The following is a 56,934-nucleotide window of genomic DNA, read 5'->3' as shown; positions in this document are numbered from 1 at the left end:
GGCGCCCGCCGCGCTCTCGCCGTCCGCGTAGGGGATCTCGACCGGCACCGCGGGCCTGCCGTACGACACGACCGGGACGCGCAGCCGGGTGAGCGCGCCGGGCAGTGGGTCGGCGCTGTGGCTCGACACGAGCATGACGCCGTCCACGTGGCCGCCGGCGATGTAGTTCTCCACCCGGGCGTGGCTCTCCGGCGACCCCGCCAGCAGCAGCACCGTCTGCCTGCCCGCGGACTCCAGCTCCAGGCTGGCCACCCGGATGACCGTGGAGAACATCGGGTCGTCGGAGAACACCCGGTTCGGTGACTCCGACACCACCAGTGCGATCGAGTTGGTCCGCTGGGTGACCAGGTTCCGCGCCGCGCCGTTGGGGACGTAGCCCAGCTCACGCACCGCCCGCATCACCGTCTCGCGGATGTCCGGGGTGACGGTGGCCTGGCCGTTCACCACCCGGGAGACGGTCGCCCGGGAGACTCCCGCGCGGGCGGCGACCGCCTCCAAAGTGGGTCGTCTCATCTGCCACTCCCCCAGCAGTTCTTTTCCGTCGGACGCCTCGGGCGCCTCGGCGCGGTGCCCGAGGCCCTCGTCCGGCGCCCGGTGTCTTCTTCCGGCGGCCGGTGTCCTCGTCCGGCGGCCGGTGTCCTCGTCCGGCGGCCGGTGTCCTCGTCCGGCGGCCGCCCGGGACCGGGCGGCCGCTTCACCCGGGGTGGCTCACCCCTTCACCGCCCCCTGCATGATCCCTCCGATGATCTGCTTGCCGAGCAACGCGAACACCAGCAGCAGTGGAAGGGTGCCCACCGCGGTCCCGGACAGCCCGAGCACGAAGTCGTTGACGTATCCGCTGGCGAGCGTGGACAGGGCCACCTGCACCGTCGGGTTCTCCGGGGTCAGGACCACCAGCGGCCAGAAGTAGTCGTTCCAGGCGGTCATGAACGTGAGCATGCCGAGCACGGCCGCCGCCGGCCGGGCCGCCGGGATCACGACGTTCCGGAACAGCCCCCAGGTGGTGCAGCCGTCGATCCTGCCCGCCTCCAGCAGCTCCGTCGGCAGCGCGCGCTGCAGGAACTGCGTCATGAAGAACACGCCGAACGCGTTGACCAGCGCCGGGACCACCAGCGCGTACATGGTGCCGGTCCACTCGACCTTCACCATGAGCATGTACAGCGGGATGATGCCGAGCTGGGCCGGGACCATCATGGTCCCCACGGTGATCAGCAGCATGACGTTCCTGCCCCGGAACCGCAGCTTCGCGAAGGCGAACCCGGCCAGCGTCGAGAAGAACATCACGGTGACGGCGATCGAGCCCGAGACCACGAACGAGTTGAGCAGCGCCAGCCCGAACGGGACGGTGTCGAAGACCCGTTCCACGTTCGCGAAGAAGTTGCCGCCGGGCAGCAGCGGAGGCGGCACCTGGGCGAGCGCGGCGTTGTCGCGGGAGGCGACGACCACGCTGTAGTACAGGGGGAACGCGGAGAAGAACGCCACCGCGGTCAGCGTCAGATAGCGCAGCCTCATCGGCCGCTCACCTCCTTCGGCCCGTCGCGCCGGTCACCCCGGCCGTCCGGGCCGTTCCGGTCGTCCCCGGGTCCTCGGTGCGCCGGCCGGGTCATTTCAGGTCTCCCCGGGAACGGCTGATGAACAGGTAGTTGACGGCCGCGGCGACCACCACGAAGGCGAACATGACCCACGAGGCGGCCGAGGCGTAGCCGAAGTCGAAGTTGACGAAGCCGCGCTCGTACACGTAGAGCGCGAGTGTCTGGAACTGCCGGTCCGGTCCGCCGGTGACGATGTTGCCGCCGTTGGTGCCGGCGCCGAACAGCAGCGGCTCGGCGATGACCTGCATCGCCCCGATCGTGGAGACGATCACCACGAAGATGATCGTCGGCCGGATCATCGGGATGGTGATCTTCCGGAGCTGGGTGTACGGCGACGCGCCGTCGAGGGTCGCCGCCTCGTAGAGCTCCCGCGGTACGGCCTGCATGGCGGCGAGGAAGATCAGGGCGTTGTACCCCGTCCACCGCCACATGATCATGACGGAGAGGGCGATGTGGGAGGAGAGGGTGCCCTCGCTCCAGGCGACGCCGTCGGCGCCGAACCAGGAGAGCACCCAGTTGACCAGGCCGAAGTCGCGGCCGAACAGCTGGCTGAAGATCACCACGACCGCGACCACGCTGGTCACGTTGGGCAGCAGGAGCGTGATCCGGAAGAAGGTCTGCGCCCGCAGCGGACGGTTGAGCATGTTCGCCAGCCAGATCGCCATGACCAGCTGCGGGACGGTGGACAGCACCCCGATGGACAGGGTGTTGAAGGTGGCGTTCCAGAAGTAGCCGTCAGCGAACAGCGTGGCGAAGTTGTCCAGGCCGATGAACTCGTGGACGTCCGAGAGCAGGGTCCACTCGTGCAGGCTCACCCAGGCGGTGTAGATGAGGGGGAACAGGCCGAACGCGCAGAACAGGGCGAGGAACGGAGCGACGTAGGCGTACGGCGAGACTTTCACGTCGAGCCGGTGGCGCAGGGAGCTTCGGGGCGGGCGGTGGGACGCCCGCCCCGTGATCGTGGCCGCCGGCCGGTCCGGGGCACGAGTGGCCATGGCTGGGCCTTTCAGGAGGTCGGATGATCACTTTTCGGAGGGCCGGCGGGCCTGGGAACCGGGACGCCGATCCGAGGCCGGGGGCGCCGGCCCGGGACTCGGCGCGCCGGTGCGGGGCCTGGCGGGCCGATGCGGGGATCCGGCCCGTGCCGGGTGGGGAGCCGGCCCGGTCGTTCCGAGCCGGCCGCGCCGTCACTTGACGGTTTCGGCGTCCTTAAGGGCCTGGTTCCAGGCCTCCTCGGGCTGCTGCTTGCCCTGCTCGACCCGGCCGATGCCGTCACCGAAGGCCGCACGGACCAGGGCCTCCTTCGGACCGAGGTGCTGGGGCTTGAGCGCCTTGGCGGCCTCGGAGTAGATCTTGCCGACCGGGGCGTCGTTGAAGAACGGCTTGGTGAAGTCCTTGATCGACGGGTCGTCGTAGAGGGCGGGGATGGAGGGGAAGCTGCCCGTCTCCTTGAACACCTTGGCCTGGTTCTCCTTGGAGGTGAGGAAGTCGATCAGCTCGGCCGCCTCCTTGGGGTGCTTGCTCTGCTTGGGAACCATGAGGTGCGAGCCGCCGCTGTTGCCGGCGCCGCCGGGCACCGTGGCGATGTCCCACTTGCCCATGGCGTCCTTGGCCTGCTCCTGGATGTAGGCGGTCATCCAGGCGGGGCAGATGATCGTGGCGAAGGAGCCCTTGGCGAAACCGGTGTTCCACGGCGGGGAGAAGGCGGCGAGCTTGGCCGACAGCCCGTTCTGGACGACCTTGACGGAGGTGTCCCACGCCTTCCGCACATCCGGGTTGCCGCTCGCGATGAGGTTGTCCTGCTGGTCGTAGAAGCCGGTCGGGGCTTGGTTGACCATGGCCCGGAACAGCTCTCCCGGGCTGTCGACGAACTTGGCGCCCGGAACCTTGGCCTCGGTGAACTTCTTGCCGGTCTCGATGTAGGCGTCCCACGTCGGCCAGAGCTCGGAGACCTTCTCCCGCTCGTCGGGCAGACCGGCCTTCTCGAACAGGTCCCTGCGGTAGCACATGGCCAGGCCGCCGACGTCGGTGCCGAGGCCGAGCAGCGTGGAGCCGTCCTTCGACAGGCCCTGCTGCCACTTCCAGTCGAGGTAGTCGCTCTTCCGCCGGTCCAGACCGAACTCCTTGAGGTCGTGGAACTTGGCGGGCTGGGCGGTGAAGGTGCTGATGAAGCCCACCTCGACGGCCTCGACGTCGGCGGCGCCCGCGTTGGTGGCCAACTGCTTGACCAGGTTGTTGTGATGGTCGTCGAACTTCGTCACCCGTTCGACGATCTCCACGTCGGGGTGGGTCTTCCGGTACTCCTCGTACAGCGGCTTGAAGCCGAAGTCGCCGAAGAGGGCGACCGTCAGCTTGATCTTCTCTCCCGGCTTGGCGGCGTCCGCGCCGCCTGTGGCGGCACCGCCGCCACAGGCGGCGAGGCTCAGGGCGAGTGCGGACGCGGCGACCACCGGGGCGAGCAGACGGCGTGGGGTGCTCATGGAACCCTCCCTGGGTTCTCAAGATGATCATGAAGAGAGCGCTCTCAGGAAGAGAGGCTGATGGCACACGGAGGGCGTGTCAACATCTTCGGGGATAACGATCGCCGTTACCGAGCCGTGCGAAGCGGGGCGGCGCCCTCGGCGCTCCAGTCGCTTCCTCTTTATGTTTTTGCACTTCAAAGCCATTTTTAAGACAGTCGGCACGCTCCGTGGGAGCGCTCCCCCCGCGAGATGGAGCCGTACCGGGATCTTGTTCTGCAAGCGGACCGGAGGCGAACGGACGCTCGACCGGACCCGTTTGGGAAACCGCTCTCTCGTATGTGTCGGGCGGCTCTCCCTCCCGCGGCGCCACGCCGGGAGCGGGAGGGGACACCTGCGTCCCTCGCGTGTCCGCCCGACCCCGTAGAGTCGTCCGGTCGGCCGGAGAACGGCCGGCGCGCAACCGATAAGGAGAACCACGTGGCACTGGAGAAGCCGGAGATCGACTTCCCCGAGGGCGAGGCCCCCTCGGAGCTGCAGATCACCGACCTCGTCGAGGGAAGCGGCCAGGAGGCCAAGCCGGGTGACATGGTCACCGTGCACTACGTCGGCGTCGCCTTCTCCACCGGCGAGGAGTTCGACGCCTCGTGGAACCACGGCGACACCTTCCAGTTCCCGCTGGGGGGCGGACGGGTGATCGCGGGATGGGACCAGGGCGTCGCGGGCATGAAGGTCGGCGGCCGCCGCCGGCTCGTCATCCCGCCCCACCTCGGCTACGGCAACCGCGGCGCGGGACCCCTCATCAAGCCGGGCGAGACGCTCATCTTCGTCGTCGACCTGCTCGGCGTGAACTGACGTCACCGCGGGCGGCCGCCCGTTCCGGATGACCGGACCCGGCCGGCCGCCCGTCGCCGGGTGAGCGCCCGGTCCCGGCCGCCCGCCCACCGCCGGTCCCCCTGTCCCCGGGCAGGCACCCGCCGCCCGGCAGGGATCCGTTCCCGGGCAGGCATCCGGAAAGCGGCGGCCCTCGTCGCCGGAACACCGGCCGCGACTCGTAGGGTGATGGCTGTGTTGCTGATCGAGCTCGCACGCACCTCGGCCGCCGTGGCGGCCACTCCCGCACGCCTGGCGAAGATCTCCCAGCTCGCGGAGCTGCTGGGCAGGACCGAGCCCGGCGAGGCGGAGATCGCCATCGCCTACCTCTCCGGCGAGCTTCCCCAGCGCAACGTCGGCGTGGGCTGGGCCGCCCTGCAGGACCCGCCCGAACCCCGTCTGGCCGCGACCGCCACCCTGCGCGAGGTGAACGACCTCCTCGACCGCATCAAGGCCCAGGCCGGCCCCGGTTCCCAGCTCGCGCGCAAGACCCTCCTCGAGGAGCTGTTCGGCGCCGTCACCCGCCAGGAGCAGGTCTTCCTGTCCCGGCTGCTCCGCAGCGAGCTGCGCCAGGGCGCGCTGCACGGGGTGATGACGGAAGCCGTCGCCAAGGCCGCCGGGGTCCCGGTGGCGGAGGTCCGGCGGGCGCTGACCCTGCGCGGCTGGCTTCCCGCCGTGGGCGCCGCCGCACTGGCCGGCGGGGTCGACGCCCTGCGCGCCTTCCGCCTGGAGGTCGGCCACCCGGTCGCCCCGATGCTCGCCCAGAGCGCCGTCTCCGTGGCCGCCGCACTGGACAAGCTGGGCGGGCCGGTCGCGCTCGAATGGAAGCTCGACGGTGTCCGGGTGCAGGCGCACCGCTCCGGCGACGAGGTCACCGTCTTCACCCGCACGCTCGACGACATCACCGCTCAGGTGCCCGAGCTGGTCGAGGCGGTCCGCGCGCTGCCCGCCGCGGACCTGGTCCTGGACGGCGAGGTCATCGCGCTGCGCCCCGACGGCCGCCCCCAGCCCTTCCAGGTCACCTCCGGCCGCGTGTCGAGCCGCCTCGACGTGCCCGGAGTGCGCGCGAAGACCCCGTTGAGCGTGTTCTTCTTCGATGCGCTGCGGGTGGACGGCGCCGACCTGCTCGACCTGCCCGGTGAGGCGCGCCACGCCGCCCTCGCGGCGGCCGTCCCCGCGGAGCTGGTGACCCCCCGCCTGGTGACCGACGACCTCGCGAGCGCCGAGACGTTCTTCAAGGACGTGCTCCGGAGCGGCCACGAGGGCGTGGTGGTCAAGTCCCTGCGGGCGCCCTACGCCGCCGGGAGGCGCGGCGCCGGATGGATCAAGGTGAAGCCCCGGCACACTCTCGACCTGGTGGTCCTCGCCGCCGAATGGGGGCACGGCCGGCGTCAGGGCAGGCTCTCCAATCTCCACCTCGGAGCGCTCGACCCGAGCACCGGCGGCTTCGTCATGCTCGGCAAGACCTTCAAGGGGTTGACCGACGAGTTGCTGGCGTGGCAGACCGGCCGCCTGCTGGAGATCGCCGAGGGTCCCGCCGACGGCTTGACGGTCACCGTCCGCCCCGAGCTCGTGGTCGAGATCGCGTTCGACGGGGTCCAGCAGTCGAGCCGTTACCCCGGTGGGATGGCACTGCGCTTCGCCCGGGTCATCCGCTACCGGCCCGACAAGAGCGCCGGTGAAGCCGACACCGTCGAGACGGTGCGCTCCCTCATGCTCTGAGGGCCGCGAGCCCCGCATCGGGGAAACACCCCGAAGCCCGCAGGCTCCAGCGTCCCCGAAGATTCACCGCCCGGATCACACCGGTACGCCGCGATGCGCATCACCATGCCCGGCGCATGCGGCGGGCCTCATTCGATCTAGGCGGAAATCCGCGTACCACCGGCATTTCCAAGATTCACCGCGTACGCTCACAACCCCGCGGACCAGCCTGGAGATCGCAGATCCGGACAGCTGAACGATCTTTTATGGCCCGTACACGATCATTTCTTTGCACATCAATCAAGATTCATTGACACAGTGATATGAATCACTTGCAGCGCTTTAAGTTGCCTTTACCGGTTCTTTGTCGCATATGTTCGACCGCATCGCGCGGGTGACATTCCGTCTCCCCGCCCACGAGAACGGCCTGCATCCCCCTCGTCCCCTCGTCCCCCATGGCCGTCTCGCGTCCTGCCCCCGACCTTGGACCCGTGATCACCCTTGGGCCTGCATTCCGCTCCCCCGTCCGACAAGACCCTCCCCTTCCGGAAACCGGAGACGAACCGGCGGCGCCTGGCCGTACTGGCCGTCGGCGCCACCGCGGTGGTGGCGGTCTCGAGCACCGCCTGGGCGCTCTCGGCCGACGACCACGCCTCGCGGGCGTCCACGGCGGCCGTCTTCAGCCCCCGGCAGGCCGGTGCCCCCGGCGACACCACGCCGCACGGCCTCGCCTCTCCCTCCGCGTCCCCCTCGGAGGGGTCCTCCTCGGGGACGCCCGGTCCGAACGCCTCCGAGGCCGCCGACGAGGCGAACTCCCGCGTCTCCCCCTCTCCGGCGGCCTCCCCCGGGACCTCCACCACGACGGGGACGTCCCCCGGCACCCGCCCCACCGCCGAGGCCGCCCCGCGGTCGCGGTCCGGGAGCGGGCGGGACACCGCCTCCGCGTCGAAGGACACCGGGAGCACGGCCGCGAACACGGCCAGGAGCACCGCGCGGAACACACCAAAGAGCAAGACGGCGGGCAAGCCGAAGACACGGCGGTCCGGCGCCCGCGACACGTCGAACGCGGAGCGCGTCCTCTCCAGCGGCGCCTGCGGCGCCTCCTACTACGACGAGCCGCAGATGACCGCCAGCGGCGAGCGCTTCGACCCGAGCGCGATGACCGCCGCTCACAAGACCCTGCCGCTGGGCAGCAAGGTCCGCGTGACCAACCCGGCCAACGGCGAGTCGGTGACGGTCCGGATCAACGACCGCGGCCCCTACACGGGCGGGCGCTGCCTGGACCTGTCCAGGGCGGCCTTCTCCGCCATCGGCGACACCGGTGCGGGCGTCATGCGGGTCAAGTACGAGGTCCTCGCCACCTGACCGGCTTCCCCGCAGGCCGATGAGGCCCCGATGGCCCACGAGGCCCCGGTTCAGGTCGGCATCCCCGGCACCCGGCCGGCGTCCCCCACCGACCGGCATCCCCTCCCGACCGGTGAAACCCTCCCGACCGGCGTCCCCTCCGGGGCGGCCGACGCCTCCGGACCGGTCGGCGCCTACGGGCCGGCGGACGCCTACTTCACCGGGCGCATCGCCAGCGGGTACCGGAAGTCATCGTCGGTCAGCGCCTTGACCCCGCCGATCACCGACAGCACCATGCCGCCGATCCATACCGCCGGGATCAGGACGGCGCCCACGACGGTGATGGCCAGGAGCACGCTCACACCCAGCAGGGTCAGCTGGAAGTTGAGCGCCTCGACCGCGTGCCTGCGGACGTGGGGCGAGGTCCTACCGGCGGCGAGCAGCATGATGAGCGGGCCGATCGCGAACAGTCCGGTCAGCGGCAGCAGATGCGCCGCGGCCGCGCCCAGCCGTTCTCCTCCGTCCTTCGCCCGCGCGGCGGGGTACGGGAGGGGCCGCCCGCCCGTCTGCGGGTGGAACGCGGGGACGGCGGGGCGGGAACCGTACAGTTCGTACATGATCGGCATGAGGTCACCGTGGACGCGGGCCGTCATGGCCCGCTCCAGCCGGTCGTCGAACTCGAACTTGTCGAGCCGCCCTTCGGCATAGGCCGTCTTGACGTGCTCGACGACCTGCTCCCGGTCCTGGTTGCTGACCCGCAGACCGGCGTGGCCCGGCCCCGGAGCGGGGGACGCCCCGGTTTCGCGCCACGGGCTCGCCTCCGGTGTCGCTGTCCGTTCCATGAGACCGACATACCCTTCGTCGCTGGCTTACCTCCATGATCGCGGGGGGCTTCCGGCCGGTCCATCCGGATAAACCCTTGGATATCCCCTAGAGGGCACCCCGGCATGACCCCGTCGGACCCCTGGGAGATGTATATAAGAGGCATGAGATGGCGGGATCGCTACGGATTGAGGCGGCGAGGCGGCCCTAAGATCGCCAAGTTCGATCGTGAGGCCACCGACGCCGACATCGAGGCGCTCATCGCCTTCGCGAAGTCGCGCCGGGGTGTCGAGTTCTACGTCGAGCCGGAGACGTTCGCGACGGACACCACGGCGATGGCCATCGCGGACGACGGCGAGTGGACGAGGCGCCGGGTCGGCTCCCCCGCGGTGATCCGCAAGGTGGCCCGTGACCTGTCGCTTCCGGTCTACGACGTGCAGCTGACCGGCTATCCGCCCCGGATGCGCGCCTACAACGAGCGGCGCAGGCTCGCCGAGGACTGACCTCCGGGCATCCTGGGCCGGTCACCCGGCCGGTGCCGCGGGCTCCTCCAGCAGGGAGATCATGGGTAGCAGCCACGCGGCTCGGGGACTGCCCATCTCCTCGTCCAGCTCCTCGGGGCTGGGCATCCTGTCCTTCAGCGCCTGCGGCGGGACCAGGTGCCGCAGTGCGTGCATGAGCAGGTTGGCCATGGAGTAGCCGGGATCGGCCTCGTGCGCGCGGGTCAGGGCCACCCCGGCCAGCGCGGAGTCACCTTCCCGCCAGGCGACCACGCCGAGCAGGGAGGCGGTCGGCGCGACGAAGCGCGGCTCCAGCCGCAGGGTGAGGTCCTGCCATAACCGGCGGTGGACGTCGCAGGAGTCGTCGGTGACGAGCGCCCACGCCTCGTCGCGGACGCGGACCACCGCCAGGTCGAGCCCCAGCCTGGCCGCCTGCTCGTCGTCGAGCCGCCCGCCCGCGGCGTAGGCGCCGATGGCCGCGCGGACCCGGGTGACGCCGTCGGCCACGAACTCCGCCGCGAACCCCTCGACGTCGCCGCAGGTGGCGAGCCTCTCTCCGACCTCCCTCGTGACCCGGGCGGTGGCCCGTCGCATGGCCTCCCGCGCGGCGCCGCCGACGGGGTCGAGCGACCTGGCCAGAGACTCCCGGTCGGGGAAGGCGACCAGCCCCCGCACGGTCGCCTGGGCGGCGATCTCCCCGGCCCGGGGGTCGTACGGTGTGCCGTCCGGAGGACAGCATCCGGACCGGGAGCAGAGATAGGACCAGTAGCGGCCGTCCTCCACCCGCAGGGCGTCGACGACGACGAGGCCGCCCCGGCGGAAGAGCGCGACGGTCTCGTCCATGACCGGGGTCACCAGGGGGCCGGTGCCGTATCCGGCCAGGATGACCTGGGTGACCCCCTCCCGGCGGAAGACCGCGGCGACCTGGGCGGCGTCCGGGTCGACGGGCGGCAGGTCCCAGCGGACGGTGAGATGCAGCCGCCCCCGGGGAGGGCGGCCCCTCAGGCCGATCGCGACGAGGCTGTCGGCGGGGTGGAACCCCAGGAGGTATGGAACGGCGCCGAGGACGTCCTCGGTGGACCTGAGCAGGAGACCGGGCTGGTCGGCGAGGGAGACGGACTGGACGGACGGGGCCGGCGAGGCCGGGAGGTCGGTTGTCATGGCCCAGAGCCTCGCGCGTCCCCCGCCTCCTCCGTCCGGCCGAATCCCGTTCTGTGGACGGCCGGACGGGATCGGGCCGGCCTGTGGAAAACCTCCCGGCGGCCCGGAGCGCGCCGCGCCCGGCCCGGCGGCCCGACGGCCCGACGGCCCAGCGACCCGACGGCCCGGCGGCCCTGCTTCAGCCCCGCCGGTGGAGAGGCTCCGCGGGCGCCAGGCGCGCCCGCACCATGACGGTCGCCCCCGCCACGGCGGCGGGCATCGCGACCACCGCCGCCAGCGGGATCAGGAAGATGACGAAGAGCGGTACCCCGAAGCCGAGCACGACCGCCTTGTCCGCCCTGAGCAGGGCGAAGCGTGTCCTGCGCCGCATGCCCCTGCGCTCCATGGCCAAAGTGGTGAGCTCGGCGGTGAGGAAGAAGCCGGACACGATCGCACCCAGGACCGGCGCCACCGTCTGGCCGACCACCGGCACGAAGCCGAGGAAGAACAGCGGGATCGTGAACAGCAGCGTGTACCCGAGGATGATCAGGCTGTCCCTGATCGAGCGGGGGATCGATCTCCAGAGCGGGACCTCGGGCCCGTCCGGCACCTCCCCGTGGCTCTCCTCGACCTTCTCGGAGAGCTTCTCGTAGAAGGGCTCGCCCAGGATCAGCGTGACCGCGGTGAAGGTCACCACGGCCAGGACCACTCCCGCGCCGAAGAGGGCCATACCGAGCAGGGTGTACAGCGTGGAGCGCGCCGCCTCCCCCCACCCCGCGGCGAACGGCGTCATCCATTCGGCGATGTCCCGCGCGCTGGAACCGAGGAAGTAGAGCGCGACGGCGTAGAGCACGAACGCGATCAGCGCCGGGACCAGACCGAACAGCCACCACCGGGGGTTGCGCGCGACCCAGCGCAGTCCCTGGAGGAAGAAGCCGGCGCCCTTCGCGAAGGAGCGGAAATGACCCATGGCCGGAAGATTAGCGGGAGCGGCCGATCACCGTACGCCGCCGCCACCCCGGCCGGAAGGCCGGAAGGTCAGGCGCGCCGCCACAGGCCCGGCACGGAGACCCCCAGTGTGGCGAGGAGGCGGCGCAGGAGGGGCAGGGAGATGCCCAGGACGTTGCCGTGGTCGCCCTCGATGCCCTCGACGAACCAGCCGCCGGGGCCGTCCAGGGTGAAGGCGCCCGCGACCCGGCAGGGCTCGCCGGTGGCGACGTAGGCGGTGATCTCGTCATCGGAGGGCGCGCCGAAACGCACGACCGTGGCCCCCACCTCCGACACCTGTCCGCCGCTCGCGGTGTCGATCACGCAGTGGCCGGTGAGCAGGCGGCCCTCGCGGCCGCGCATGGACCGCCAGCGGGCGACGGCCTCCTCGGGCGAGGACGGCTTGCCGTAGGCCCGGCCGTCGAGTTCCAGCACCGAGTCGCAGCCGATGACCAGGCCGCCGGTCACGTCGCGCGCCACGGCCGCCGCCTTGGCGCGCGCCAGGGTGAGGCAGAGCTCTCCGGGGCTGGCGGCGGTGACGGCCTCCTCGTCGACTCCGCTGACGATGACTTCGGGGTCCAGCCCCGCACTGCGCAGGAGGGCGAGACGGGCGGGCGAGGCGGAGGCGAGAACGATCCTGGTCACGTCTGCCGAGCCTAGCGTCCACCGCGACCCGTGCGGACGGCCCCTCCCGCGGACGGGGCGCGGCATCGATCGGGCCGGGGGAGGACGCCGGGCGAAGGACACCGGGTGGAGGACATGGCGCCGGTGGGAGGGCTCCGGAGCGGACGGCCCGTCCCGCGCGGGACGGGCCGTCCGCGCGGGTGCCGCGGCCGGGCCTACTCCGGCTTGATCGTGGAGATCGAGGAGATCGCGGTGTTGATGTCGCGCCAGCGGGAGCGCTGGACGTCGGGGATGGTCACGAAGACGAGGGCCGGCTTGTCCAGGCCGGGGACCTCCTTCACCGCGACCGCGGCCATGGAGCGATGGGGCTTGCCCTTGACCTTGTACCTCACCTGGTAGGCCAGCATCCACCCGTCCTTGATCGACTGGGAGGCCGTCCAGGTGATCTCCCCGCCGCGGGGGTGATGGTTGAGCGTCCAGCGCGCGGCCAGCAGCGCGGTGTCCTTGACGGTCTCCTGCACGTTGATCGGCACCGGGCAGCTCACGAGCATCGCGCGTGAGGCCGTGCCCCTGACCTTCGGCAGGACCTGCCTGGTGGCGAACGGCGCGGCGCCGTAGCCCTTCCACGGCTTGCCGAAGCGGATCAGCGAGACCCCGGAGCGGGTGTCGCGGACACGGCGCTTGGCGGGGTGCTCCTTGCCGGGCAGCCGGCCGAGCCGTTTGTCGTCCGGCAGTTCGGGGACGCGGGGATCGGCCAGGGCGGCGAGCACCGCGGCGCTCCGGGGCGGTGCGGCGGGGGCCGCGCTCGCGGTCGGCGAGGCGGAGGGGGACGCGGAGGCGGACGAGGACGCGGAGGCGGACGAGGACGCCGACGCCGACGCCGACGCCGATGAGGACGCGGAGGCCGATGCCGGCGCCGACAGCGGCTCGGGCGAGGAACCGGGACCGGGCGGGGGCGTCGCGGCAGATGGCGCGGCGATCGGCCCCGGCGCCTCTCCGCCCGGTCGTTCTGAGGAGCCGGAAGACACGAAGCCGATCACCGCCGCCACGGCGGCCACGATCACGGTGACGGTCACGGCCAGGAACCGGTAGATCACGCGCATCGGCAGGTCGCCGATGCGCGACCGCTTCACCGCTGAGACCGGAGGATTCTTGGGCCCGGGCCCGGCGACGATCTTCGGCAGCTCGGAGGTCTCCGCCTCGGCCACCACGTATGTCGGCATGGAACCCGTCCCACGGGTCCCTTCGGTCCCACCCACCCCATCGAGCACGATCGGGAGCGTACGACAAATCGGCTTATCCCGTGCGGGATACCCATCACACTTAGAAAACGAGTGATTTTTTCACGTTTGGTCGGGCACCTGCCGAAAGGCGAACCGCAGCCACGGGACGTCCGCGACGACCGTGCGGGAACCGGGCTCGATCTCGGTGAACCCCGCGTCCCTGACCACGGGCAGACCGGAGCCGGCCAGCGCCCCCCAGTCGCCGGGCGCGGCGGTCCGCACGGCCACCGCCAGGCCGCGCTCCCGCCAGGCGCGGCGCGCGTCCTCGTCTCCGGCCCACCAGGCGAGCTGGGCGGCGTGCCCGGCCTGGGCCATCGCCTTGCCCGCCGACATCGCAAGGCCCGGGTTCACCCACAGGACCGGCTCCCCGGGCGCGGGCGGCGCCGGTTCGGCGGAGTCGGACAGGTCGGTGCCGGAGACCTGGAGACGCGACAGGTCCCTGGGCCAGGCGTCGAGCGGGACCGGCGGGTGGACCCGGACCTCGGCGGTGCCGTGGGTGACGGTGAGGCCGGGCAGTGCGAGCACCCGGCGCCACTCGGCTCCGCGCGCCCGCCGTACGACCTTTCTGATCCGGCCGTCCTCCCAGGCGCGGACCGCCTCGGCCCACTCGCCTCCGGGGGCCGCCTGCGGAGCGTCGAGCAGCGTCAGCACGGCCAGTGCGGCGGCCTCCAGGGCGTCGGTGCGCTCGGGTGGAGCCGCCCGTTCGATGCGGACCACGAGCGGAAGGACCCGCTGCCCGGCCACGTCCTCGTCCCGCCGGGGCCGTCCGGCCTCCGAGACCGCCCCCGGGGCCTCCGGGGCCCCCGTGAAGGTCCTCCCCGCCTCCGCCGTCCCCTCGGTCCTCACGTCCTCCGCCGCCTCCCCGGCCCCCGCGGCCTCCGCTGCGCCGTACCCGTCCCGCTGCCCGCTCGCCTCGTTCACGCCTTCCAGGGTGCCCGTCCGGCGGGGGTGCGTGGACCGGCGGGTCACGCCGTACCGGACGGACCGTCCCGGCCCGCCGGGCTCCCTCCACCGGAACGGGATCATCAGCCGCCCGATCGCGGAGAGTGACGACGATCCGGCCCGTCCGCATCCCGGCGGGCCGCCCACCTGCGACTCCATCGCTTCCCCACTCCCGCCGGGCCACATCCGAGCACTATGCGTTACCGGACATAGCGGACTTCACAGACATAAGGAACTTTCCTCCTTATTTTCGCAATTGCGTAGTTTCCCGATTACCGGCCCGCTTTGTTACAGGATGGGACGCCGCCGGTATCAGGTCTGCAACACCCAAGTCGCCCCACTTGTCCAGGGGAGACTCCCGATGCTCAGCTTTGTTCGACCATTGCTGACGGCTGACCCCAGACCGGACGATAAAAGGAGTGCTGCCGTGTTCCATGCGCGGACATCTGGCAAGTTTCTAGTAGCAGTGGCAGGAGGTGCACTCCTGCTGAGCGCCTGCGCGGGCACCGACTCGGCGAGCAAGCCCACCACGTCGGGCTCGGCCGCAGCCTCTTCGGGCTCCGGTGCGGGGAAGACGGTCACCTTCGCCTTCGACCAGGAGTTCAGCTCCTACAACGGCAACACCGGCGCTGAGAACGCCTCCCGCAACAACCTGCCGCTGCAGCGCGTGCTGACCGCTTTCTGGTACTTCGGCGGCGACGGCACGGTCACCCCGAACAAGGACTTCGGGACCTACGAGAAGATCTCCGACGACCCGCTGAAGGTCAAGTACACGATCAACCCCGCGGCCGTCTGGTCCGACGGCACGCCGATCGACTGTGACGACCTGATGCTGGCCTGGGCCGCCAACTCCGGCAAGATCAAGGGCTTCTCCACCGCCGGCACCACCGGCTACGAGCTCACCGACGTGCCGAACTGCGAAAAGGGCGGCAAGGAGATCACCCACACCTACAGCGAGCCGTTCGGTGACTGGGCCGGCGCGCTGTACGCGCAGGGCCAGATCATGCCGGCCCAGGTCGTGGAGAAGAAGGGTGGCCTGTCGGAGGACGAGTTCATCGAGGCCGTCAAGAAGAAGGACGCCAAGAAGCTCGCCGACGCGATCAAGTTCTACAACGACGGCTGGCTCATGAAGGGCCAGCTGCTCAGCGAGGACCTGATCCCCTCCTCCGGCCCGTACAAGCTGTCGAAGTTCGACGCCGGCCAGTCGCTGACCTTCACGGTCAACGACAAGTACTGGGGCCCCAAGCCGCAGGTGCAGACCATCGTCGAGCGCTTCATCGCGCTGGACCAGCAGGCGCAGGCGCTGCAGAACGGCGAGGTCAACATCGCCGTGCCGCAGCCCGGCCCGGACGTGCTGAACCAGCTGAACGCCCTTGAGGGCGTCACCGTCAAGACCGGTCCGCAGTACTTCTACGACCACCTTGACTTCAACATGGACTCCAGCCCGTTCAAGGACCGCACCCTGCGCGAGGCCTTCGCCAAGTGCGTTCCGCGGCAGCTGATCGTCGACAACCTGATCAAGCCGCTGAACCCGAACGCCACCATCCTCCAGGCCCGCCTGGTCTCCAGCGTCCAGCCGAGCTACGCCGACGTCGTCAACGGCATCGCCGGCGAGGACAAGAAGTACGACCAGGTCGACATCGAGGGCGCCAAGGCCCTGCTGAAGAAGGCCGGCAAGGAAGGCCTCGAGATCAAGATCGGCTACCAGTCGCCGAACCCCCGCCGCACCTCGGTCACCCAGCTGATCAGTGACTCCTGCAGCAAGGCCGGCTTCAAGATCAAGGACAACGGCGACGAGAACTTCTTCGGCAACGGCCTGACCAACAACACCTACGACGTGGCCCTGTTCGGCTGGATCGGCTCCGACCTGATCAGCGGCAGCACCTCGACGTACACCTCGCCCAGCAAGTGCGACAGCGAGCACAAGGGCAACAACAACGGCTGCTACTCGAACAAGAAGGTCGACGAGCTGCTGAAGAAGGTCAACGCGACCACCGACAAGGCCGCGCAGACCCCGCTCATCGCCGAGGCCGAGAAGATCATGTGGCAGGACCTCGCCACGATCCCGCTGTACGAGAACCCGAACCTGACCGCGTGGTCCGAGGGCGTCAACAACGTCATCCCGAACCCGACCCAGGCCGGCATCAGCTGGAACATGGACAAGTGGACGATCGAGTAGTCCCACCCGTTCCGACCGCGGGCCACGGCCACGGCCGCGGTTGACGGAAAACAGCAGTCCCCACGGGGCCGGGACCGGGAAGGCCACAAGCCCTCCCGGTCCCGGCCCTGATCCACGCAGTCCCTCTTCCATGAACGGGAGGTGACGAAGTGATCGTCTTCATCGCGCGGAGACTGGTCATCTCGTTCTTCGTCCTCCTGGCGGCGACCTTCATCATCTTCGTCCTCACCGCTTTCGCGGGCGACCCGCTTGAGGACCTCCGCCAGGACAACAGCCCCCAGAAGCTCACCAAGATCGCCGAGCGGTCCGAGCGGATGCAGCTCGACGTCCCCGTCGTGCTGCGCTATCTGGGCTGGCTGGGCCGGATCGTCCGCGGCGATCTCGGCGTGAACCGCGACGGCCAGGCCATCGCCCCCATCCTGAGCGACGCGCTCTCGGCGACCCTGCAGCTCGTGCTCGCCGCGACCGTGCTGGCCATCACGGTCGGCATCGTCATCGGCATCATCTCCGCGCTCCGCCAGTACAGCGGTTTCGACTACACCGTCACCTTCGCCGCCTTCATCTGCTTCTCCCTGCCGCTCTTCTGGGTGGCGGTCATGCTCAAGCAGTACGTCGCCATCGAGTTCAACAACTGGCTGAAGGACCCGGTCATCCCGCCCGCGGTGATCGGCGCCCTCGCCCTGCTCGGCGGCCTGATCTTCGGCGCCCTCACCGTCGGCGACCGCAGGCGCCGGCTCATCGCCTTCGCCGTCGGCCTCGTGGTCGGCGGCGCGCTGTTCACCGTCCTGTCGGTGACCCGCTGGTTCGCCGACCCCGGCCTGGGCACCCCCCTCATCCTGGCCTTCGGCCTGGCCGCCGCGGTCGGTTTCACCGCCCTGACCGCCGGCCTGCAGTATCGCGGCCCGCTGTACGCCACCCTCGCCGCCGCCGTGATCGGCGCGATCTGCTCGCAGATCCTCGGCCCCGTGCTGGCCGACCCGACCTGGCTGGAGATCGGCGGCCTGCTGCTGCTGACGATCGCCGTCTGCCTCGGCCTCGGCTACGTCCTCGGCGGCCTGCAGCGCCGTCAGGCGATGACCGCCGCCACGCTGACCGGCGTGTTCACCGGCGCCATGGTCTTCCTGGACCGGATGCTCCAGGCGTTCGCCGGCTACAGCGACACCGTGCGGCACCGCCCCATCTCGACGATCGGCGCCCGCACCCCCAACTACCAGGGCGACTTCTGGCAGACGGGCCTCGACAGCGCCGGCCACCTGCTGCTGCCGACCATGGCCCTCATCCTGATCTCTCTGGCCACCTACACCCGGTTCAGCCGGGCCAGCATGCTGGAGGTCATGAACCAGGACTACGTGCGCACCGCCCGGGCCAAGGGCCTCCCCGAGCGCACCGTCGTCCTCAAGCACGCCTTCCGCAACGGCCTGATCCCGGTCACCACCATGATGGCCTTCGACCTCGCCGGCGTGATCGGCGGCGCGGTGGTCACCGAGAACGTCTTCGGCTGGCGCGGCATGGGCTTCATGTTCACCAAGGGACTCATGGAGGTGGACCCGGGGCCGGTCATGGCGTTCTTCCTGGTCACCGGGGCCACGGTGGTCGTGTTCAACATGATCGCCGACATCCTCTACGCCTACCTCGACCCGCGCATCCGGCTGTCGTGAAAGCATCGGAGACCCACTCATGACACTCAGCGCACAAGCGCAGGCACCGGATGGCGGCGCCGAGCAGGGCATGACGATCGTCGCCCGCACCCAGGCCCAGATGGTGCGACGGCGGTTCTTCCGGCACCGGGCCGCGCTGGCCGGGATGATCGTCTTCGGCCTGGTCCTCGTGCTCGCTTTCAGCTCCATCGGTTTCGCCGGCATCCCCGGCTGGTGGCACCAGAGCTACATCACCACCGGGGCGCTGGTGAACCAGGGCAAGCCGACGCTCAGCCTGTCGCCGTTCACCATCGGCGACCATCCGTTCGGCCAGGACGACATCGGCGTCGACTACTTCGCCAAGTCCATGCGCGGCGCCCAGCAGTCGATCATCGTCGCCTTCCTGGTCGGCATCGTGGCCACCGTGGTCGGCGCCGTCGTCGGCGCGGTGGCCGGCTACTACCGCGGGCGCGTCGAGGCCGTCCTGATGCGCGTCACCGACGTGATGATCACCATTCCGGTCCTGGTCATCGCCGCCGTCCTCGGCCGCAAGTTCGGTGACGCCGGCGTGGTGCCGCTCGGCATCGTCCTCGGCCTGACGATCTGGCCCACCATGGCCCGCCTGCTGCGCGGCGAGTTCCTCTCGCTGCGGGAGAAGGAGTTCGTGGAGGCGGCCCGCGCGGTCGGCACCCCGGCCCGCCGGATCATCTTCCGGCACATCCTGCCCAACACCATCGGCGTGATCGTGGTCAGCGCGACGCTGGCCACCGCGAACGCGGTGCTGCTGGAGTCGGCGCTGTCGTTCCTCGGCCTGGGCGTGCAGGCCCCCGACACCTCCCTCGGTCAGCTGATCAACGAGTACCGCACCGCGTTCAGCACCCGTCCGTGGCTGTTCTGGTGGCCGGGCATCTTCATCATCGCGATCGCGCTGTCGATCAACTTCATCGGCGACGGCCTGCGCGACGCCTTCGATCCACGACAGACCCGGGTGCGTGCCTGATGACGACTCCTCCCAACGTGCCGATCGAGCCCCGCAAGGGCGACGTGCACACCTACGACATCGCCAGCACCATCCTCGACTCCTCGGGGGAGGTGCACACCGGCCTGCAGCGGGACGCCGTACGGCCCCCGTCGGAGGACGAGATCCTCCGGGTTCAGGACCTGAGCGTGGAGTTCCCGACCGAGGACGGCGTCGTGCACGCGGTCCGCGGCGTCTCCTACAGCCTGCGCGAACGCGAGGTGCTGGGCATCGTCGGCGAGTCGGGCTCCGGCAAGTCGGTCTCCTCCATGGCGGTCATGGGCCTGCTGCCCAAGAGCGCCCGGATCAAGGGCCGGATCCTGTTCCGCGGCGAGGACATGCTGAAGATGTCGCCTCGCAAGCAGCGGGGCCTGCGCGGCCGCAAGATCGCGATGATCTTCCAGGACCCGATGACCGCGCTGAACCCGGTGCACTCGATCGGCGACCAGCTCGCCGAGGCGGTGCTCGCGCACGAGCTGATGCCCCGCAAGAACGCGCTGGCCCGCGCCAAGGAGATGCTCGACCTCGTCGGCATCCCGCAGGCCGAGGCGCGGCTGCGCAGCTACCCGCACGAGTTCTCCGGCGGCATGCGCCAGCGCGCGATGATCGCCATGGCGGTCATCAACAACCCGGACGTCATCATCGCCGACGAGCCGACCACGGCCCTCGACGTGACCGTCCAGGCGCAGATCCTGGAGAAGCTCCTGGAGGTCAAGGACGCGGTCAACGCGGCGATCGTGCTCATCACCCACGACCTCGGCGTCATCGCGGGCATGGCCCACCGGGTGCTGGTGATGTACGCCGGGCGGCCGGTCGAGATCGGCGAAACCGACCCGGTCTTCGAGGGGCCCCGCATGCCGTACACGGCGGGCCTGCTGGGGTCGATCCCGTCGCTGGAGACCTCCGGCAGCCGGCTCCGGCCGATCAAGGGCACTCCCCCGTCGCTGATCAACCTGCCGACCGGCTGTCCCTTCTCGCCGCGCTGCCCGCTGGCCGACGAGGTGTGCCGGACCACCGAGCCGGAGCTGGCCGAGACCGACAGCGGCGGGCACTTCGCGGCCTGCCACCACTGGGACCGGCTGGCCGCGGTCGAGGACCCGACCGTGTTCTTCCGCACCGAGAGCGAGACCAAGGCATGAGTGTGACGACCGAGGAGACGCCCGCCCCGCAGCGGGAGCCGGACAGCGGCGACCACCTGCTCAAGGTCGAGGACCTGGTGATGAACTTCCCGGTCCGCGGCGGCGGTTTCCTGCGCCGGGTGGTGGCGCAGGTGCAGGCGGTCAGCGGCGTGTCCCTGCACGTGGACGAGGGCGAGACCCTCGGCGTGGTGGGCGAGTCGGGCTGCGGCAAGTCCACGACGGGCCGGGCGATCCTGCAGCTGCACAAGCCCACCTCGGGCTCGGTGCGCTTCCAGGGCAAGGAGCTGACCGCCATGTCGGTCAAGGAGCTCCAGCCCGTACGGCGCGACATGCAGATCGTCTTCCAGGACCCCTACGCCTCGCTCAACCCGAAGATGCCGGTCAACGACATCATCGCCGAGCCGCTGAAGGTCCACGAACGCTGGAAGGACGGCGGCCCCGACCGGGTCGCCGAGCTGCTGCGGCTGGTCGGCCTGAACCCCGAGCACGGAAACCGCTACCCGCACGAGTTCTCCGGCGGCCAGCGCCAGCGGGTCGGCATCGCCAGGGCCCTGGCCCTGGAGCCGAAGCTGCTGATCCTCGACGAGCCGGTGTCCGCACTCGACGTGTCGGTCCAGGCGGGCGTGGTGAACCTGCTGGAGGACCTGCAGGACGCGATGGGGCTGGCCTACGTCTTCATCGCCCACGACCTGTCGGTGGTGCGGCACATCTCCGACCGGGTCGCGGTGATGTATCTCGGCAAGGTCATCGAGACCGGCCTGCGGGACGACCTCTACGACCGTCCCGCCCACCCCTACACCCAGGCGCTGCTGTCGGCGGCTCCCATGGCCAACCCGAAGGAGGAGCGCGCCCGCGAGCGCGTCATCCTCACCGGTGACGTGCCGAGCCCGCTGAACCCGCCGAGCGGCTGCCGGTTCCGGACCCGCTGCTGGAAGGCGCAGGACATCTGCGCCACCGAGGAGCCCGCTCTCGTCGACCGCGGCAACGGCCACCCCGTGGCCTGCCACTTCGCCGAGGTCGCCGGAGCCTGACGAAAGCCCCCCGGGAGATCTCCCGGAACCCCCACAGACGCGCGAGCCGTACGGGACGCCCCCCACCCGTACGGCTCGCGCCTTGTCCGGGCCCCGCGCGCCATCGCCTTCTCCGAGGATGACGAACGGGTGGATCCCGCTCGCGGAAGACGATCCCGAACCGGCCGGCGAAGACCCGGATCAGAACAGGGACAGGCTGGGCATGAGCTCTCCCGCCGCGTCGATCAGCAGTCCGGCCGCGGTGATCGCCGCCGCGGCCTCGCCTTGTTCGACGTCATCGCCTGGCCGCATCGGGTACTCGATCTCATTTCGGCGGCGGCGCAGCGCTCCGAACGACCTGAAGGCATCACCGAACTGGGCACGCAGCACCTCCTCTACGACATAGTGACCACCTGCCGTGGTGGGGCGGAGACCCTGATGGGCCAGCAGCGCCGTACAGGCGTGCCGGGCGGCGTCGTAGGCGAGAATGAACGCGCTGTCCGGATCAGCGGTTATCGCCTGCGCGGTGCGCAATGTCCGCCTGGCTCGTTCCAGCCATTCGGTGCCGTCGGCGGCCGAACCGCCGATCTTCTGGAGCCGCCTCTGCGCGAGCAGGTGTTCCACCTCTGCTCGCCCTTTGGACCAACGCATCACGCACCCTCCCCGGACGGCTCTCCGGCCCAGACCAGCGGCGACGACCGGATCTGCTCGACGAGCGGGTCCGCGGCCTCCTCCCAGCGCTCACGGGACAGGATGACGGGATTCACGGGAATCTCCAGCCGCCGTTCCACCCGATCGGCGGCCTCGTAGACGTCCGCCCGGGAGGGATGCCCTATGACCATGATGTCGATGTCGTTGGGAGGCGGGCCCGGTTCCCCGCGGTAACGGCTCGCCCAGGAACCGAAGATGCCCACCGCCTCCACGTCACGGACGGCGGCGAACTCCTGCTCTACGAGGGCGTGGGGTCCGAACGTCAATGTCAGCAGCTCGGTGAGCGGCCGGGCGTAACGACCGGATGTCTCGGCGCGGATCAGGTGTGCTCTGCCGATCCTGCGGCTGGAAAGAAGGCCGGCCTGTAGCAGGCGGCCCACCTCGCGTTGCATCGTCGTCAGCGGCACGCCGACTCGCCTGGCGAGCTCGGTCAGGGTGAACTCCCGTTCCGGACGAAGGTAGAGGAGCGCGAGCAACTCTGCCTGGTGCCTCGATCGGAAGATCGGCAACAGCGGAGGCGGCTCACTACGCATAGATGAAACTTATCACCCACCTATGCGTAGCGTCTCAGGTTTCGGTGCCGATATCACAGCCTGTCACTCCGCCGAGGTCACCGCATGCCACTTCGCCGAGATGGCCGGAGTCTGGCAGAAGGCCCCGGGAGATCTCCCGGCACCCCCACAGACGCGCGAGCCGTACGGGACGCCCCCCCACCCGTACGGCTCGCGCCTTGTCCGGGCCCCGCGCCGTACCTGACAGGAGCCGACAGGTACGGGCGGCAGGATGAGGTCCGTTCCACGGGCGCGGAAGGCCGGGCCCGTGCCGTACGACGACCGAGGAGCCCCTCAGATGCCCCGCGCCACCGGTACCTTCTCCATCGACAGCTGGGAGCCCGCCCCCTACGACGAGGCGGAGGGGGCCGCGCTCTCCCGGGTCCACGTCGTCAAGACCTTCGACGGCGGTCTGAAGGGCGCCAGCACCACCGACATCATCACCGCCGTCGTCAGTGAGGACTCCGCGGCCTACGCCGGCTTCGAGCGGTTCACCGGCGTCCTCGACGGCCGCGAGGGCACCTTCGTGCTCCACCACAACGCCACCGCCCACGCCGGGGAGTCGGCCCTGAGCTGGACCGTGCTCCCCGGCTCGGGCACCGGCGGTCTGGCCGGCCTCAGCGGCGGAGGGCAGATCGTCAATGACGGCGGCGCCCACTCCTACCACCTGGACTACGAGCTCGGCTGAGCCCTCGCGGGCCGTCCCGCCGCGACCGTCCGGGCGGCCCCGTGGCCCGGACGCCCGGCAGCCCAGGAGGTCCGGCCCTCGGGCGGGATCCAGCCTCCCGGGGATCCGGGTCTCAGGCGCCGAGCAGCGCCGCGACCGCGCCGGTCGCCGCCGGATACCGACCGAGCAGCGCCCGCACCCGCTCCTCCCCCGCGTCCGGCACGCCGCCGGCGGGCCCCTCCGGCCACTCCGGCCACTCCGGCGGGCAGCCGAGCAGTCCGGCCACGGCATCGCACGCCGCGGGGTGCCGCGCCAGCAGACCGGTCACCGGACCGCTCGGCGCGGGCGCCGCCCCGCCGGGCCGGCCGGTCCGGGCGGGACCGGCCAGGCGGTCCCACGGCGGGGTCCATCCGTCCAGCTCGGCCAGCCCGCCGGGGAAGGTCCGGCCCGCCTCCCGGACGAGCACCGGCACCAGCTCCGGCACGTTCCGGCGCAGCGTCGCGATCAGCGTCGGCAGCCACGGCAGCAGGACGGGGTCGGGCAGCCGCGCGAACGCCTTGGACAGCGCCTCCACCACGAACGGCGCCAGCCCCGGGACCGGGTCGAGCGCCTGGACGAACCCGCTCAGGTAGAGCGGGAAGGCGGGGACGACCAGCGGGTTGCCCAGCAGTCCGTCGCACCGGGCGCGCAGCTCCTCCCTCGGGAGCAGGCCCAGCTGCGTCTCGGCGGCCCACAGCAGCGCCACCTTGGCCGGGGCCTCCGGGTGCGACTGCCGTACGGCCAGCTCCAGCTGGGTCCGGTCGCAGCCCAGGGACAGCGCCAGGCCCTCCATGGAGAACAGGAAGCCCAGCATCGCGCCGACCTGGCGGACACCGCTGTCGTCGGCGAAGGCGGACGGCAGCAGCGTGCAGTAGTGGGCGTACCCGGCGGTGACGAACGCCTCGCACCAGGCCGGCAGGCCCGGCGCGGCGGCGCGGTGGTGGGCCAGCAGCCGCCGCATCCGGCGCAGCACCTCGGGGGCGTCGTCGACGGTGCGCTCGGCGGCCAGCAGCTCCACCGCGCGGGCGCCCAGCTCGTCGGCGAAGCGGCCGCCGCCCAGGTAGAGGATGGCGTCCTCCACCGCCTCCAGCGCGGTCCCCGCGGTGGCCCGCGGGTCCCGGACCTTGCGGCGCAGCCGCTGCTCCAGCACCTGCTCGACGGTGACGCCCTCGTAGCCCAGCTCGACGATGGACCGCTGGTGGCGGCCGATCGCCAGGTCCCAGCTCTCCTGGATGGGCCGCTCACCGAGGCGCCGCACCCCCATGATGGGCCGGGCCGCGTCGTCGGGCAGCAGGTAGCGCAGCATCCACAGCAGGTCCGAGCACGGCCGGAGCTCCGGGTTCGCCGTCAGGTCCAGCAGAACCCGCTGCTGGGTGCGCCGGCCCAGGTCGATCCCCAGGGGCTCCAGCCGGTCGTAGACGTCACGGGCCAGCGGGGGAAGCGCCTCATAGCCGACCACGCCGACCCGGTCGCCGCCCAGCAGGATCTCGCACAGGCGGCGGACGTCGCGACGGCCGGGCACCGCGTCCTTCTCGATGCAGGTCACCGCGGCGTCGGCGAAGTCGTACGGCGTCGGCCTGGCCCGGCCGCGCACCCCCGCGAGCAGGATCGACGTCTCGAACACCGCGATGGCGTCGGCCGTGCTGGCGAGGTAACCGTTGCGGCGGGCCAGCCGCACGATGTCCACGCACCACCCGCGCAGCTCGTCCTCGTCCAGGCCGTCCAGCGCGGGCGGGGCGGCCAGGAACCCCGACAGCCGGTCGGGGGCCGGCTCCGGCGCCGCCGCCGTGACCGCCTTCCCGGCCTTCCCGTTCTTCCCGGCCTTCCCGGATCTGGCGCGGCCGCCCTGCTGCCCCGCCAGCCGGTACGGCGTGACACCGCCGCGGGTCGCGGCCTTTGCCCAGGTCGCCGCGGCGATCGACACCGACCCCTGGGCCAGTCCGAACTGCGCCTCGATGGCCGAGTGGCTGGAGGGGATGAGCCCGTACAGCCAGTCGGTGGCCGTGCGGGGGGTGATGACGTACGGAGGCGCGCCGGACTCCAGGCCGAACTCGGCGACCCGGCTGACGGCGTGGAAGGCGCCGCACACGTACAGGCACTCCGCCGGGTCGGCGCCGGACGCGGCGAGGTGCTCCCGGATCCGGGTCCACATGTAGCGCTCGCGCTCCTCGTCGACGGCCAGGCGGTCGCCGTCGGAGGGGCGCAGCCGGCGGAACAGGCTGCCGATCAGCGCCATGGCCTGCCGGTAGGTGTCGTGGTCCGCGCCGGTCAGCGGCTGCTCGACGTACTGGTCCCACCACTCCGACCAGTGGCGGACCTTGCCGTGGTGCAGCAGGTACGCCTCCAGCTCGGCGAAGCCGGGCCGCAGGTCGCCGATCTCCACACCCACGGCGTCGCCGTGCAGGGCCGCCTCCTCGTCCCGCCCGTCGTCGGCCTCACCGGCCGGGGAGGCCGGAGCGACCGCACCGCCCGGGGAGGCCGGGGCGCCCGGGGAGGCGTGGCCGTCCGGAGCGCCTCCGGACCCGTCGCCGGCCGGCTCCCGGGGCAGCCACTGGAAGACGTGGTCCACCGAGCGGTCCACCAGCACCAGCTCGACACCGGGGGTCTCCAGCGCGTAGGCGATGGCCTGGTACTCCGCCGACGCCTCGGTCACCGGCGCCACCACGCTCAGCGGGCCCGAGCCGGGCGGGAAGCCGTCCAGCCGGGTGGCGAACGCCTGCAGCGCCACCGGCAGCCGGCAGTTGCGCAGCTCGGAGAGGAGCGGCTGCAGGTCCTCGCACAGCTCCAGGTAGACGACCTTGGGCCGCTTGCCGCGCAGCCGCCGCGTCATGGCCAGCGCGGAGGCCGGCGAGTGGTGGCACACCGGGAAGATCTCCAGCTTCTCCCCCAGCATCCGGTCGACGTCGTCGACCATGCCGGCCAGGATGCCGGACAGGGCGTCCCCGCCGCCGGAGAACGCCTCGGCGGCGTCGAGGAGCTGCTCGCGCAGCGCGTCGAAGGCGCTCATGACAGCGTCGAGATCGCCTGGCGGCCGCCCTCGAGGAAGCCGGTCCACTCCCCGCCGTCCTTGCGGCTGCGCGGCTCGACGACGCCGTGCCAGTACTTGTTCAGGATCGCGAGGTCCTCAGGGGAACGCCTGGCCAGCGACCCCACCAGGGCGCCGCCCAGCGTCTCGGCGCGCAGCGCCCGGTCGCCGAAGAAGTGACTGTGCAGGATGGCGTCCTCCAGCACGCCGATCTGCTCGGCGGTGGACAGCGCCGACTCCAGCCTCTCGTCCTCGCTCGCGGCCGACGCCGCGGCGGCGCGCAGGTCGGCGAAGCTCTGCAGCAGGACGTCCAGCAGCGTGGGCGGCACGTCCAGCTCGATGCTGTGGCGGCGCAGCAGCTCCGTGGTGCGGAAACGGACGATCTCCGCCTCGCTGGTCCTGTTCGTCACCACCGGGATGCGGACGAAGTTGAACCGCCGCTTCAGCGCCGAGGACAGGTCGTTGACGCCCCGGTCACGGCTGTTGGCCGTGGCGATGATCGAGAAACCGGGCCGGGCGAACACGGTGTTGTCGGTGTCGAGCTCGGGGATGGACACGTACTTCTCGGACAGGATCGAGATCAGCGCGTCCTGCACGTCGCTGGTCGAGCGGGTCAGCTCCTCGAAGCGGCCGATCATGCCCCGCTCCATCGCCGTCATGATCGGCGAGGGGATCATCGACTCGCGGGACTGCCCCTTGGCGATCACCATGGAGACGTTCCAGGAGTACTTGATGTGATCCTCCGTGGTGCCCGCCGTACCCTGGACGACCAGAGTGGAGTTGCGGCAGATGGCGGCCGACAGCAGCTCGGCCAGCCAGCTCTTGCCCGTTCCCGGGTCGCCGATCAGCAGCAGGCCGCGGTCGGAGGCGAGCGTCACGATGCTGCGCTCGACGAAGCTCCGGTCACCGAACCACTTCTGCGGGATCTCCCGGTCCAGGCCGTCGGAACGCTCGGAGCCGAGGACGAAGAGCCGGACCATCCGGGGGCTGAGCCGCCAGGAGAACGGCTTGGGCCCGTCGTCCACGGACTCCAGCCAGTCGAGCTCCTCGGCGTACTTCACTTCGGCGGGCGCGCGCAGCATCTCGTTGTTCATCAGGGGTTTCTCCTAAACGGGGAGGTTCTCAGGCGAGGAAGTTCTTCAGCTCGACGACGAGCTTGCGGATGTGTCCGGAGATGACCGGCGTGCCGAGGTTCTTGAGCTTCTGCCGGAACCACGGGTTGACGCTCTGCTGGCCGCCGCTGCTCACCGAGCCCACGGGGATGACCCGGACGCCGGAGCGGTGCAGCGACTCCATCCCGGCGAAGACGGCGTCGCAGTTCCACTCGTAGAAGTCCGAGATCCACACGACCACGGTGTTGCGCGGGTCGGCGACCTTCGGCTGGGCGAGGGCCAGTGCGGCCGTGCCGTCGGTGCCGCCGCCGAGCTGCGTGCGCAGCAGCACCTCGAACGGGTCGTGCACCCAGGGGGTGAGGTCGAGCGCGCGGGTGTCGTAGGCGATGAGGTGCACGTCGACCTTGGGCAGCCCGGCGAAGATCGAGGCCAGGATGGTGCAGTTCACCATGGCGTCGACCATCGAGCCCGACTGGTCGACGACCACGATCACCCGGGCCGGGGTGACGCGCTTGGCGGTCCGCCGGTAGTACAGCCGGTCGACGTAGAGCCGCTGGTCCTCGGGGTTGTAGTTGACGAGGTTCTTCCAGACGGTGCGCTCGACGTCGAGGTTGCGGAACACCCGCTTGGGCGGGATCGACCGGTCGACGACTCCCGCGCTGGCCTTGGCGACCTGCGTGCGCAGCACCTCGGCGACCTCGTCGACGAACCTGCGGATCAGCGCCTTGGCGTTGGCCAGCGCCACACCCGAAAGGTTGGCCTTGTCGCGCAACAGCTGCTCGACGAGCGACATGCTGGGGGTGAGCCGCTTCGCCAGGGCGGGGTCGGCCAGGACCTCGCGCAGCCGCATGCGGCGGACCAGGTCGGCCTCCAGGTCGGCCAGCACCCCGGACAGCTCGCGGCCGCTCTCGCCGTATCCCGTGCCGGGACCGTGTCCCGCACCCGCGCCGTGTCCCGCGCCGGGCCCGCCGGAGCCGCTCCCGGAACCCGGGCCCGCGCCCGGACCGGTCCCCGCGCCGGGCCCGGCGCCGGGCCCGCCGGAGCCCGCCGCGGCTCCCGGAGCACCGCCCTGGGCGCCGCCCGGAGCGCCGCACGCGCCGAGGGCCTGCGTCAGCCAGCCGGCGTCCTGCTGCCAGGCCGCCAGCTGCGTCGCGGTGACGTCGCCCGCCCCGGTGTCGAAGACGTTGAGCAGCAGCTTCGACACCAGGGCGGCCCTGCGGACCTCGTCACCGGGCACGGGCTCCCCCGGCGCGAACAGGTCCCGGAACTCGCCGGCCAGCTCGGGGAAGCGCTGCACCAGCGTGTCGACCGACACGGAGGGGTCGAGCAGCGCCGCGGGCAGTCCGAGATCGCCGACGACCGCCATGCTCGCGGTCTCCAGTGCGGGCTGCTCGTCGTGGTCGAAGAGGCGGGCCAGCAGCCGCCAGTAGAGCACCTGCCGCCGGTTCCGCGCGGCGCCGGCGGGGAGGCCGTCGCCGGCCGCGGGACCGCCGGCCGGGGCGTCCGCACCTTGGAGGGCGTCCGTACCTCCGGCCGCGCCCCCGTCCGTACGGATGTCGCCCGTGTGGATGTCAGCCGTGTGGATGTCGTCGCTCATCTCCGCAGCAACCGCCCGGCTCGCTCGCGCAGCACCGCGACCGGGTCTCCGGCCCTGGCCTCGGCCTTCACCGCCTTGGGATCGGTGGGGCCGAGCGCCCAGTCGCCGGTGGCGACCTCGACCGTCTCCTTCTTCACCTTCGTCTGTACGGCGAGCGGCTGCAGCAGCCAGCGGCCGCCGTCCCAGCGGAGCAGCCCGACGCACGCCGTGGAGCCCGCCACCAGCTTCGGGGTGAGCGGGCCGCAGGCGGGCAGCCGCTCGGTGTCCACGGCGAGCACGTTGCCGCCCAGGTCGAACGAGCCGTCCTTGGTGACCTTGTAGTCCTCCACCAGCACGGGTTCGGCGAGGCGCACCGGGACGCGGTCCAGGGGCGGCACCGCCGGGGCGAGCGCGCCTGCGAGGTGCAGCCGGGCTGCGGTGAAGGGGTCGGCGGGCCTGCCCGGCAGGGCGCGGTCGTCGTCCCAGAGCAGGTCGCCGCCGTCGAGCAGCGGCAGGTCCGTGACGTCCAGGCAGCGGCGGTCCGCCAGCGCGGTCAGCAGCGCGCCGTGGCGCTGCGGCAGCCTCCACATCGCGGGACCGGTGATGGTGTCCACCTTCGCGGCGGTGACTCCGGTCCGCACCAGCCTGGGCCTGCCGCCGTCCGCGGGTTCCAGGACGGCGTGGACCTGGAACTGGACGGCGGTGCCGTGCTCGTGCACGTCGACGCCGAGGATCAGCAGCCGTCCCGACACCGTCTCCACGGGCCGGGGAGCGCCGGAGGGGACGCCGTCGTGCGACAGCAGCACGGCCCGGGTCCACAGGTCGGCCCAGCGGCGGACCGGCAGGTGCTCCATCGTGCCGACCGGGCAGGAGGCGCGCAGCTCGGCGGCGAGGCCGTCCAGCAGCACCGCGAGCCTGCGCCTCCCCGGTACGGCCGGCAGCGCCTCGGCGACCTGGTCCGCGGCGGAGACGAGGTCGTGGTCGACGCCCCGCCATCCGGTGATCGCCAGCTCGCGCAGCCAGGATCGGACCCCGCCGAACGGACTCGCCGCGTCGTCCTCCCCGGGCTCCGGCCCGGCGCTCCAGGGGGCGCGCTCGCGGCCCAGCGCCGCGTCCAGGCCGGCGAGCAGGGCGTCGTGCACGGCGCCGAGCAGCGCGGCCCGGCCGCCGGCCAGGGCCGTCAGGTGGTCCTCGGTGATCGAGCCGGAGGCGACCCCGGCGGCGGCCTCGGCCAGCCGCCCGCCGATCGGGGTGGCCGCGAACGCCCCGGCCAGCGCGGCCAGCGCCTCAGTATGCTCCTCGGCGAGCCGGGCCAGGCCGTGCACCAGGGCGTCGTCGAAGCCGTTCACCAGGCCGAGCGCCTCCCCGGTGCCCTCGGGTTCGCCGTCGAGCAGTGTGGCCAGCTGTACGGCGAGCATCAGGCCACCGTCCCCGAGGACGGGAACCAGTGCAGTTCGGGGATCGGCTCGGTGGTGTCGGGGATCTCCAGGTAGGCCAGGTGGCGCAGGAAGCGGCTGAACACCATGGCCGCCGGGGCGGGCTGGTGGGAGCCGTTCAGGCAGCCGACCAGGTCGCCGCCCTCGGGGACGTCGACCCGCAGGTAGCGGGCCACGCGGCCGAGGCCGTACTGCAGAACCGCCTCGGCGGCGAGGGCGCGCAGGTGTTTGCACGGCGCGCCGTACAGGCCGCCGCAGGGGCGGTTGTTGTTGGTGCTGCAGTTGTAGGCGTGGGTTCCGGCGGCGATGGAGGAGACGTAGACCCGGCCGATGTCCGAGCCGCTCGACACCACGCCCTGCAGCCGGCCGTCCGCCAGCTCGACGAAGGGCACCTTCGCCAGCTTCCGGGGCTGGACGGGCGGCACCACCCGCACCCTGCTCAGATGTTCCCGCGCGGCTCCGCCGCCGGGTGAACTTTCGATCATGGTCAGGGACCGTAGTAGATCACTCCGACAGAAATCCGCGGAAAAGAGTCACTCCCTCGCGAGGACGTCCCACCGGCACGCGAGCGCCCCGGCGGGGAGGGGCCCGCGGACCCGCCGTCACGCTCGCGCCGCGCCGCCGGTGGCGTCGGTGGCGTCGGTGGCGTCGCGGGACCCACGGGCCCGGCCTCAGGCTCGTGCCGCGCCGCCCGCGGTGCCGCCGGTGGCGGTGATCCCGGCCCCGATGCCGGCCTCGATGCCGTCGAGAAGCCAGGTCAGGCCGAGGGCGAAGCCGGTGTCCCAGTCGCCGTCCGCGACGAGGGGGCCGTGGGCGGCGAGGGCGGGGTAGCGCTCCCGGTCGGCGCGCAGGCGTTCCCGGGCGGCCCGCCGTACCTCCTCGTCCGCGTCGGCCAGCCAGGTGGACTGCATCAGCGCCGAGCCGATGACGTAGTTGGACAACCCGTACGCCGCCGCGGTCAGGCGCGGCTCGACGACCCCGGCGCCCAGAAGGGTCGCGTAGAGGAACTCGCTGCGGGCCAGCACGTTGGGGCCCAGCATCGGGCGGCCCAGCAGCGCCGCCGACCAGGGATGCCTCAGCAGGACGGCGCGCCATCCGTCGATCAGAGCGGTGATCCCGGCACGCCATCCCCGGCCGTCCTCCGGCGGGATCACGACCTCGGCGAAGATCAGGTCGAGGGCGAGGTCGATGACGTCGTCCTTGGTCTTCACGTGCCAGTACAGCGTGGTGGAACCGGTGCCGAGCCGCTCCGCCAGGCGCCGCATGGTCAGCCGGTCGGCCCCCTCGGCGTCCAGGAGGGCCACCGCCTCCTCGACGATCCGGTTCCGGCTGAGGGGCGGGGCGTCGCGGCCCGTCCGCCCCGGCGGCCGCAGCCACACGTCTCCCGCGGCGCCCTGGCGGTGTGTCGCGGATTCCCTCTTGCTCGTGCCCACGGGGAAGAGTCTAGTATGGCGATCGACGACCGGATCATTGGTCCGGTCACTCGAACACCGATCCAGAGCCGATCGCGAAGGGGCCGCCGTGGCGGGACATGTCGAGGTCGACCGGCTGACCTACCTGCTGCCGGACGGGAGGCTGCTCCTGCACGAGGTGTCGTTCCGCGTCGGGGACGGGGTCAAGGCCGCTCTGGTGGGACCGAACGGCGCGGGCAAGACCACCCTGCTGCGGCTGATCGCCGGAGATCTGCGACCCGACGACGGCCGCGTGGTCTCCTCCGGCGGCCTCGGCGTGATGCGGCAGTTCATCGGCGGTCTCCGCGACGGCCGGAGCGTCCACGACCTGCTGCTGTCGGTGGCGCCGGAACGGGTCCGCGCCGGCGCGGCGGCCCTGGTCCGGGCGGAGACGGCGATCTCCGCCCGCGACGACGAGGAGACCCAGCTGGCCTACGCGCAGGCCGTCGCCGACCACGCCGACGCCGGCGGATACGACATGGAGGTCGTCTGGGACGTCTGCGCCACCGAGGCCATGGGCCTGCCCTACGACGCGGTCCGGGACCGCCCGGTGGCAACCCTGTCGGGCGGCGAGCAGAAACGCCTCGTCCTGGAGGCCCTGCTGCGCGGCCCGGACGAGGTCCTGCTGCTGGACGAGCCTGACAACTACCTGGACGTGCCCGGCAAGCAGTGGCTGGAGGCCCGGTTGCGGGCCACGGACAAGACCGTGCTGCTGGTCTCCCACGACCGCCGGCTCCTGGCGGAGGCCGCCGACCGCATCGTGACCGTGGAGGACCGGGGCGCCTGGATTCACGGCGGGGGCTTCGCCACCTACGCCAGGGCGCGCGAGGAGCGCATCGACCGGCTGGAGGAGCGGCGCCGCCGCTGGAACGAGGAGCACGCGAGGCTCAGGCGGCTGGTGGGCACCCTGCGGCAGACCGCGGCCGGCAACGACGCGGTCGCCTCGTCGTACCGGGCCGCGCGCACCCGGCTGAGCCGCTTCGAGGAGGCCGGCCCTCCGGAGCGTCCGCCCAGGGCGCAGAACGTGCGGATCCGGCTGCGTGGCGGCCGCACCGGCAAACGCGCCGTCGTCTGCGAGGACCTGGAGCTCACCGGCCTGATGCGGCCGTTCGGCACCGAGATCTGGTACGGCGAGCGCGTCGGGGTGCTCGGCTCCAACGGCTCGGGCAAGTCCGCCTTCCTGCGGCTGCTGGAGCAGGCCGCGGACGGCGCGGTGCCCGCGGTGCCGCACCGCGGCTCGGTGCGGCTCGGGGCACGGGTGGCGCCCGGCCTGTTCGTGCAGACCCACACCAGGCCGGACCTGCACGGGCGCACCCCGGCCGAACTGGTCATGGCCGGCCACGCGCTCACCCTGAACGACGCGATGGCCGCGCTGGCCCGCTACGAACTCGCCGCCGCCGGCGGCCAGCGGTTCGAGACCCTGTCGGGCGGCCAGCAGGCCCGGCTGCAGATCCTGCTTCTGGAACTGTCCGGCGCCACCCTGCTGCTGCTCGACGAGCCCACCGACAACCTGGACCTGGCCAGTGCCGAGGCGCTGCAGCAGGGCCTGGCCTCCTTCTCCGGCACCGTGCTGGCCGTCACCCACGACCGCTGGTTCGCCGCCGACCTAGACCGCTTCCTGGTCTTCGGCGCGGACGGGACCGTCTACGAGAGCGCCGAGCCGGTCTGGCACGAGGGCCGGGTCGAGCGCCCGCGCTGAGGCCGCGGACCGACATGCGACCTCGCGGAGACCGGCCGGGCCCGGAGCACCGGCCGCGTCGGCCGGGAAACGACGAGATCCCGCCCGATCAAACCGATCGGACGGGATCTCGTCAACCGCCTTCGGGCCATCTCGAGAACGGCCCTTCGGTGGAGCTATGGGGATTCGAACCCCAGACCTCCTCCATGCCATGGAGGCGCGCTACCAGCTGCGCCATAGCCCCTCGGTGCTCCGCCCGGCCTTCCGCCCGGCGGCACCAAGCCAGTGTATAGGACATCGGGCCGTAGGCCGTACTCGATAAGGCGCCGCCGGAACGGCGCGGCGCGACCCGGCGGCGCCTGATCGAGTACGGCGTGACGCCCGGCCGGCTCCGTGCCGCCGCGAGGAGCGGCACGGTTCAGTACGGCCCGGCGCGGCCCGGTACGGCCGGCCCGGCGCTCAGCCGAGGGTCACGGCCCGGCCGATCAGGTCGGCGAGCTCGCGCACGGAGACGTCCTCGGTGAGGGCGGCCAGCCGGGCGGCCTGCCGGGAGAGCTCCCCGGGGTCCGCCCCGGCGATCGGCTCGCGGGCGCGGAGGTACTCGGCGAACGCGGCCGCCACCACGTCCACCTGGAACCTCGGCGACGGCCCCTCCCACGGCGAGGCGGCCAGGTCGCCGGTCTCCACCGAGCGGCTGGTCTCGCCCGGGGCCCGGGTGTCGGGGTCCTGCCAGCGGACGGCGGCGGTGAGGAGCTGGCCGCCCGCCCCCTCGCGCAGCCGCACGTCGTACAGGGCCGTCACGGCGTGCCCGGGGCCGACCTCCCCGCCGTCCGCCGCGTCGTCGCGGAAGTCCTCGGCGGCGAGCCGGCGGTTCTCGTAGCCGACCAGCCGGTAGGACTCCACCGTCGAGGGGTTGAACACGACCTGTGCCTTGGCGTCGCGGGCCCGCAGGTCGAGGTTGGCGGCGAGCTGCTCGGCGAAGATCCGGCGGGCGTCGTCGGCCGTGCTGACGTAGACGGCGGCGCCGTCGCCGTTGTCGGCGAGCTGCTCCATGAGCTCGTCGCCGTACTCGCGGCCGACGCCGACGCACAGCAGGGTGATCCGCCGCCCGGCCTGCTCGGCCACCCGGTCCAGGATGCCCCGCCAGCTCGTCTCGCCGGTGTTGGCCAGGCCGTCGGAGAGCAGGATGACCCGGTTGGTCGCCGCGGGGCTGAAGCTCCGCGACGCCTCGGCGTAGCCGGCGGTCAGCCCGGACTCCAGGTTGGTGGTCCCCCGTACGGCCAGCCGGTCGACGGCGGCGTGCAGCCGGTCGCGGCCGCCCGCCGAGGTCATGGGGATGATCAGCTCGCCCTCTTCGCTGAAGGCGACGAGCGAGACCCGGTCCCCCGCCCCGAGCTGGTCGACGAGCGTGTGCAGGGCCTCGCGGACCAGGTCGAGCCTGCCGGGCTCGGCCATCGACCCGGAGACGTCGACCACGAAGGTCAGGTTCGCCGGGCGCCGGGCTCCCGCCTCCGCGCCGCGGGTCCGCAGTCCGACCCGGACCAGCGCGGCGCCGTTGCCCGGCACCCGGGCGCCGTCCACCTGGACGGTGAAGCCGTTGTCGGAGGGTTCCGGGTAGTCCTGCCGGAAGGAGTTGACGAACTCCTCGGGCCGGACCCGGGCCGCGTCCGGCCGCTGCCCCTCCTTCAGCAGCCGCCTGGCGTAGTCGTAGGACGCGGTGTCCACGTCGAGGGCGAAGGTGGAGATCTGCTCGGCGGTGGCGTCCCGCCGGCCGGAGGAGTCGTGCTCCTGGGAGACGGCCGGGGGCGCCTTCCCGGAGTCGCTCTCCGGGTGGGAGGCCGTGGGGGAATCCTGCCCCGTTCCGCCGCAGGCGGCGGCGAGCATCAGGAGGATCACGGCGAGGACGATGGCGAGCGGGCGCGGGTTCATGTCGCCTCCCTGGGGGGTACGCGTCACCTGTTACGACGGCCCCTGCCGCGTCCGCGCCGGACGCTTGACCCAAGCGAGTGCCAACCGTGCCCGGCGCGTGACCCGCGCGCCCGCCCGGCTTCCGAAATTCATAACGAATACCTGTATATCTGGAAAAAACAGACCATAAGATCTCTCACCATGCGTGTGTATCTCGGCCTGGCGGTCAGAAATCCGGGGGCGGCGATCCCTGAGGAGACGCTGCGCACCGTGCGGAACTCGATCGAGACCGCCTTCCCCGTCCCCCCCGAGGTCATCAGGGGCCGGGAGTGGCACCGTCCCGGGGTCTCGATGTTCGCCTGGACCAACGAGCCCGACGACTCCCGCAAGCCTTCCCTGCTGGTGACCGGGCCGGACCGGGTGACCGGGGTGAACGGCTACCTCGCCGCGCCCGGCGAGGTGGACCGGCTGGCCGGCGCGGCCCACCTGGACACCCAGGCGGTGAGCGGGTGCTTCGCGGTGTTCCGGGCGACCGCGGTAGAGCTGTCGGCCGCCACGGCGATCCACCGCGCGAGCCCCGTCTACTACGCGGAGACGCCCGACCTGCACATCGTCGGCAGCCGGGCGCTGCTGGTGCACCTCGCCGCCACGGGCGAGCGGGTCGAGTGGGACGTCCTCGCGCTGCAGTCGATGGTGCGCCAGGGTTACTTCCTGTCCGACGAGACCCCCTACCGCGGGGTGAGCGCGCTGCCCCCGGCCTCGGTCCTCACCGTCGCGGGCGGGCACCGTACGATCACCGGGAGCCGGCTGCCCACCGCCGGGCCCGCGCCCGTCTCGCGCAGGCAGAAGAAGGCGCTGGTGGAGGAGCTGGCCGACGCCCTGCTCGCGACCGTGGAGCCGCTGCGCGCGGCCGGTGAGCCGGTGAACCTGGCCCTGACCGGCGGCCGCGACAGCCGCCTTGTCGCGTCGGTGCTGCACGCGGCCGGCATCCCGCTGCGCGCCACCACCAACGGCCTGGACGCCCACCCCGACGTGATCATCGCCGGGCGGATCGCCCAGGCGCTCGGCATCGAGCACAAGGTCATCCCCCCGGCCCGCGCGGAGAAGAAGGACGCCATCGTCGTCGAGCACCCGCTGGCGCGGGCGTACGAGACGCTGCGGGCGTGCGAGGGCATGACGTCGGCCTACGAGTCGATCGTCGGCTACCTGCCCTACAACGCCAGGCCCACCATGTCGGGGCAGAGCGGGGAGATCCTGCGGGCGGGGGGGTTCCTTCTGCTGCAGTCCGACCTGAGCGCCGAGGCGCTCCGCCGCCGGATCGACACGACGTTCCTGCGGGAGAAGGCGCTGTTCCGCGAGGAGGCGAACGAGCACGCCCTCGGGCTGGCCCGCCCCTGGCGGGAGCGGCCGCCCCTGGAGGCGCTCGACCACATGTACATCGCCTACAAGGTCGGCCGCTGGCAGGCCGGGTCGCGCGCCGGGGCCCACCGCCGGGGCGACCCCGTCTGGCCGTTCCTCGACAACCGGGTGGTGCGGGCGGCGCTGGGCCTGGACCAGCTCTGGCGGTTGTCGGAGGAGGTCATCTACGAGCTCATCGGCCGGCTCGCGCCGCCGCTCCGGCGCATCCCGATCGAGGGCAAGGCGTGGCGGTTCACCGCGGGGAGGCGCTACTACCCCTGGCAGCGCAGGCCGCAGACGCTGTCGGCGCCGAAGACCGGCGGCGGCGGGTGGAACTGGCGGACGAGCCCCGGGGAGGAGCTGACCGGCCTGCTGCGCGACCACGTGCTCGGCCACCTCGACCTGCTGGAGCCGATCGTGAACCCCGACGCGGTACGCGCGCTGTTCGACGGTCCGGTGCTGAAGAAGCCCACCCAGGTCTGGCATCTCTACACCGTGGCCACGATGCTGTCCGGCGCCTACCCGGGCAAGGCCCCCGAGGGACTGGAACCGGTCACCATCCCGATTCCGTCCTGAGCCCGGCACGCCGTCCGCGGGCCCGCCGGGCCGGTCACTTAAAATCACCTCTGGACAACGAGGAGTTTTCCCACTTTATTGGTAGGGTATCTGAACCGGCTCAGGAGTCCGCGATGGCACTCATCCAGCCCGATCCCACCTTCTATCCGTCCGCCCGCGAGGCCATGCTCGCGCCCCGGGAGGAACTCGCCTACGTCGCCCTGCTCGACGCGGAGGGCGGCGGGCGCCCCGACGCGATCGCCACCGTCGACCTGTCCGACGGGTCGATCGCCGCCACACTCGACATGCCGGTCCCCGGCGACGAGCTCCACCACTTCGGCTGGAACGTGTGCAGCGCGGCCCTGTGCCCGTACGCGCCGCACCCGCACGTCGAGCGGCGCTACCTCGTCGTGCCGGGACTGCGCTCCAGCAGGATCCACATCCTCGACGTCGGGGACGACCCGAGGCGTCCCCGGATCGTCAAGACGATCGAGCCCGAGACGATCTTCGCCAGAACGGGCTACAGCCGCCCGCACACCGTCCACTGCGGCACCGACGCGATCTACGTCAGCGCCCTCGGCGACGTGAACGGCGACGCCCCCGGGGGGATCTTCACCCTCGACCACGACACCTTCGAGCCCCGGGACCGCTGGGAGGCCGACCGCGGCCCGCAGGAGCTGCACTACGACTTCTGGTGGCACCTCGGCCACGACACGATGGTCACCAGCGAGTGGGCGACCCCCAACCAGATCGAGCCGGGGCCGTCGCTGGAGATGCTGGCCGGCCGCCGGTACGGTCACCGGCTGCACGTCTGGGACCTGGTCAAGCGCCGGCACCTGCAGGAGATCGACCTGGGCGACGAACACCAGATGGCCCTGGAGCTGCGCCCCTCCCACGACCCGACGAAGACCCACGGCTTCGTCAACACGGTGATCAACGTCGAGGACCTGTCGGCGGCCGTCTTCACCTGGTATCTGGAGGACGACGTCTGGAAGGCCCGCAAGACCATCACGATCCCGGCCGAGCCCGCGCCCGCCGAGGCCCTCCCGGAGCCGCTCCGGCAGTTCGGCGCGGTCCCGCCGCTGGCCACCGACATCTCGCTGTCCCTCGACGACCGGATCCTGCTGGTCTCCTGCTGGGGCACGGGCGAGCTGCGGGCCTACGACGTCTCCGACCCGTTCGCGCCGCGCCAGACCGGCTCGGTACGGCTCGGCGGCATCGCCCGGCGCGCCGCCCACCCCGCCGATCCCGGCCGGGCGCTGAACGGCGGCCCGCAGATGGTCGAGACCAGCAGGGACGGCCGGCGCGTGTACTTCACCAACTCCCTCTACCGCTCCTGGGACGACGTCTTCTACCCCGACGGCGTCTCCAGCTGGATGGTCAGGGTGGACGTCGGCGAGGACGGCTCGCTCTCCCTCGACGAGTCGTTCCTCGTCGACTTCGCCGCCGACGGCCGGCGCGCCCACCAGATCCGGCTGCAGGGCGGCGACTCCTCCTCCGACTCCTACTGCTTCCCTTAGAAGCCGCTCCCCTCAGCACGGAGCCCCGGCCACCGGAGGAGATGGGCGGGCACCGCGGACACCGGGCCGGGCCCGCGGTCGCCGGGGAGAGACGGAGCGGACCCGACCGGCGCCCCGGGCATCGGGCCGGACCCACGCGAAGGGGGTGAGGCGAGCCGATGGACCTGACGTCCCTGCTCGTCCTGGCCGGGCTCGGCGCCTTCCACGGTCTGAACCCGGCGATGGGCTGGCTGTTCGCGGTCGCCCTCGGCCTGCAGGAGCGCTCGCGGGCGGCGGTGCTGCGGGCGCTGCCGCCCATCGTGCTCGGCCACGCGGGATCGGTGCTGGCCACGCTGACGCTGGTCTCGGCGGCCCGGCTGGCGGCCCCTCCCCGGCTCGTCACGTACGGCGTCGCGGCGCTGGTGGCCGGGTTCGGCGTCTGGCGGCTGCTGCGACGCCACCGCCACCGGCGGACGGGCATGCGGGTCAACGCCCGGCAGCTCGCCGGGTGGTCGTTCCTGATGTCCACCGCCCACGGCGCGGGACTGATGGTCGTCCCCGTCACCCTGCACGAGGGCGACGGGGCCGCCGCGCTGGCCTCGCAGAGCCTGGCCGCCACGGCGACCCACACGCTGGCCATGCTGGCCACGACCACCGTCGTGGCACTGATCGTCTACGACCGGCTGGGCGTGGCGGTGCTGCGCAGGGCGTGGTTCAACCTCGACCTCGCCTGGGCCGTCGCGCTCATCGGCGCCGGCGCCTTCGTGGCGCTTTCCTGAGCGAACGCCCTCGCCGCCGGGACCTTCCCCGGCCGGGACCGTACCCGGGCCCGGCCGGGGCGGGGCGGGGCGGGTGCGGCGCCCGTCAGTTCCGCCCGTCGGCCCGGCCGTCGGGGTGCTCGCGGTCGCCGGGGTGCTCCACGGTCCGGTCGGGCTCGTCCCCGGCGGCGACGGGGACACGGACGGTGATGCCACCGGGCACGACCTTGGCCTTCAGCTCGGTGACGGTGCCCTTGGCGCCCCCGTCCAGCTCGTACGACATCGGCGCGGCGAGCTTGACCCTGATCTTGCGGGCCCGGGTCATCCGGATGAAGGGGGACTCGTCGGACCGTCCGGCGCTCATCCGGCCGAGCACCCGCGCCCACTGGATGGGACCGCTGGCCGTGGTGACGCCGATCTCCAGCCACCCGTCGTCGGGCTTGGCGTCGTCGAACGCCTCGATGCCCCCGGTGATGGTGCCGACGTTGCCCAGCAGCAGGCAGCTCGCCTCCCCCTCGAACCAGGTGGTCTTGTCGAGCTTGACCTCCATGTGCACGAGCTCGCCGCGGACGTGCCGCAGGCCGGTCCAGAAGTAGGCCGCCCGGCCCAGCCGGTCCTTCAGCCCCCGGTCGGCGTCCTTGATCATCTCGGCGTCGAAGCCGAGACCGGCCATGACGGCGAAGTGCTCCCCGTTGACCTTGCCCAGGTCCAGCTTGCGGCTCTCCCCGTGGAAGGCGATCCGCACCGCCTCGGGGAGGTCCTCGGGGATGCCGAGGTTGCGCGCGAAGAGGTTGGCCGTACCCGCCGGGATGATCGCCATGGTGACGCCGGAGCCGGCGAGCACGTCCACGCAGCGCTGCACCATGCCGTCGCCGCCCCACACCACGACCAGGTCCACGTGGCCGTCCTTGAGGACCTTGCGGAGCTGCTTGGGCGCCTTCTTGCTCTTGGGCACCTCGTGCCAGAGCAGGTCCTCGACGCCCTCCTCGGCGAGGAGCCTGCGCAGCTCGTCCAGCCCTCCGCCCATCGTCTTCTTCTGGTGGGCGATCACCGCGACCGTGCCGGCCTTCCGATCCTGCCGCAGCATGGGAACCTCCGTAACCCCGTGTCGATCCCGACGACCGACCCAGCCGACGGCTTCCCTCCCCGGGAGGCGGCAAACGCGGCCGGCCTCCGCTCCCCCGTCGCCGGCCGCCCGCGCTAGGAGGAGCCGAGCAGCCGCTCCTCGGCGGCGACCCTGGCGTCGTAGGCGGAGCGCGCCGCGGCGATGTGGTTCTGGTGCTCCTCGGTCCAGACGACCAGCGTCTTGATCGCCTCATGCAGCGTCGCGCCGAGCGGGGTGAGCGCGTAGTCGACGCGCGGCGGCACCACGGGATGGACGGTCCGCTCCACGAGACCGTCGCGTTCCAGGTGGCGCAGCGTCACCGTCAGCATGCGCTGGCTGACGCCGTCGATCTCACGGCGGAGCTCGGTGAAGCGCATGGTCCTGCGGTCCAGGAGGGCGATGACGAGCAGCGACCACTTGTCGGCGATCCTGTCGAGGATCTGGCGGACCTCGCAGTCCGCCCGCGTGTCCCACTGCCACACGTCCTCCATGGTTTCGCAGAGGTAACCCGGTGCCTTCGAAGTGCCGTCTTCCATGCCTCCCCATGGTCACGGATGATTCTTTCGGTTACAAGAAGGAACCGACTCACTTTTCCATACCTGGGGACTCACCGTGTCTGCCACCGTCCGATCCACCGTCCAATCACCCCCGCTCGGCCGGATGACGCCGCGCGCCTGGGGCATGCTCCTCGTCCTGTGCGGCGCGATCTTCCTTGAGGGCATCAACGTCGCCATGCTCAGCGTCGCCCTGCCCGCGATCAGGGCCGACCTCGGCCTGTCCACCGGCGAACTGCAGTGGGTGATGAGCTCCTACGTACTCGGCTACGGCGGGTTCATGCTGCTGGGAGGCAGGGCCGCGGACCTGTTCGGGCGGCGCTCCATGTTCCTGTCCTGGCTCGCGGTCTTCATGGTGGTGTCCGCGCTCGGCGGCCTGGCGAGCGAGGGGTGGGCGCTCATCGCGGCCCGGTTCCTCGCGGGGGTCGCGGCCGCGGTCATGACGCCCGCCGGCCTGTCGATCATCACGACCGGCTTCGAGGAGGGCAGGCAGCGCAACCAGGCGCTCCTGGTCTACTCGGGCACCGCGGCCGGCGGGTTCTCGCTCGGGCTGGTGCTCGGCGGCCTGCTCGCCGAGGCCGACTGGCGGTGGGTGCTGTTCACGCCCGCCCTCCTCTCACTGGTCATCCTCGTGGCGGCGGTGCCGCTGATCCCGAAGTCCGGCCCGCGGCGGCCCGCGGGGCGGCGGATGGACCTGGCGGGCGCGGTCACCGTCACCGGCGCCATCATGCTGCTGGTCGGCGGCATCGAGCGCGCCACCCACGTGGACGCCGGCGTGACGGCGGCGACGATCTCCGTGGCACTCGCGCTGTTCGCCGCCTTCGTGGTGATCGAGCGCAGGTCGCCCCACCCCCTGGTACGGCTCGGCATCCTCCGCTCGGGGCCGCTGCTGCGCGCCAACGTGATGGGCCTGCTCTTCTCGGCCGGATTCTTCGGCTTCCAGTTCGTCGCGGTGCTCTACCTGCAGGAACTGCGCGGCTGGTCCTCGCTGGAGACGAGCCTGGCCATGCTCGCCGTCGGCGCCGACGCGATCCTCGCACCGACCCTGACGCCCAGGCTGGTGAACCGCTTCGGCAACGCCAGGGTCATCCTGTGCGGCCTGCTGCTGGCCGTCCTGTCGTACGCGCTGTTCCTGCCCGTCGGCATGGACTGGACCTACGCCGCCATGTTCCCCACGATGATCATCCTCGGGATGGCGTTCGCCCTCGCCTACGGCCCGCTGACGATCGCCGCCACCGACGGCGTCGACGAGAGCGAGCAGGGGCTCGCGGGCGGGCTCCTCTACACCTCCTTCCAGTTCGGCGCCGCGCTCGGCCTGGCCGCCACCACCGCCGTCATCGTCAGCTCGCGGGACCTCGCCGACGGCTACCGGCCCGCCCTCGCCGTGCCGCTCGTCGCGGCGGTCCTGGCCGCGGTGATCAGCGCCTTCGGGCTCCGGAAGGGAAGCTCCCGATGACCGCCGTCTTCGCCGACATCGAGCAGGAGTTCAACGCCTTCGTCGGCTCGGCCGTCTACGCCACCATGGTCACCGTCGACGCCGCCCACCTGGCGGGGAACCCGAACACGAGCTTCTCCTAAGTCCCGGCAGGGGCCGGACGGTTCCCTAGCGACCCAAGCGACCCAAGCGGACCGGACGACTCAAGCGGACCGGACGACTCAAGCGAATCCCAAGTGAATCCCAAGCGGTGATCACGATCATGGTCCCTTCGCATGTGAAGAAAGGGACCCCAATGAGAAGGACAGCGTTGCTGCTGAGCGCCCTGCTGCTCGGTGGGCTGCTGGCCGCACCTCCCGCGCTCGCCTCTCCCGCCGTCCGGGCCACGCCCGCCAAGACCGTACCCGCCGCCGCACCCGCCCGGGCCGTGTCCGCCGTCAAGGCGGCCGTGGCCCGGGTCGGGGCGAGCCCCGCCAAGCGGTCGGGCGACTGTCCCACCACGGTCGGGTTCTCGGCCGTGGTGACGGCCAAGGGCCGGGGAACCGTCCGCTACCGGTGGGTGCGCAGCGACGGCGGCAAGGGAGCCGTCAAGAGCCTGCGTGTCAACGGCGCGCGCAGAGCGGTCGTGCGGGATCGCCAGACCTACGACCGCACCACCTCCGGCTGGCAGGCCGTCGAGATCCTCGGCAGGAAGGGCCTGTCCGCCAAGGCCCGGTTCCGCGTCACCTGCGCGGGTCCCGCCAAGGTATGGGACGTCGCCGATCCGCTGCCGGCCCGGCCCGGCGAGCCGCTGACCGTCGCGGCCGCCCTCGACGTCCGCCCGCCGGTCCACAACGGCGCCTGCCCCGCGACCGTGACCTTCACGGCCACCATCCAGGTGTCGCGCACCCCGGCCAGGGTCGGCTACCAGTGGATCGACAGCGCCACCGGCGAGTCCCGGCCGGAGTCGATGTACTTCGCCGCCGGCGGGCCCCGCAGCCGGCAGGTCGGTCTGCCGCTCGGGGTGGGCAGCTCCACCAGCGGCTGGAAGGCCGTCCACATCCTCAACCCCGACGGCCACGACTCGGGGCGCGCCGCCTACGCGGTGACCTGCAGGACCACCCCGCAGTCGCCTCCGCCGTCGGCCACCCCCACTTCGACCCCCACTTCGACCCCCACCGGGCCGCCGGCGGGGAAGCCGGAGCCGTGGATCGTCGACGTCACCCCCGGCGACTACGAGGGAGACTGCACCGAGCCGCTCGCCTACCAGGCCGCCGGACGCGTCACCCTTCCGGCGGGCCCCGCGAGGCAGGTCACCTACTGGTGGATCCTCGACGGCACCGCCTGGCAGCACCAGGTCCTCGACTTCCCGGCCGGTGACCGGCCCCGGTCCCAGGACGTCTCCGCCGTCTGGAGCCTCGGCCCCGGCGCCGACGGCGGCCACACGATCGGCCTCATGACGGAGGGCGGCCCGGCCGGACCCGCCGAGCGCCGGTTCACCGTCGCCTGCGCCGCGGAAACCGAGAGGGCCGAGCTGACCGTCCGCTATCTGCTGACCCCTCTCTTCAGGGGTGACTGCGACGGTTCCTTCGGCGCCAGGGCGGACGCGCTGGTCATGACGGACCGGGAGACCGAGATCAGGTATCGCTTCGTCGTCGACGGCAAGCCCGGTCCGGCCAGGAGCGAGCACCTCAGGCCCGGCGTCACCCAGTCGATCGGCGACTTCTGGTACAGCTCCGCCAGGACCAGCGGCACCGGCGTCGTGCGTCTGGAGGTGCTGAACCACAACAAGCCGGTCAAGCAGGGGGCCTACAGCTGGACGTGCGTTCCGACGGACCCCTCCCCGGGAACCGTGCGCATCAACGAGCTCACACCGGTCGCCTACTACGGTGACTGCGTCGCCGCGCCGTACGTGACCGCTTACGGCGGGTTCGCGGCGGCCCCCGGGACGCAGATCACCTACCGCTGGGTGATCGACGGGGAGCCGCAGGCGTCCAGAACGCTCACCGTGGAGGGCGGCGGAGTCGTGCAGTTGCAGTCGGCCCACTGGAGCCGCAACTCGAAGACCGGCGGAACCGTCGGCCTTGAGGTGCTGAACCACAACAGGCCGGTCGCCCAGGCCGCCTATCCGGTGACCTGCCAGAGCTGACCTGACGCGCCGGCTGAGCCGCACCGGTCTTCACGGGATCCTCGCGGGATCCTCGCGGGATCCTCGCGGGATCTTCCCGGGATCCTCGCGGGATCCTCGCGGGATCTTCCCGGGATCCTCGCGGGATCCTCGCGAACCGGTGCGGCTCACTCCGGCGGACGGTCGCGCTCCGGCCGCTTCCCACCCCCACCACCGCCCCCTGGGTCCGGATCCGGATCCGGCGGCCGGTGGAGGGCCGCGGGGCGGGTCAGGGGGAGAGTGCGCAGCGGAAGCCGCTGTGCCCGGTGGAGGAGTCCGGTGTGTTGCCGGTCCGCGCGGCCACCCGGTAGCGGTTGCAGTAGGACTCGTGGCACATGTGGGAGCCGCCGCGGATCACGCGTGCCGCGCCGGTCGGCGGGCCCTGCGGGTCCACCCGGGTGAGCGCGGACTCCGCGACGTGCCAGTCGGTGCTCCACCGGTCCAGGCACCACTCCCAGACGTTGCCCGAGGTGTTGTAGAGGCCGTACCCGTTCGGCGCGAAGGACTTGACCGGCGCGGTGCCGACGTACCCGTCGGCTCCGGTGTTCGAGTGCGGGAACGTGCCCTGCCATATGTTGCACCGGTGCCGCCCGTGCGGCGTCAGCTCGTCGCCCCAGGGGTAACGGGCCTGGACGAGCCCGCCGCGCGCCGCCATCTCCCACTCGGCCTCGGTCGGCAGCCGCTTGCCCGCCCAGACCGCGTAGGCGGCCGCGTCGTTCCAGGAGACATGGACGACCGGGTGGTTCTGCCGCGACGTGACGTCCGATCCGGGGCCTTCCGGGTGACGCCAGTCGGCGCCCGCCACCGCCACCCACCAGGGGGCGCCCGGGACGGTGCCGTCGATGACGTGGCGCGGGTCGGCGAAGTGCCGGAAGACGAACGACCAGCCGTACCGTTCGGCGTCGGTCCGGTAGCCGGTGGCCTTGGCGAAGGTCGCGAACTTGGCGTTGGTCACGCACACCGGGTCGATGAGGAACGGCGACAACGTCACCTCCCGCACCGGTCCCTCACCGTCCGCCGCCCACCCGTCGGGGTCCTCGCCGCCCATGAGGAAGGCGCCGCCCGGGATGGCCACCATGCCGCCGGCGTTCGCGCGCCGCGCGGGGGCGGAGGCGGGGATGGAGCGTTCCCGGGCGGGATCCCGGGCGGGCGCGCAGCAGGCGTCCGCCATCAGCCGCTCGCCGCGTTCCGGTAGAGGTCGGCGGTGAAGTAGGTCCCGGGGTCGGGCGACTCCGTGATCTTGCCCATGCCGACGAAGACGTCGGCCAGGTTCTTGTACCAGCCGCCCACCGTTCCGTCACCCGCGAGCTTGACCAGCTCGGAGGTCGGAAGGATCCTGGTGACCGCCGACGCGCCCTTGAACTGCTCGGCGGGCGCCTTCAGGAAGGCCGCGGTGAGCTGTTCGGCCTCGGCGGTGTGCGCGGCGATCCAGTCGTCGGCCTCCTGGATCACCTTGATGACCTTGGTGGTCGTCGCGGGGTCGTCCTTGACGATCTCGTTGCGGGCGACGAACGAGCTGGGGAAGCTGACCTGGGGGTAGAAGTCCTCGCTCTCGGTCAGCTCGACCAGGTCGGGGACGTTCTTCTTGATGGTGCCGATCAGCGGGTACCAGATGGCCGCCGCGTCGACCTGCTTGGCGGAGAACGCCGTGACCACGGTGCTCGGGTCCATGTTGACCTTCTGCACGTCCTTGACGGTCAGTCCGGCCTGCTTGAGGGCCAGTTGCAGGATCATGTCGCCGGAGGTGCCCTCGGGCACCCCGATCTTCTTGCCCTTCAGGTCGGCGATCCCCTTGACGCCCGAGCCGGCGTGAGTGATCACTCTGTCGGCTATGCCGAGCATGTTCGGGGCGATGATCTTCGCCTTGCCGCTGGCCGGCAGCCAGGCCGCGCCGGAGCCGATGTAGCCGAAGTCGAGGTCGCCCGAGCCGAGCGCCTGGACCTGCAGCGGGCCGTTGGTGAAGACCTTCAGCTCCGGCTTGAGGCCGTGCTTGGCCCACAGGCCCTGTTTGTCGGCGACGGCCAGGACGGCCGCGCCGGAGAAGTCGGCGATGTAGCCGAACCGCACCGCCTTGGCGCCGTCCTCGTCGCCTGAGGAGCAGCCGGTCAGGGGAAGCAGGAGGACCAGAGCGGCGGCGGCCACCCGGAGGGGGAACTTCATCGGGGCGATCCTTCGAGTGTGGTGGGCTGGTGGTAGACGGCGTGCCAGACCTGCCGGCGCAGCTCGGCGAACTCGGGTGACAGCCTGATCTCCTCCGAGCGGGGGTACGGCAGGCCGACGTCGATGACCTGGTGGACACGGCCCGGCCGGGCGGCCATGACGATCACCCGGTTGGCCAGGTAGACGGCCTCGTCCACGTCGTGGGTGATGAACATGACCGTGCGCCGTTCCCGGCTCCAGGTGTCCAGGAGCCGGTCCTGGAGCTGGACCCTGGTCAGCGCGTCGAGGGCGCCGAAGGGCTCGTCCATCAGCAGGACGGTGGGGTCGACGGCGTAGGCGCGGGCGATGGCGCAGCGCTGCTTCATCCCGCCGGACAGCGTCCTGGGCAGCGCGTCGGCGAAGTCGGTGAGACCGACCAGGTCGATGAAGTGCTGGGCCCTCGCCCGCCGTTCGGCCTGACCGACCCCGGCGATCTTCAAGCCGAACTCGACGTTCTTGCGGACGCTCATCCAGGGGAAGAGCGCGTACTGCTGGAAGATCACTCCTCGCTGCGGGCTGGGCCCGTGCACAGCGGCGCCGTCCACCAGGACCTCGCCCCCGGTCGGGGTCAGCAGTCCGGCGGCCGCGTTCATCAGGGTGCTCTTGCCGCATCCCGACGGGCCGACCACTGTGACGAACTCGCCCTCGGCGATCGACAGGTCGACGTCGTCGAGTGCGGCGAAGTCGCCGTCACCGAGTTCGAAGCGATGCGAGAGCCCGCGAAACTCGATCTTGGGAGTCACTGTGCTCACCTCCGTTCCTGCCAGCCGGTCAGGCGTCGCTCGGCCAGCAGCAGGGCGCGGTCCATGAGCAGGCCGACGAGGCCGATGACGATCAGTTGGACGAAGATCGTGGAGAGGTCGTAGTACAGCTGTGCCTGCTGCATCCGGTAGCCGAGCCCTTCCTGGGCGGCGATGAGCTCGGCGGCGACGACCGTGGCCCAGGAGGCGCCGAGGCCGATCCGCATGCCGACCAGGATGAAGGGGGTGGAGGCCGGGACGACCACGCCGGTGAAGACGGTGCGGTCCTTCGCGCCGAGCACCCGGGCCGCGTTGATCAGCGTGTTGTCGACCGAGACCACGCCCTGGAAGGTCGAGACGACCGAGGACAGGAACGAGGCCAGGAAGATGACGAAGACCTTGGGCGTCTCGCCGATGCCCAGCAGGACGATGGCCAGCGGGATGATCGCCAGCGGCGGGACCATGCGGAAGAACTGCAGCCACGGCTCGACCAGGCCGCGGATCGCCGGATACCACCCCATGAGGAAACCGACGGGTACGGCGAGCGCCACGCCGAGCACGAAGCCGGTCAGCACTCTGCGGAGGCTGGCGAGCAGGTCGAGGGGGAGCGTCCCGTCGCCGACCAGCGTGCCGAAGCGCTCGACGACCGACAGCGGGCCGGGGAAACCCTGGATGCCGCTGTTGGCGAGCAGCGTCCAGACCAGCAGGCCGAGCACGCCCGAGCCGATGGTGAGCGGCAGGGCCGACCTCTTTCCGGTTCTCTTCCCGGACGTCTTCGCGGATCTCTTCCCGGGTGTCTTCACCGGCGTCTTCACGGGCGTCTCCGCGGACGTCTCCGTGAGCCGCCTCACGGCACGACCTCGTCCGCGACGCCGTCCACGTCGGCGGCGCGGTCGCCGCCGATGTCGGCCATGTAGCTCATCCAGGTGTAGGCGGGGTCGCCCCGGCGCTGGAGTTCCCGGTAGAGCCGGAGGGTGAGGTCCCGGCGCACTCCCGCGTAGGCCGGGACGGTGTAGACGTTGTTGAGCTCGTGCGGGTCGCTTTCCAGGTCGTAGAGCTCGTGAACGCTCTCGGGGTTGAAGACGAACTTGTGCCGCCGGTCCCTGATCATGCGCTGGGAGTAGGGGAAGTGGTGGCCGTGGAACTCGGTGACGACCTGGTCGCGGCCTTCGGCCGCCTCGCCCCTGATCAGCGGCAGCAGGCTCTCGCCGTCGCACGGCGACCGCGGGGGGAGCCCGGCCAGTTCGAGGATCGTCGGGTTGAGGTCGATGAGCGTGACGAAGTCGTCGACGACGCGGGGAGCCGCGCCGGGTACGCGCACGATGCCGGGGATGCGGTAGATGTCCTCGTACATCGCCGGCCCCTTGTCGTTGAGGCGGTGGGAGCCGGTGAACTCACCGTGGTCGGCGGTGAACACCACCGTGGTCTCGTCCCACAGGCCCAGCTCGCGCAGGCGGGTCAGCAGCCGGCCTATCTGGTCGTCGATCATCGTGACGTAGCCCCAGTACACCGCGATCAGCTTGCGCCAGGCGTCGGCGTCGAAGTGGTCGGCCGACCAGTACTCGGCGTAGCGGCGCTGCACCTCGGGCTTGCCGTGGAAGGTCTCGGCCATCGAGGCGGGCAGCGGGACCAGCGACGGGTCGTACATGTCGTAGTAGTGGTCGGGGATCAGATAGGGCAGGTGCGGGCCGTACCAGTGGCAGGAGAGCATGAACGGCTTCCCGCCGTCGTGGAAGTCGCGGGCGTAGCGGTCCAGGAGCTCGACGGTCCGGTCGGTGAGGAAGGTCTCGACGGTGGCCTCGGCCGGCTGCCGGAGCCGCCCGGCGATCAGGTGGCCGCGGCCGGAGTCGTTGGGGGCCTTGCCGAAGACCGCCTCGCGCACCGCGAAGGGCGGGTGGTCGTTCTCCTTCAGCCACCGCTCGTAGGACGGGTGGTGGAAGGGGTTCAGCGCGCCCGGCAGATGCTCGCCGTCCATGGCGTAGAACTCCGGGCCGCGGTTCCGCCCGATGTGCCACTTGCCCACGTGGCCCAGGTTGTATCCGGCCTCCAGCAGGGGCCCCGGCAGGACCGGGTGCTCGTCGGCCACCTCGTCGCGGGCGCCGCCGTTGCGCTCGGGGTTGACCAGCAGGCCGTGCCTGAACGGGTGCAGGCCGGTGAAAAGGGACGCCCGGGCGGGGGTGCAGATCGCGGTCGGGGTGTAGAAGCGGTCGAACCGAGCACCCTCCGCGGCCAGGCCGTCCAGCGCCGGGGTGCGCACCACCGGGTTGCCGTAGCAGCCCAGGGTGTCGGTGCGGTGCTGGTCGGTCATGAGGAACAGGACGTTGCGTGGGGTACTCAAGCTCACCCTCCGGTCAATTTTTTCCTGAGGCTTGACGTTAATTGGCGGAGAGGTGAACCACAAGAGGCGGGAGAGAGATCTTTTTGTCAGCCGACCGTCGGACGCAGGTGCTCGGCGATGACCGGCTCCTCGTGCAGCATCAGCGCGATCGCGCCCAGGGCCGAGGCGCTCGGCCCCAGGTCGCCCGGGACCACGTCGATCCTGCGCGGCGAGTTGGGCAGCGACAGGGACGCGACGGCGCCGCGGACCGGGTCCAGCACCAGGCTGCCGAGGGCGGACAGCTCGCCGCCCAGGACCACCCGCTCCGGGTCGAGCTGCACCACGGTGTCGGCCAGGACCCTCCCGAGGTCGCCCGCGGCGGTGGAGACCACCTGGCAGACCTCGGGCACGCGGTCCTGGGCCGCGGTGACCAGCTCGGCGAGGCCGGGTAACGTCACGCCGCGGGCGGCGCAGGCCTCCAGCAGCGCGGGACCGCCGATGCGGCCCTCCAGGCAGCCGCGGCCGCCGCAGTGACAGGGCGGCCCGTCCGGGTCCAGGGAGACGTGGCCGAGCTCCCCGGCCGCGCCGTGCGCGCCGCGCACCAGCCGGCCGCCGAGGATGTAGCCCCCGCCGACGCCGACCGACCACCGCACGTAGACCACGTTGTCGACGGATCTCGCCGCACCCCAGGTGCGTTCCGCCAGCGCCGCCAGCCTCGCGTTGTTGTCGACCGCCACCCGGACCCCGAACTCCCGCTCCAGGCGTGCGGCGATGGGAGAGTAGCGGGCCGGCACCAGGCCCAGCGGCACGGCCGGGTCGTCCACGACGCCGACGATCCCCAGCCCGATCGCCTCCAGCGCGCCCAGGCGCACGCCGCGCTCCAGGGCCACCCGCCGGACCAGGGAGACGGCGATCTCGGCCTGCGCGTCGAGGTCGCTCTCCCCCGGCAGGTCCGTCGCGTCGGTGGCGACGATCTGGTGGGAGACGTTGGCGACGGCGACGCGGACCTGCTGCCGGGCGAGTTCCAGCCCGATGAGCTGGCCGGCCTCGGGGTTGAGCCTGACCCGTGCCGCCGGCCGGCCACGGCCCCGCGGGCCGGCCTCCGGGTCGCGGGTCTCGACGATCGCCCCCTGCTCGACCATGTCCGAGATGATCGCGAACAGGGTGGTCCGGGACAGGCCGGTGCGCGCCATCAGCTCCGCCCGGCTCAGCGCGCCGCCCGTCCGGAGGTTGTCGAGCACCGCCTCCTCGTGAACTCGTCGGAGGCGCTGCAACGCGTCGGCGGGCCTGCTCATGCCCGCATGATGACAGTCCGGTCAATTTTTGTCAAGTCTTCGGAATAAAGGTGACATGCCTCGGAAGGTTATATTCCGAACTATTGACTAAATAGGAGTCGGGGCGAAGACTCTGGCGTTACCGACCGGGCCCCCGGCGCCGCCGGCCCGGTCACCGTCCCCGAGGAGACTCATGCCCGACGCCCCCCGTCGCCCGATCCCCCCGATCAAACGCCTCTCCCTCGCCGCCCTCCTGGCCGTCGCCCTCCCCCTCGCCGCACCGGCGCCGTCCACTGCGACGGCCGTACCGGAACCCGTCAACCTGGCGCCGGCCGGCACCGCCGCCGCCTCCAGCGTGGAGCTGGACCGGCCGGACTTCGCGGCCGCCCACGTGATCGACGGAGACGCCGCCACCCGCTGGTCGTCCGCGTACGCCGACGACAACTGGGTGCAGGTCAAGCTCGCCGAGCCGTCGAAGGTCGACCACGTCACGCTCAGGTGGCCCAACGCCTGCGCCCGCGACTTCGTGCTGCAGACCTCGGCCGACGGTCTCACCTGGACCGACGTCGCCTCCCTCCAGCGCGACACCTGCCCGCGCGTCGACGTCATCGACGTCGGCACCGACCAGCCGGTCTCCTACGTCCGCATGCAGGGCCGCAAGCGGTGGGCGGCCTACGGCTACTCGATCTCGGAGTTCGAGATCTGGAACCTGCCCCAATCGCCCAAGCCGACACTCGGCCTGCTGCCCAAACCCGTCTCCCTGACCGAGGACGGCGGGCAGCCGTTCGTCCTGCACACCAACACGCGCATCGTGGCCTCGGGCACCGGCGCGCAGGCCCCCGCCGAGTACCTCGGCCGGCTGCTGCGCACCGCGACCGGATACCGGGTCCGCGTCGCCGCCCACGGCAACGGCCCCTCGCCGATCCTCCTCTCCGTCGGGCCGGGCAAGGGACCCGCCGGGCACGAGGAGGAGGGCTACACCCTCAAGGTGACCTCCGGCGCCGTCACCATCGAGGCCGCCACCGCCAACGGCGCGCTCAACGCGGTGCAGACGCTGCGCCAGCTCCTGCCGCAGTGGACCCCGGCCGGCGGAACGCCGTCGGTGCCCGCCGTGACGATCACCGACTACCCCCGATTCGCCTACCGGGGCGTCATGCTCGACGTGGCGCGCAGCTTCTACCCCGTCGCCGACGTCAAGCGCTACATCGACACGGCCGCGCAGTACAAGATCAACCGGCTGCACCTGCACCTGACCGACGACCAGGGCTGGCGCATCGCCATGGACACCCCCGCCGACAACCCCGCGGGCATCGACTACGGGCTGCTCACCCGGGTCAGCGGCGCCACCGCGATGACCCGGGACGCCAACGGCAACCTGATGGGCACCGAACTCGGCCACACCGGTTTCTACACCAAGGCCGACTACACCGAGATCGTCCGGTACGCGGGCGAGAACGGCATGGTCGTCGTGCCCGAGATCGACCTGCCCGGTCACACCAACGCGGCGTTGCACGCCGTCCCGCAGCTGAACACCGCGGGGTCGCTCCCCCGCCCGGCGCCCGGCCAGGCCACCGTGCCGGCCAACGGCACCGGCGCGGTCGGCTACTCCTCGCTGGACTCCGCCTCGCCGGTCACCTACGAGTTCGCCGAGCAGGTGCTGACGCAGCTCGCCCGGCTCACCCCGGGACCGTACCTGCACATCGGCGGCGACGAGGCCCACTCCACCGGCCACGACGACTACACCAAGATGGTCGACGCCTTCACCGCGGACGTCGCCGGCCTCGGCAAGACCGTGATGGGGTGGAACGAGTACTCCTCCACCGCGCTCCCCCGGGACAAGGCGATCGTCCAGTACTGGAACGGCGACAAGGCGCAGGTGGCCGGCGCCGTCGCCCGGCGCGGAGCCCGGGTGGTGCTCTCCCCCGCCTCCAACACCTACGTGCCCCAGAGGCAGGATCCGCGCCAGCCGCAGGGCGGCACCTGGGCCTGCGGCGGGGTGTGCGGGCTCGACCGGCACTACGGCTGGGACCCCGGCACGTTCCTGCCCGGCGTGGCCGAGTCCAGCGTGCACGGTGTGGAGTCGGCCCTGTGGGGTGAGTGGATCCGCGGCGTCCGCCAGGCCGAGTACTGGAACTACCCCCGGGTGATCGCCACCGCGGAGGTCGGCTGGACCCCCCAGGCGCAGCGCGACTATCAGGACTTCAAGGAGCGGCTGGCGGTCGCGGGCGGCCGGCTGACGGTCGCGGAGGTCAACTTCTTCCCCACGGCCGACGTCCCCTGGCGGATCGCGATCCTGGGCACCTCGGGCTCACCCGGCCAGGCGCGGTGGACCGTCACCGCGCCCGGGTACGCCGCGGGCGACCTGCCCGCCACGATCTCCTGGAGCGACGGCGTCCAGGAGACGGTCACCCTGACCACCGACCGGCCGGGCAGCATCCCCGAGATGTGGAACAACGGCGTCTTCACCGCGGTCTCCACCCGCGCCTTCCCCGACGCGGGACGCTACACCGGCACACTCCGGATCAAGAGACCCGGCTGGGCCGCGGTCGAGGGGACGCTCACCGTGACGGCGGGCTGACCGCGGCCGGGTGGGCCCGATCGCGGGAATCGGCGCCCACCCGGTCGCCCGGGGAGAACGGGGATGTCGCCGCCCCGCCCGGCGGCTCAGGGCGGTCGGCCGGGCGACCTCGCCGGTCACGTCTCAGTCGTCGTGGGCGATGAGCATGAGCTGCCGCCACAGCAGCACGACGAACACCGCGGAGCCGGCGAAGGCGAACCAGAAAGGCGCCGTGACACCGAAGCGGGCGGCCAGGATGCCGCCGATCAGCGAGCCGACCACCAGACCGGCGTAGACGCAGACGGTGTTGACGCTGCCCACCCGGCCCTGGAGTTCGCTCGGGACCGCGCGCTGACGGACGGTGACCGAGGTCGTGCCCCAGATGAACGCGTGCGCGCCGAAGGCCAGGAAGATGGCCCCGGCGACCCACGGGGAACGGGTCAGGGCCAGGCCCAGATGGGTGAACGTCTCGATGACGAGCCCGATCCGCATCAGGGCGCCGAGGCTCACGCTGCGGGTGATGACCCCGTACAGGCCGGTGCCGATCAGGCCGCCGATCCCGCCGATGGTGGTCATCAGGCCGAACCCCACGGCGCCGAGGCCGAGCCGTTCCTGGGTGTAGAGGACGAGAACCGACCAGGCCGCGCCGAACGTGAAGTTGAAGATCAGGATGGTGAGCGCCAGCGTGCGGACCGCGGCGTGCCGGACGGTCCAGGTGAACCCGGCGACGAGTTCCCGTACGGTGCCGGGCCCGGGATCGCCGGTCCGCCGGCCGTGCGGCGGCAGCGTGATCCGGGAGACCAGGACGATCCCCGCCACCACCAGGAGCAGCTGGGCCGCGAACGGCCAGGTGAAGCCCAGGCCGAACAGCGCCGCGCCGATCGGCGGCCCGGCGAGCTGGTTGAGCGTGATGAACCCCGTGCCCAGGCGGGCGTTGGCGATGACGAGATCGTCCTTGCCGACCATCATGGGCGTCAGCGTGGCCGTCGCGCTGTCGGCGAACACCTCGGCGACGGCACGGAGCGTGAGCGCCACCAGCGCCGTCGCCACGGTCACGGTGCCGGTCAGCATGAGCGCGACGAGCGCCGCCAGCACCACGGCCCGTGCCGCGTTCGCCACGAGCACGATCCCGCGCCGGTCGTGCCGATCCGACAGCACTCCCGCGTACAGGCTGAACAGCAGCGGCGGCGCCCAGCTCACCAGGGCCGACAGTGAGATCATCAGCGGGTCGCGGGTCAACGTCGCGATCAGCAGCGGACCCGCGGCGGCCGCGACCCCGTCACCGAGATTCGTCAGCCAGCTCGAGGCCAGCAACCACCGGAACCCCGTCCCCAGCCGGGCGGGCAGGGCCTTCTCCACCACTGCGATCACAAGCGCAAAACGATACGTTTCGCGGCGATCCACGGCAACGCGTTTTCACGGCCGCACGCTGCGCCGTGAGGACGAGGACGTGGGGAATGCCGGGACTGCGGCGGCGCCAGCGCGGCTTCGCGGCCACGGGCGGATGGGCCGCGCCGGGATCGATGGCGGCCCCGGTCCGCCCCGAGTCCCGTGGAGCCGGGACGGACCACGGCTCCGGTAAACACGTTGCGCGGCCTGGAACGGGCAGGGCATGCTGGGGCGATCGAGCGGCGGAGAGCGCTGCCTGGACTAAGGAGGGCTGACGGATGGCCATCACTGCGCTGCGGCATGTCCGCATCGGTCCCATCTCTCTGTTCAGGAGCACACCCGTTGTCTTCCGAGTCTTCCGAGTACGAACTCTCTGACGCCTCTTCCGCCCTCGACCCCCACCGGCCCGAATCCACCGGTGAGGAGTCCCGGCCGGATCCGGCCGCGGCCTTCGTCTTCACGTTCCATTCGGTGAGCGAGGAGCTGGGCCCGGACCAGCGATGGTCCACCTGGTTGGAGGTCGAGCGCGGTTGCCGCGGCCCGGAACCACGCCCCTCATGGGTCGTGACGGAGCAGGCCGCGATCGACACCGAGCTCGGCGTCCTCAAAACCGGTAAGGAAGCCGATGTCTTCCTGCTCGAACGGGCCGTCGAGGCCATCGGCGACAATCCGGCGAAGTCCTCGCTGCTGGCCGCGAAACGGTACCGCACCGAGGAGCACCGGTCCTTCCACCGCAGTACGTCGTACGTCGAGGGCCGCCGTACCCGCAACAGCCGCGACAGCCGGGCGATGGCGAAGAAGACCTCGCACGGCCGCGGTGTCGCGGCCGGTCAGTGGGCATACGCCGAATGGGACGCCCTCAACCGGCTGTGGAAGGCCGGCGTCCCGGTGCCGTATCCCGTGCAGGTGGACGGGACCGAGCTGCTGATGGAGTTCATCGACGACGGCGAGGGCGGCGCCGCGCCCCGGCTGGCCCAGGTCCGGCCGCCTGCGGAACTGCTCGGCGTGTACTTCGAGCAGCTCCGCGACGGCATGCGTGAGCTGGCCCGCGCGGGGCTCGCGCACGGCGACCTGTCGCCGTACAACGTCCTGGCGCAGGCCGAGCGGATCGTGATGATCGACCTGCCCCAGGTCGTCGACATCGTCGGCAACCCCAAGGGCATGGACTTCCTGATGCGCGACTGCCACAACATGGCCACGTGGTTCACCAACCGCGGGTTCGAGGTCGACGAACAGGAGCTGTTCGCCGACCTGCTCACGATGGCGCTCTGATCACCCTCCGCCCGGCGACGCACTCCGGCGTCGCCGGGTCCGTCCGGAGCCTCCAGCGCTGCGGCGAAGGGGACGGCACCCGGCCGGATCCGGCGACGACGACCACGTCAGCCGGGAGAACGACGAGATCCCGCCCGATCGAGCCGATCGGACGGGATCTCGTCAACCACCTGCGGGCCGTCTCAGAAACGGCCCTTCCGGTGGAGCTATGGGGATTCGAACCCCAGACCTCCTCCATGCCATGGAGGCGCGCTACCAGCTGCGCCATAGCCCCTTGCGGTGCAGATGAAATCTTAGCCCACTTCGGACACCCCGCGTGCCATCCGGCCGGA

48 protein-coding genes and 2 tRNA genes (2 of these 50 only partly in view) are annotated in these 56,934 nt (G+C 71.7%); 19 read left to right on the top strand and 31 right to left on the bottom strand.

Translation table 11 applies throughout. The annotated features are described in order from the left end of the window. The 4 genes from ACZ6W9_RS33015 to ACZ6W9_RS33000 all read right to left on the bottom strand — a co-directional run. Positions 1-513, bottom strand: the 5' portion of a protein-coding gene (locus tag ACZ6W9_RS33015) for a LacI family DNA-binding transcriptional regulator (RefSeq protein WP_470121268.1). It extends 483 nt beyond the left edge of the window; 513 of the gene's 996 nt are visible here — the first part of the coding sequence; it begins with the start codon at positions 511-513; the stop codon falls past the left edge of the window. Between the two features lie 195 nt (positions 514-708). Next, positions 709-1,512: a carbohydrate ABC transporter permease gene (locus ACZ6W9_RS33010; RefSeq protein ID WP_362937670.1), complete on the bottom strand. Its 804-nt coding sequence runs from the start codon at positions 1,510-1,512 to the stop codon at positions 709-711. Between the two features lie 91 nt (positions 1,513-1,603). Then, entirely contained in the window at positions 1,604-2,587 is a 984-nt protein-coding gene (locus tag ACZ6W9_RS33005) for a carbohydrate ABC transporter permease (RefSeq protein ID WP_470121266.1), read from the bottom strand. A 192-nt stretch (positions 2,588-2,779) separates the two neighbouring features. Beyond that, positions 2,780-4,072, bottom strand: coding sequence for an ABC transporter substrate-binding protein (locus ACZ6W9_RS33000; protein WP_470121264.1), 1,293 nt, complete (start codon positions 4,070-4,072; stop codon positions 2,780-2,782). 459 nt (positions 4,073-4,531) lie between these two features. Here ACZ6W9_RS33000 and ACZ6W9_RS32995 point away from each other — a divergent pair, with 459 nt between their 5' ends. The 3 genes from ACZ6W9_RS32995 to ACZ6W9_RS32985 all read left to right on the top strand — a co-directional run bounded on the left by ACZ6W9_RS32995 (position 4,532) and on the right by ACZ6W9_RS32985 (position 7,990). Further along, a complete protein-coding gene (locus ACZ6W9_RS32995) occupies positions 4,532-4,906 on the top strand; it encodes an FKBP-type peptidyl-prolyl cis-trans isomerase (protein ID WP_362937662.1) in 375 nt (124 codons plus the stop codon). Between the two features lie 207 nt (positions 4,907-5,113). Further along, positions 5,114-6,646 carry an ATP-dependent DNA ligase gene (locus ACZ6W9_RS32990; protein WP_389969075.1) on the top strand — a complete coding sequence of 511 codons (1,533 nt, stop codon included), beginning with the start codon at positions 5,114-5,116 and terminating at the stop codon, positions 6,644-6,646. Between the two features lie 480 nt (positions 6,647-7,126). Then, positions 7,127-7,990 carry a septal ring lytic transglycosylase RlpA family protein gene (locus ACZ6W9_RS32985; protein ID WP_389969073.1) on the top strand — a complete coding sequence of 288 codons (864 nt, stop codon included), beginning with the start codon at positions 7,127-7,129 and terminating at the stop codon, positions 7,988-7,990. 191 nt (positions 7,991-8,181) lie between these two features. Here ACZ6W9_RS32985 and ACZ6W9_RS32980 read toward each other — a convergent pair whose 3' ends face one another. Next, a complete protein-coding gene (locus tag ACZ6W9_RS32980; protein WP_470121262.1) occupies positions 8,182-8,811 on the bottom strand; it encodes a magnetosome magnetite crystal formation protein family in 630 nt (209 codons plus the stop codon). 144 nt (positions 8,812-8,955) lie between these two features. On the opposite strand from ACZ6W9_RS32980, the gene ACZ6W9_RS32975 reads away from it, so the two are divergent. After that, entirely contained in the window at positions 8,956-9,294 is a 339-nt protein-coding gene (locus ACZ6W9_RS32975) for a hypothetical protein (RefSeq protein ID WP_189245595.1), read from the top strand. A gap of 21 nt (positions 9,295-9,315) precedes the next feature. Here ACZ6W9_RS32975 and ACZ6W9_RS32970 read toward each other — a convergent pair whose 3' ends face one another. The 5 genes from ACZ6W9_RS32970 to ACZ6W9_RS32950 all read right to left on the bottom strand — a co-directional run bounded on the left by ACZ6W9_RS32970 (position 9,316) and on the right by ACZ6W9_RS32950 (position 14,246). Continuing rightward, entirely contained in the window at positions 9,316-10,452 is a 1,137-nt protein-coding gene (locus ACZ6W9_RS32970) for a DUF4192 domain-containing protein (protein WP_389969069.1), read from the bottom strand. A gap of 178 nt (positions 10,453-10,630) precedes the next feature. After that, complete coding sequence (locus ACZ6W9_RS32965) at positions 10,631-11,401, bottom strand: EI24 domain-containing protein (RefSeq protein WP_389969067.1); 771 nt, start codon at positions 11,399-11,401, stop codon at positions 10,631-10,633. Between the two features lie 68 nt (positions 11,402-11,469). Next, complete coding sequence (locus tag ACZ6W9_RS32960) at positions 11,470-12,063, bottom strand: Maf family protein (protein WP_362937643.1); 594 nt, start codon at positions 12,061-12,063, stop codon at positions 11,470-11,472. Between the two features lie 194 nt (positions 12,064-12,257). Continuing rightward, a complete protein-coding gene (locus ACZ6W9_RS32955) occupies positions 12,258-13,265 on the bottom strand; it encodes a hypothetical protein (protein ID WP_470121259.1) in 1,008 nt (335 codons plus the stop codon). A 120-nt stretch (positions 13,266-13,385) separates the two neighbouring features. Next, positions 13,386-14,246, bottom strand: coding sequence for an aminoacyl-tRNA hydrolase (locus tag ACZ6W9_RS32950; RefSeq protein WP_470121257.1), 861 nt, complete (start codon positions 14,244-14,246; stop codon positions 13,386-13,388). Positions 14,247-14,733: 487 nt separating this feature from the next. Between ACZ6W9_RS32950 and ACZ6W9_RS32945 the strand changes: the two genes are divergently transcribed. The 5 genes from ACZ6W9_RS32945 (at position 14,734) to ACZ6W9_RS32925 (ending at position 21,271) form a co-directional block, all read left to right on the top strand. Further along, entirely contained in the window at positions 14,734-16,446 is a 1,713-nt protein-coding gene (locus ACZ6W9_RS32945; protein WP_389969059.1) for an ABC transporter family substrate-binding protein, read from the top strand. A 149-nt stretch (positions 16,447-16,595) separates the two neighbouring features. Then, positions 16,596-18,104 carry an ABC transporter permease gene (locus ACZ6W9_RS32940; RefSeq protein ID WP_389969057.1) on the top strand — a complete coding sequence of 503 codons (1,509 nt, stop codon included), beginning with the start codon at positions 16,596-16,598 and terminating at the stop codon, positions 18,102-18,104. Positions 18,105-18,123: 19 nt separating this feature from the next. Beyond that, a complete protein-coding gene (locus ACZ6W9_RS32935; protein ID WP_389969055.1) occupies positions 18,124-19,083 on the top strand; it encodes an ABC transporter permease in 960 nt (319 codons plus the stop codon). Next, entirely contained in the window at positions 19,083-20,240 is a 1,158-nt protein-coding gene (locus ACZ6W9_RS32930; RefSeq protein WP_389969053.1) for an ABC transporter ATP-binding protein, read from the top strand. The genes ACZ6W9_RS32935 and ACZ6W9_RS32930 overlap by 1 nt, the downstream gene beginning before the upstream one ends. Further along, positions 20,237-21,271 (top strand): ABC transporter ATP-binding protein, encoded by a 1,035-nt coding sequence (locus ACZ6W9_RS32925; RefSeq protein ID WP_362937622.1) that lies wholly within the window; start codon positions 20,237-20,239, stop codon positions 21,269-21,271. Before ACZ6W9_RS32930 ends, ACZ6W9_RS32925 begins: the two co-directional genes overlap by 4 nt. A gap of 180 nt (positions 21,272-21,451) precedes the next feature. Here ACZ6W9_RS32925 and ACZ6W9_RS32920 read toward each other — a convergent pair whose 3' ends face one another. Continuing rightward, positions 21,452-21,874 carry a HEPN domain-containing protein gene (locus tag ACZ6W9_RS32920; protein WP_389969050.1) on the bottom strand — a complete coding sequence of 141 codons (423 nt, stop codon included), beginning with the start codon at positions 21,872-21,874 and terminating at the stop codon, positions 21,452-21,454. Between the two features lie 26 nt (positions 21,875-21,900). Further along, positions 21,901-22,494, bottom strand: a complete 594-nt coding sequence (locus ACZ6W9_RS32915; protein ID WP_389969048.1) for a helix-turn-helix domain-containing protein — start codon at positions 22,492-22,494, stop codon at positions 21,901-21,903. A 316-nt stretch (positions 22,495-22,810) separates the two neighbouring features. On the opposite strand from ACZ6W9_RS32915, the gene ACZ6W9_RS32910 reads away from it, so the two are divergent. Further along, the gene (locus tag ACZ6W9_RS32910; RefSeq protein ID WP_389969046.1) at positions 22,811-23,200 is read left to right on the top strand and encodes a DUF3224 domain-containing protein; all 390 of its coding nucleotides are present in this window, start codon (positions 22,811-22,813) and stop codon (positions 23,198-23,200) included. 112 nt (positions 23,201-23,312) lie between these two features. On the opposite strand, the gene ACZ6W9_RS32905 is transcribed toward ACZ6W9_RS32910, so the two are convergent. From ACZ6W9_RS32905 to ACZ6W9_RS32880, 6 genes are all read right to left on the bottom strand, one after another. Further along, on the bottom strand, positions 23,313-26,225 hold the full coding sequence (locus ACZ6W9_RS32905) for a DUF5682 family protein (RefSeq protein ID WP_389969044.1): 2,913 nt from the start codon (positions 26,223-26,225) through the stop codon (positions 23,313-23,315). Beyond that, positions 26,222-27,337: an ATP-binding protein gene (locus tag ACZ6W9_RS32900; protein WP_389969042.1), complete on the bottom strand. Its 1,116-nt coding sequence runs from the start codon at positions 27,335-27,337 to the stop codon at positions 26,222-26,224. The genes ACZ6W9_RS32905 and ACZ6W9_RS32900 overlap by 4 nt, the downstream gene beginning before the upstream one ends. A 28-nt stretch (positions 27,338-27,365) precedes the next feature. Further along, entirely contained in the window at positions 27,366-28,952 is a 1,587-nt protein-coding gene (locus tag ACZ6W9_RS32895) for a vWA domain-containing protein (RefSeq protein ID WP_470121251.1), read from the bottom strand. After that, positions 28,949-30,349, bottom strand: a complete 1,401-nt coding sequence (locus ACZ6W9_RS32890; protein WP_389969038.1) for a hypothetical protein — start codon at positions 30,347-30,349, stop codon at positions 28,949-28,951. Before ACZ6W9_RS32890 ends, ACZ6W9_RS32895 begins: the two co-directional genes overlap by 4 nt. Then, entirely contained in the window at positions 30,349-30,852 is a 504-nt protein-coding gene (locus ACZ6W9_RS32885) for a hypothetical protein (protein ID WP_470121248.1), read from the bottom strand. Before ACZ6W9_RS32885 ends, ACZ6W9_RS32890 begins: the two co-directional genes overlap by 1 nt. Positions 30,853-31,038: 186 nt before the next feature. Beyond that, positions 31,039-31,800, bottom strand: a complete 762-nt coding sequence (locus tag ACZ6W9_RS32880) for a TetR/AcrR family transcriptional regulator (protein ID WP_389969034.1) — start codon at positions 31,798-31,800, stop codon at positions 31,039-31,041. 88 nt (positions 31,801-31,888) lie between these two features. Here ACZ6W9_RS32880 and ACZ6W9_RS32875 point away from each other — a divergent pair, with 88 nt between their 5' ends. Continuing rightward, positions 31,889-33,517, top strand: a complete 1,629-nt coding sequence (locus ACZ6W9_RS32875) for an ATP-binding cassette domain-containing protein (protein WP_389969032.1) — start codon at positions 31,889-31,891, stop codon at positions 33,515-33,517. Positions 33,518-33,667: 150 nt separating this feature from the next. On the opposite strand, the gene ACZ6W9_RS32870 is transcribed toward ACZ6W9_RS32875, so the two are convergent. Beyond that, positions 33,668-33,740 (bottom strand) — tRNA-Ala (locus ACZ6W9_RS32870). A gap of 215 nt (positions 33,741-33,955) precedes the next feature. Then, the gene (locus ACZ6W9_RS32865; RefSeq protein WP_389969030.1) at positions 33,956-35,425 is read right to left on the bottom strand and encodes a vWA domain-containing protein; all 1,470 of its coding nucleotides are present in this window, start codon (positions 35,423-35,425) and stop codon (positions 33,956-33,958) included. 180 nt (positions 35,426-35,605) lie between these two features. On the opposite strand from ACZ6W9_RS32865, the gene ACZ6W9_RS32860 reads away from it, so the two are divergent. From ACZ6W9_RS32860 to ACZ6W9_RS32850, 3 genes are all read left to right on the top strand, one after another. Next, complete coding sequence (locus ACZ6W9_RS32860) at positions 35,606-37,378, top strand: asparagine synthase-related protein (RefSeq protein ID WP_470121245.1); 1,773 nt, start codon at positions 35,606-35,608, stop codon at positions 37,376-37,378. Between the two features lie 113 nt (positions 37,379-37,491). After that, positions 37,492-38,877 carry a selenium-binding protein SBP56-related protein gene (locus ACZ6W9_RS32855; protein WP_389969026.1) on the top strand — a complete coding sequence of 462 codons (1,386 nt, stop codon included), beginning with the start codon at positions 37,492-37,494 and terminating at the stop codon, positions 38,875-38,877. 158 nt (positions 38,878-39,035) lie between these two features. Continuing rightward, the gene (locus ACZ6W9_RS32850; protein WP_470121243.1) at positions 39,036-39,635 is read left to right on the top strand and encodes a hypothetical protein; all 600 of its coding nucleotides are present in this window, start codon (positions 39,036-39,038) and stop codon (positions 39,633-39,635) included. An 85-nt stretch (positions 39,636-39,720) separates the two neighbouring features. On the opposite strand, the gene ACZ6W9_RS32845 is transcribed toward ACZ6W9_RS32850, so the two are convergent. Both ACZ6W9_RS32845 and ACZ6W9_RS32840 read right to left on the bottom strand, forming a co-directional pair. Further along, the gene (locus tag ACZ6W9_RS32845) at positions 39,721-40,701 is read right to left on the bottom strand and encodes a diacylglycerol/lipid kinase family protein (RefSeq protein ID WP_470121241.1); all 981 of its coding nucleotides are present in this window, start codon (positions 40,699-40,701) and stop codon (positions 39,721-39,723) included. Between the two features lie 113 nt (positions 40,702-40,814). Next, complete coding sequence (locus tag ACZ6W9_RS32840; RefSeq protein WP_389969020.1) at positions 40,815-41,255, bottom strand: winged helix-turn-helix transcriptional regulator; 441 nt, start codon at positions 41,253-41,255, stop codon at positions 40,815-40,817. Positions 41,256-41,331: 76 nt separating this feature from the next. Here ACZ6W9_RS32840 and ACZ6W9_RS32835 point away from each other — a divergent pair, with 76 nt between their 5' ends. The 3 genes from ACZ6W9_RS32835 (at position 41,332) to ACZ6W9_RS32825 (ending at position 44,836) form a co-directional block, all read left to right on the top strand. Beyond that, entirely contained in the window at positions 41,332-42,729 is a 1,398-nt protein-coding gene (locus ACZ6W9_RS32835; protein WP_470121240.1) for an MFS transporter, read from the top strand. Next, positions 42,726-42,851 (top strand): hypothetical protein, encoded by a 126-nt coding sequence (locus tag ACZ6W9_RS32830; protein WP_389969016.1) that lies wholly within the window; start codon positions 42,726-42,728, stop codon positions 42,849-42,851. Before ACZ6W9_RS32835 ends, ACZ6W9_RS32830 begins: the two co-directional genes overlap by 4 nt. A 152-nt stretch (positions 42,852-43,003) precedes the next feature. Then, positions 43,004-44,836 (top strand): hypothetical protein, encoded by a 1,833-nt coding sequence (locus ACZ6W9_RS32825; RefSeq protein ID WP_470121238.1) that lies wholly within the window; start codon positions 43,004-43,006, stop codon positions 44,834-44,836. Positions 44,837-45,083: 247 nt separating this feature from the next. On the opposite strand, the gene ACZ6W9_RS32820 is transcribed toward ACZ6W9_RS32825, so the two are convergent. From ACZ6W9_RS32820 to ACZ6W9_RS32795, 6 genes are all read right to left on the bottom strand, one after another. Next, entirely contained in the window at positions 45,084-46,025 is a 942-nt protein-coding gene (locus tag ACZ6W9_RS32820; protein ID WP_470121236.1) for a formylglycine-generating enzyme family protein, read from the bottom strand. Beyond that, complete coding sequence (locus ACZ6W9_RS32815) at positions 46,025-47,014, bottom strand: aliphatic sulfonate ABC transporter substrate-binding protein (RefSeq protein WP_389969010.1); 990 nt, start codon at positions 47,012-47,014, stop codon at positions 46,025-46,027. The genes ACZ6W9_RS32820 and ACZ6W9_RS32815 overlap by 1 nt, the downstream gene beginning before the upstream one ends. Beyond that, positions 47,011-47,796: an ABC transporter ATP-binding protein gene (locus ACZ6W9_RS32810; protein ID WP_389969119.1), complete on the bottom strand. Its 786-nt coding sequence runs from the start codon at positions 47,794-47,796 to the stop codon at positions 47,011-47,013. Before ACZ6W9_RS32810 ends, ACZ6W9_RS32815 begins: the two co-directional genes overlap by 4 nt. A gap of 5 nt (positions 47,797-47,801) precedes the next feature. Next, positions 47,802-48,608 carry an ABC transporter permease gene (locus tag ACZ6W9_RS32805; protein ID WP_389969008.1) on the bottom strand — a complete coding sequence of 269 codons (807 nt, stop codon included), beginning with the start codon at positions 48,606-48,608 and terminating at the stop codon, positions 47,802-47,804. Positions 48,609-48,640: 32 nt separating this feature from the next. Then, complete coding sequence (locus tag ACZ6W9_RS32800; RefSeq protein WP_470121234.1) at positions 48,641-50,131, bottom strand: sulfatase-like hydrolase/transferase; 1,491 nt, start codon at positions 50,129-50,131, stop codon at positions 48,641-48,643. An 86-nt stretch (positions 50,132-50,217) separates the two neighbouring features. Then, positions 50,218-51,405 (bottom strand): ROK family transcriptional regulator, encoded by a 1,188-nt coding sequence (locus tag ACZ6W9_RS32795; protein WP_389969004.1) that lies wholly within the window; start codon positions 51,403-51,405, stop codon positions 50,218-50,220. 172 nt (positions 51,406-51,577) lie between these two features. Here ACZ6W9_RS32795 and ACZ6W9_RS32790 point away from each other — a divergent pair, with 172 nt between their 5' ends. Then, positions 51,578-53,962: a family 20 glycosylhydrolase gene (locus ACZ6W9_RS32790; protein ID WP_389969002.1), complete on the top strand. Its 2,385-nt coding sequence runs from the start codon at positions 51,578-51,580 to the stop codon at positions 53,960-53,962. Between the two features lie 123 nt (positions 53,963-54,085). On the opposite strand, the gene ACZ6W9_RS32785 is transcribed toward ACZ6W9_RS32790, so the two are convergent. Further along, on the bottom strand, positions 54,086-55,312 hold the full coding sequence (locus ACZ6W9_RS32785; protein ID WP_389969000.1) for an MFS transporter: 1,227 nt from the start codon (positions 55,310-55,312) through the stop codon (positions 54,086-54,088). 489 nt (positions 55,313-55,801) lie between these two features. Between ACZ6W9_RS32785 and ACZ6W9_RS32780 the strand changes: the two genes are divergently transcribed. Then, positions 55,802-56,602, top strand: coding sequence for a serine protein kinase RIO (locus ACZ6W9_RS32780; RefSeq protein ID WP_362937553.1), 801 nt, complete (start codon positions 55,802-55,804; stop codon positions 56,600-56,602). A gap of 201 nt (positions 56,603-56,803) precedes the next feature. Here ACZ6W9_RS32780 and ACZ6W9_RS32775 read toward each other — a convergent pair. Both ACZ6W9_RS32775 and ACZ6W9_RS32770 read right to left on the bottom strand, forming a co-directional pair. Next, a tRNA-Ala gene (locus tag ACZ6W9_RS32775) sits at positions 56,804-56,876 on the bottom strand. A gap of 19 nt (positions 56,877-56,895) precedes the next feature. After that, positions 56,896-56,934 carry the 3' portion of an MFS transporter gene (locus ACZ6W9_RS32770; protein ID WP_470121231.1) on the bottom strand. The gene runs 1,392 nt beyond the window's last position, so only the last 39 of its 1,431 coding nucleotides appear in the window; its start codon lies beyond the right edge, outside the window — the gene reads right to left on this strand; its stop codon occupies positions 56,896-56,898.

The sequence above is a fragment of the Streptosporangium sp. NPDC053982 genome (genome assembly GCF_055585205.1).
Note: the sequence above shows the minus strand (reverse complement) of the source record. Positions and strands in the feature narration are given on the sequence as shown.

Excerpts from the sequence above, each read along its gene's own strand:
- ACZ6W9_RS33010 (WP_362937670.1), bottom strand. The coding sequence starts at position 1,512 with ATGAGGCTGCGCTATCTGACGCTGACCGCGGTGGCGTTCTTCTCCGCG.
- ACZ6W9_RS33005 (WP_470121266.1), bottom strand. The coding sequence starts at position 2,587 with ATGGCCACTCGTGCCCCGGACCGGCCGGCGGCCACGATCACGGGGCGG.
- ACZ6W9_RS33000 (WP_470121264.1), bottom strand. The coding sequence starts at position 4,072 with ATGAGCACCCCACGCCGTCTGCTCGCCCCGGTGGTCGCCGCGTCCGCA.
- ACZ6W9_RS32990 (WP_389969075.1), top strand. The coding sequence starts at position 5,114 with ATGGCTGTGTTGCTGATCGAGCTCGCACGCACCTCGGCCGCCGTGGCG.
- ACZ6W9_RS32980 (WP_470121262.1), bottom strand. The coding sequence starts at position 8,811 with ATGGAACGGACAGCGACACCGGAGGCGAGCCCGTGGCGCGAAACCGGG.
- ACZ6W9_RS32975 (WP_189245595.1), top strand. The coding sequence starts at position 8,956 with ATGAGATGGCGGGATCGCTACGGATTGAGGCGGCGAGGCGGCCCTAAG.
- ACZ6W9_RS32970 (WP_389969069.1), bottom strand. The coding sequence starts at position 10,452 with ATGACAACCGACCTCCCGGCCTCGCCGGCCCCGTCCGTCCAGTCCGTC.
- ACZ6W9_RS32965 (WP_389969067.1), bottom strand. The coding sequence starts at position 11,401 with ATGGGTCATTTCCGCTCCTTCGCGAAGGGCGCCGGCTTCTTCCTCCAG.
- ACZ6W9_RS32955 (WP_470121259.1), bottom strand. The coding sequence starts at position 13,265 with ATGCCGACATACGTGGTGGCCGAGGCGGAGACCTCCGAGCTGCCGAAG.
- ACZ6W9_RS32935 (WP_389969055.1), top strand. The coding sequence starts at position 18,124 with ATGACACTCAGCGCACAAGCGCAGGCACCGGATGGCGGCGCCGAGCAG.
- ACZ6W9_RS32930 (WP_389969053.1), top strand. The coding sequence starts at position 19,083 with ATGACGACTCCTCCCAACGTGCCGATCGAGCCCCGCAAGGGCGACGTG.
- ACZ6W9_RS32925 (WP_362937622.1), top strand. The coding sequence starts at position 20,237 with ATGAGTGTGACGACCGAGGAGACGCCCGCCCCGCAGCGGGAGCCGGAC.
- ACZ6W9_RS32915 (WP_389969048.1), bottom strand. The coding sequence starts at position 22,494 with ATGCGTAGTGAGCCGCCTCCGCTGTTGCCGATCTTCCGATCGAGGCAC.
- ACZ6W9_RS32910 (WP_389969046.1), top strand. The coding sequence starts at position 22,811 with ATGCCCCGCGCCACCGGTACCTTCTCCATCGACAGCTGGGAGCCCGCC.
- ACZ6W9_RS32905 (WP_389969044.1), bottom strand. The coding sequence starts at position 26,225 with ATGAGCGCCTTCGACGCGCTGCGCGAGCAGCTCCTCGACGCCGCCGAG.
- ACZ6W9_RS32900 (WP_389969042.1), bottom strand. The coding sequence starts at position 27,337 with ATGAACAACGAGATGCTGCGCGCGCCCGCCGAAGTGAAGTACGCCGAG.
- ACZ6W9_RS32895 (WP_470121251.1), bottom strand. The coding sequence starts at position 28,952 with ATGAGCGACGACATCCACACGGCTGACATCCACACGGGCGACATCCGT.
- ACZ6W9_RS32890 (WP_389969038.1), bottom strand. The coding sequence starts at position 30,349 with ATGCTCGCCGTACAGCTGGCCACACTGCTCGACGGCGAACCCGAGGGC.
- ACZ6W9_RS32885 (WP_470121248.1), bottom strand. The coding sequence starts at position 30,852 with ATGATCGAAAGTTCACCCGGCGGCGGAGCCGCGCGGGAACATCTGAGC.
- ACZ6W9_RS32865 (WP_389969030.1), bottom strand. The coding sequence starts at position 35,425 with ATGAACCCGCGCCCGCTCGCCATCGTCCTCGCCGTGATCCTCCTGATG.
- ACZ6W9_RS32860 (WP_470121245.1), top strand. The coding sequence starts at position 35,606 with ATGCGTGTGTATCTCGGCCTGGCGGTCAGAAATCCGGGGGCGGCGATC.
- ACZ6W9_RS32855 (WP_389969026.1), top strand. The coding sequence starts at position 37,492 with ATGGCACTCATCCAGCCCGATCCCACCTTCTATCCGTCCGCCCGCGAG.
- ACZ6W9_RS32850 (WP_470121243.1), top strand. The coding sequence starts at position 39,036 with ATGGACCTGACGTCCCTGCTCGTCCTGGCCGGGCTCGGCGCCTTCCAC.
- ACZ6W9_RS32845 (WP_470121241.1), bottom strand. The coding sequence starts at position 40,701 with ATGCTGCGGCAGGATCGGAAGGCCGGCACGGTCGCGGTGATCGCCCAC.
- ACZ6W9_RS32840 (WP_389969020.1), bottom strand. The coding sequence starts at position 41,255 with ATGGAAGACGGCACTTCGAAGGCACCGGGTTACCTCTGCGAAACCATG.
- ACZ6W9_RS32830 (WP_389969016.1), top strand. The coding sequence starts at position 42,726 with ATGACCGCCGTCTTCGCCGACATCGAGCAGGAGTTCAACGCCTTCGTC.
- ACZ6W9_RS32825 (WP_470121238.1), top strand. The coding sequence starts at position 43,004 with ATGAGAAGGACAGCGTTGCTGCTGAGCGCCCTGCTGCTCGGTGGGCTG.
- ACZ6W9_RS32820 (WP_470121236.1), bottom strand. The coding sequence starts at position 46,025 with ATGGCGGACGCCTGCTGCGCGCCCGCCCGGGATCCCGCCCGGGAACGC.
- ACZ6W9_RS32815 (WP_389969010.1), bottom strand. The coding sequence starts at position 47,014 with ATGAAGTTCCCCCTCCGGGTGGCCGCCGCCGCTCTGGTCCTCCTGCTT.
- ACZ6W9_RS32795 (WP_389969004.1), bottom strand. The coding sequence starts at position 51,405 with ATGAGCAGGCCCGCCGACGCGTTGCAGCGCCTCCGACGAGTTCACGAG.
- ACZ6W9_RS32790 (WP_389969002.1), top strand. The coding sequence starts at position 51,578 with ATGCCCGACGCCCCCCGTCGCCCGATCCCCCCGATCAAACGCCTCTCC.